This window comes from Kribbella qitaiheensis (genome assembly GCF_014217565.1).
GTDB classification, from domain to species: domain Bacteria; phylum Actinomycetota; class Actinomycetes; order Propionibacteriales; family Kribbellaceae; genus Kribbella; species Kribbella qitaiheensis_A.
Map to the genome: position 1 here is coordinate 2,284,320 of NZ_CP043661.1, position 55,378 is coordinate 2,339,697.

The 55,378-nt window shown below is 66.8% G+C and carries 60 protein-coding genes and 1 pseudogene (2 of these 61 only partly in view); 27 read left to right on the plus strand and 34 right to left on the minus strand.

The window, feature by feature from the left end; all coding sequences use genetic code 11:
• The 8 genes and pseudogenes from F1D05_RS10320 to F1D05_RS10350 all read right to left on the minus strand — a co-directional run.
• Positions 1-214 carry the 5' portion of a YkvA family protein gene (locus tag F1D05_RS10320; protein WP_185447184.1) on the minus strand. Its footprint begins 170 nt before the window's first position, so the window shows 214 of its 384 coding nt (coding positions 1-214); the start codon lies at positions 212-214; the stop codon falls past the left edge of the window.
• A gap of 99 nt (positions 215-313) precedes the next feature.
• On the minus strand, positions 314-715 hold the full coding sequence (locus F1D05_RS40015; RefSeq protein WP_246486847.1) for an arsenate reductase ArsC: 402 nt from the start codon (positions 713-715) through the stop codon (positions 314-316).
• Positions 712-1,116: an aquaporin gene (locus tag F1D05_RS40020; protein WP_246486576.1), complete on the minus strand. Its 405-nt coding sequence runs from the start codon at positions 1,114-1,116 to the stop codon at positions 712-714. The genes F1D05_RS40015 and F1D05_RS40020 overlap by 4 nt, the downstream gene beginning before the upstream one ends.
• Before the next feature lie 175 nt (positions 1,117-1,291).
• Positions 1,292-1,456, minus strand: a pseudogene (locus F1D05_RS40025) (aquaporin family protein); the annotation flags it as partial.
• Complete coding sequence (locus tag F1D05_RS10335; protein WP_185447185.1) at positions 1,453-2,118, minus strand: arsenate reductase ArsC; 666 nt, start codon at positions 2,116-2,118, stop codon at positions 1,453-1,455. The gene F1D05_RS10335 and the pseudogene F1D05_RS40025, both read right to left, overlap by 4 nt.
• Positions 2,115-2,831: a helix-turn-helix domain-containing protein gene (locus tag F1D05_RS10340; protein WP_185447187.1), complete on the minus strand. Its 717-nt coding sequence runs from the start codon at positions 2,829-2,831 to the stop codon at positions 2,115-2,117. The genes F1D05_RS10335 and F1D05_RS10340 overlap by 4 nt, the downstream gene beginning before the upstream one ends.
• Positions 2,832-2,889: 58 nt before the next feature.
• Complete coding sequence (locus F1D05_RS10345; RefSeq protein WP_246486577.1) at positions 2,890-3,174, minus strand: ArsR/SmtB family transcription factor; 285 nt, start codon at positions 3,172-3,174, stop codon at positions 2,890-2,892.
• A gap of 109 nt (positions 3,175-3,283) precedes the next feature.
• Positions 3,284-5,290, minus strand: a complete 2,007-nt coding sequence (locus F1D05_RS10350) for a heavy metal translocating P-type ATPase (protein ID WP_281388930.1) — start codon at positions 5,288-5,290, stop codon at positions 3,284-3,286.
• Between the two features lie 65 nt (positions 5,291-5,355).
• Between F1D05_RS10350 and F1D05_RS10355 the strand changes: the two genes are divergently transcribed.
• Positions 5,356-5,715, plus strand: coding sequence for an ArsR/SmtB family transcription factor (locus tag F1D05_RS10355; RefSeq protein WP_185447190.1), 360 nt, complete (start codon positions 5,356-5,358; stop codon positions 5,713-5,715).
• A gap of 694 nt (positions 5,716-6,409) precedes the next feature.
• Here F1D05_RS10355 and F1D05_RS10360 read toward each other — a convergent pair.
• The 8 genes from F1D05_RS10360 to F1D05_RS10395 form a co-directional block, all read right to left on the minus strand.
• Positions 6,410-6,961: a DUF6624 domain-containing protein gene (locus tag F1D05_RS10360; RefSeq protein WP_343066583.1), complete on the minus strand. Its 552-nt coding sequence runs from the start codon at positions 6,959-6,961 to the stop codon at positions 6,410-6,412.
• The gene (locus F1D05_RS10365) at positions 6,958-7,818 is read right to left on the minus strand and encodes an alpha/beta fold hydrolase (protein ID WP_185447194.1); all 861 of its coding nucleotides are present in this window, start codon (positions 7,816-7,818) and stop codon (positions 6,958-6,960) included. Before F1D05_RS10365 ends, F1D05_RS10360 begins: the two co-directional genes overlap by 4 nt.
• Before the next feature lie 113 nt (positions 7,819-7,931).
• Positions 7,932-9,326, minus strand: a complete 1,395-nt coding sequence (locus F1D05_RS10370) for a UDP-N-acetylmuramoyl-tripeptide--D-alanyl-D-alanine ligase (protein ID WP_185447196.1) — start codon at positions 9,324-9,326, stop codon at positions 7,932-7,934.
• On the minus strand, positions 9,323-9,850 hold the full coding sequence (locus tag F1D05_RS10375) for a C39 family peptidase (RefSeq protein ID WP_185447198.1): 528 nt from the start codon (positions 9,848-9,850) through the stop codon (positions 9,323-9,325). The genes F1D05_RS10370 and F1D05_RS10375 overlap by 4 nt, the downstream gene beginning before the upstream one ends.
• A 46-nt stretch (positions 9,851-9,896) precedes the next feature.
• A complete protein-coding gene (locus F1D05_RS10380) occupies positions 9,897-10,988 on the minus strand; it encodes a D-alanine--D-alanine ligase family protein (RefSeq protein ID WP_185447199.1) in 1,092 nt (363 codons plus the stop codon).
• Complete coding sequence (gene dapF / locus F1D05_RS10385) at positions 10,985-11,791, minus strand: diaminopimelate epimerase (protein ID WP_206686153.1); 807 nt, start codon at positions 11,789-11,791, stop codon at positions 10,985-10,987. The genes F1D05_RS10380 and dapF overlap by 4 nt, the downstream gene beginning before the upstream one ends.
• A gap of 127 nt (positions 11,792-11,918) precedes the next feature.
• The gene (locus F1D05_RS10390; protein WP_185447201.1) at positions 11,919-12,278 is read right to left on the minus strand and encodes a hypothetical protein; all 360 of its coding nucleotides are present in this window, start codon (positions 12,276-12,278) and stop codon (positions 11,919-11,921) included.
• Complete coding sequence (locus tag F1D05_RS10395) at positions 12,257-12,493, minus strand: hypothetical protein (protein WP_185447202.1); 237 nt, start codon at positions 12,491-12,493, stop codon at positions 12,257-12,259. Before F1D05_RS10395 ends, F1D05_RS10390 begins: the two co-directional genes overlap by 22 nt.
• Before the next feature lie 371 nt (positions 12,494-12,864).
• Here F1D05_RS10395 and F1D05_RS10400 point away from each other — a divergent pair, with 371 nt between their 5' ends.
• From F1D05_RS10400 to F1D05_RS10410, 3 genes are read left to right on the plus strand one after another with little or no spacing between them, the layout of a single operon-like run.
• The gene (locus F1D05_RS10400; protein ID WP_185447204.1) at positions 12,865-13,638 is read left to right on the plus strand and encodes a GntR family transcriptional regulator; all 774 of its coding nucleotides are present in this window, start codon (positions 12,865-12,867) and stop codon (positions 13,636-13,638) included.
• A 12-nt stretch (positions 13,639-13,650) separates the two neighbouring features.
• On the plus strand, positions 13,651-14,472 hold the full coding sequence (locus F1D05_RS10405) for a protein phosphatase 2C domain-containing protein (protein WP_185447206.1): 822 nt from the start codon (positions 13,651-13,653) through the stop codon (positions 14,470-14,472).
• Positions 14,469-14,900, plus strand: coding sequence for an NUDIX hydrolase (locus F1D05_RS10410; RefSeq protein WP_246486578.1), 432 nt, complete (start codon positions 14,469-14,471; stop codon positions 14,898-14,900). Before F1D05_RS10405 ends, F1D05_RS10410 begins: the two co-directional genes overlap by 4 nt.
• 387 nt (positions 14,901-15,287) lie before the next feature.
• Here the strand turns inward: F1D05_RS10410 and F1D05_RS10415 are convergent, their stop codons facing one another.
• From F1D05_RS10415 to F1D05_RS10450, 8 genes are all read right to left on the minus strand, one after another.
• Positions 15,288-16,331, minus strand: a complete 1,044-nt coding sequence (locus F1D05_RS10415) for a serine hydrolase domain-containing protein (RefSeq protein WP_185447208.1) — start codon at positions 16,329-16,331, stop codon at positions 15,288-15,290.
• Positions 16,328-16,867, minus strand: a complete 540-nt coding sequence (locus tag F1D05_RS10420) for a serine hydrolase (protein ID WP_185447210.1) — start codon at positions 16,865-16,867, stop codon at positions 16,328-16,330. Before F1D05_RS10420 ends, F1D05_RS10415 begins: the two co-directional genes overlap by 4 nt.
• 183 nt (positions 16,868-17,050) lie before the next feature.
• On the minus strand, positions 17,051-18,148 hold the full coding sequence (locus F1D05_RS10425) for a hypothetical protein (protein ID WP_185447212.1): 1,098 nt from the start codon (positions 18,146-18,148) through the stop codon (positions 17,051-17,053).
• Between the two features lie 54 nt (positions 18,149-18,202).
• Positions 18,203-19,408: a TIGR02679 domain-containing protein gene (locus F1D05_RS10430; protein WP_185447214.1), complete on the minus strand. Its 1,206-nt coding sequence runs from the start codon at positions 19,406-19,408 to the stop codon at positions 18,203-18,205.
• A complete protein-coding gene (locus F1D05_RS10435; RefSeq protein ID WP_185447216.1) occupies positions 19,408-21,618 on the minus strand; it encodes an SbcC/MukB-like Walker B domain-containing protein in 2,211 nt (736 codons plus the stop codon). The genes F1D05_RS10430 and F1D05_RS10435 overlap by 1 nt, the downstream gene beginning before the upstream one ends.
• Positions 21,581-24,562 (minus strand): hypothetical protein, encoded by a 2,982-nt coding sequence (locus F1D05_RS10440; RefSeq protein ID WP_185447218.1) that lies wholly within the window; start codon positions 24,560-24,562, stop codon positions 21,581-21,583. Before F1D05_RS10440 ends, F1D05_RS10435 begins: the two co-directional genes overlap by 38 nt.
• Entirely contained in the window at positions 24,549-25,922 is a 1,374-nt protein-coding gene (locus tag F1D05_RS10445) for a DUF2398 family protein (protein ID WP_185447219.1), read from the minus strand. Before F1D05_RS10445 ends, F1D05_RS10440 begins: the two co-directional genes overlap by 14 nt.
• On the minus strand, positions 25,919-27,457 hold the full coding sequence (locus F1D05_RS10450; protein WP_185447221.1) for a DUF2397 family protein: 1,539 nt from the start codon (positions 27,455-27,457) through the stop codon (positions 25,919-25,921). The genes F1D05_RS10445 and F1D05_RS10450 overlap by 4 nt, the downstream gene beginning before the upstream one ends.
• 115 nt (positions 27,458-27,572) lie before the next feature.
• Here F1D05_RS10450 and F1D05_RS10455 point away from each other — a divergent pair, with 115 nt between their 5' ends.
• Both F1D05_RS10455 and F1D05_RS10460 read left to right on the plus strand, forming a co-directional pair.
• Entirely contained in the window at positions 27,573-27,962 is a 390-nt protein-coding gene (locus F1D05_RS10455; RefSeq protein ID WP_185447223.1) for a hypothetical protein, read from the plus strand.
• 480 nt (positions 27,963-28,442) lie between these two features.
• On the plus strand, positions 28,443-29,453 hold the full coding sequence (locus tag F1D05_RS10460) for an NAD-dependent epimerase/dehydratase family protein (protein ID WP_185447224.1): 1,011 nt from the start codon (positions 28,443-28,445) through the stop codon (positions 29,451-29,453).
• A gap of 3 nt (positions 29,454-29,456) precedes the next feature.
• Here F1D05_RS10460 and F1D05_RS10465 read toward each other — a convergent pair whose 3' ends face one another.
• The 3 genes from F1D05_RS10465 to F1D05_RS10475 are packed head-to-tail and all read right to left on the minus strand — an operon-like array spanning position 29,457 to position 31,508.
• Positions 29,457-29,966: a GNAT family N-acetyltransferase gene (locus F1D05_RS10465; protein ID WP_206686154.1), complete on the minus strand. Its 510-nt coding sequence runs from the start codon at positions 29,964-29,966 to the stop codon at positions 29,457-29,459.
• Positions 29,967-29,977: 11 nt separating this feature from the next.
• Positions 29,978-31,393 carry a hypothetical protein gene (locus F1D05_RS10470; RefSeq protein ID WP_185447226.1) on the minus strand — a complete coding sequence of 472 codons (1,416 nt, stop codon included), beginning with the start codon at positions 31,391-31,393 and terminating at the stop codon, positions 29,978-29,980.
• Complete coding sequence (locus F1D05_RS10475; protein ID WP_185447228.1) at positions 31,359-31,508, minus strand: hypothetical protein; 150 nt, start codon at positions 31,506-31,508, stop codon at positions 31,359-31,361. Before F1D05_RS10475 ends, F1D05_RS10470 begins: the two co-directional genes overlap by 35 nt.
• 75 nt (positions 31,509-31,583) lie before the next feature.
• Here F1D05_RS10475 and F1D05_RS10480 point away from each other — a divergent pair, with 75 nt between their 5' ends.
• The 6 genes from F1D05_RS10480 (at position 31,584) to F1D05_RS10505 (ending at position 36,418) form a co-directional block, all read left to right on the plus strand.
• Positions 31,584-31,889: a hypothetical protein gene (locus F1D05_RS10480; protein WP_246486579.1), complete on the plus strand. Its 306-nt coding sequence runs from the start codon at positions 31,584-31,586 to the stop codon at positions 31,887-31,889.
• Positions 31,890-32,342: 453 nt separating this feature from the next.
• Positions 32,343-32,504, plus strand: coding sequence for a hypothetical protein (locus tag F1D05_RS10485; protein ID WP_206686155.1), 162 nt, complete (start codon positions 32,343-32,345; stop codon positions 32,502-32,504).
• The gene (locus F1D05_RS10490; protein ID WP_185447232.1) at positions 32,504-32,770 is read left to right on the plus strand and encodes a hypothetical protein; all 267 of its coding nucleotides are present in this window, start codon (positions 32,504-32,506) and stop codon (positions 32,768-32,770) included. Before F1D05_RS10485 ends, F1D05_RS10490 begins: the two co-directional genes overlap by 1 nt.
• Before the next feature lie 423 nt (positions 32,771-33,193).
• Entirely contained in the window at positions 33,194-34,057 is an 864-nt protein-coding gene (locus F1D05_RS10495; protein ID WP_185447234.1) for an SPASM domain-containing protein, read from the plus strand.
• Positions 34,050-35,093, plus strand: a complete 1,044-nt coding sequence (locus F1D05_RS10500; protein ID WP_185447235.1) for a hypothetical protein — start codon at positions 34,050-34,052, stop codon at positions 35,091-35,093. Before F1D05_RS10495 ends, F1D05_RS10500 begins: the two co-directional genes overlap by 8 nt.
• Complete coding sequence (locus F1D05_RS10505) at positions 35,072-36,418, plus strand: phosphomannomutase/phosphoglucomutase (RefSeq protein ID WP_185447237.1); 1,347 nt, start codon at positions 35,072-35,074, stop codon at positions 36,416-36,418. Before F1D05_RS10500 ends, F1D05_RS10505 begins: the two co-directional genes overlap by 22 nt.
• 213 nt (positions 36,419-36,631) lie before the next feature.
• On the opposite strand, the gene F1D05_RS10510 is transcribed toward F1D05_RS10505, so the two are convergent.
• Positions 36,632-36,949 carry a hypothetical protein gene (locus F1D05_RS10510; protein ID WP_185447239.1) on the minus strand — a complete coding sequence of 106 codons (318 nt, stop codon included), beginning with the start codon at positions 36,947-36,949 and terminating at the stop codon, positions 36,632-36,634.
• 304 nt (positions 36,950-37,253) lie between these two features.
• Between F1D05_RS10510 and F1D05_RS10515 the strand changes: the two genes are divergently transcribed.
• The gene (locus F1D05_RS10515; protein ID WP_185447241.1) at positions 37,254-37,415 is read left to right on the plus strand and encodes a hypothetical protein; all 162 of its coding nucleotides are present in this window, start codon (positions 37,254-37,256) and stop codon (positions 37,413-37,415) included.
• A 27-nt stretch (positions 37,416-37,442) separates the two neighbouring features.
• Here F1D05_RS10515 and F1D05_RS10520 read toward each other — a convergent pair whose 3' ends face one another.
• Both F1D05_RS10520 and F1D05_RS42920 read right to left on the minus strand, forming a co-directional pair.
• Positions 37,443-39,074: a hypothetical protein gene (locus F1D05_RS10520; protein WP_428995025.1), complete on the minus strand. Its 1,632-nt coding sequence runs from the start codon at positions 39,072-39,074 to the stop codon at positions 37,443-37,445.
• Positions 38,962-39,480: a hypothetical protein gene (locus tag F1D05_RS42920; RefSeq protein WP_428995012.1), complete on the minus strand. Its 519-nt coding sequence runs from the start codon at positions 39,478-39,480 to the stop codon at positions 38,962-38,964. Before F1D05_RS42920 ends, F1D05_RS10520 begins: the two co-directional genes overlap by 113 nt.
• A 43-nt stretch (positions 39,481-39,523) precedes the next feature.
• Between F1D05_RS42920 and F1D05_RS40030 the strand changes: the two genes are divergently transcribed.
• The 14 genes from F1D05_RS40030 to F1D05_RS10585 all read left to right on the plus strand — a co-directional run bounded on the left by F1D05_RS40030 (position 39,524) and on the right by F1D05_RS10585 (position 51,833).
• On the plus strand, positions 39,524-40,375 hold the full coding sequence (locus F1D05_RS40030; protein WP_281388931.1) for a class I SAM-dependent methyltransferase: 852 nt from the start codon (positions 39,524-39,526) through the stop codon (positions 40,373-40,375).
• 59 nt (positions 40,376-40,434) lie between these two features.
• Positions 40,435-41,022, plus strand: coding sequence for an RNA polymerase sigma factor (locus tag F1D05_RS10525; RefSeq protein ID WP_246486581.1), 588 nt, complete (start codon positions 40,435-40,437; stop codon positions 41,020-41,022).
• Positions 41,022-41,294 carry a zf-HC2 domain-containing protein gene (locus F1D05_RS10530; RefSeq protein WP_185447245.1) on the plus strand — a complete coding sequence of 91 codons (273 nt, stop codon included), beginning with the start codon at positions 41,022-41,024 and terminating at the stop codon, positions 41,292-41,294. The genes F1D05_RS10525 and F1D05_RS10530 overlap by 1 nt, the downstream gene beginning before the upstream one ends.
• On the plus strand, positions 41,291-42,835 hold the full coding sequence (locus F1D05_RS10535; RefSeq protein ID WP_185447246.1) for a dihydrolipoyl dehydrogenase family protein: 1,545 nt from the start codon (positions 41,291-41,293) through the stop codon (positions 42,833-42,835). Before F1D05_RS10530 ends, F1D05_RS10535 begins: the two co-directional genes overlap by 4 nt.
• A gap of 184 nt (positions 42,836-43,019) precedes the next feature.
• Positions 43,020-43,307 carry a DUF427 domain-containing protein gene (locus tag F1D05_RS10540; RefSeq protein WP_185447247.1) on the plus strand — a complete coding sequence of 96 codons (288 nt, stop codon included), beginning with the start codon at positions 43,020-43,022 and terminating at the stop codon, positions 43,305-43,307.
• Entirely contained in the window at positions 43,304-44,728 is a 1,425-nt protein-coding gene (locus F1D05_RS10545) for a radical SAM domain-containing protein (protein ID WP_185447248.1), read from the plus strand. Before F1D05_RS10540 ends, F1D05_RS10545 begins: the two co-directional genes overlap by 4 nt.
• Positions 44,721-45,377 (plus strand): CDP-alcohol phosphatidyltransferase family protein, encoded by a 657-nt coding sequence (locus F1D05_RS10550; RefSeq protein WP_185447249.1) that lies wholly within the window; start codon positions 44,721-44,723, stop codon positions 45,375-45,377. The genes F1D05_RS10545 and F1D05_RS10550 overlap by 8 nt, the downstream gene beginning before the upstream one ends.
• Positions 45,374-46,672: an ABC transporter substrate-binding protein gene (locus tag F1D05_RS10555; RefSeq protein ID WP_185447250.1), complete on the plus strand. Its 1,299-nt coding sequence runs from the start codon at positions 45,374-45,376 to the stop codon at positions 46,670-46,672. Before F1D05_RS10550 ends, F1D05_RS10555 begins: the two co-directional genes overlap by 4 nt.
• Positions 46,672-47,607 (plus strand): ABC transporter permease, encoded by a 936-nt coding sequence (locus F1D05_RS10560; RefSeq protein WP_185447251.1) that lies wholly within the window; start codon positions 46,672-46,674, stop codon positions 47,605-47,607. Before F1D05_RS10555 ends, F1D05_RS10560 begins: the two co-directional genes overlap by 1 nt.
• A 53-nt stretch (positions 47,608-47,660) precedes the next feature.
• The gene (locus F1D05_RS10565; protein WP_206686156.1) at positions 47,661-48,443 is read left to right on the plus strand and encodes an ABC transporter permease; all 783 of its coding nucleotides are present in this window, start codon (positions 47,661-47,663) and stop codon (positions 48,441-48,443) included.
• Positions 48,440-49,489: an ABC transporter ATP-binding protein gene (locus tag F1D05_RS10570; RefSeq protein ID WP_185447252.1), complete on the plus strand. Its 1,050-nt coding sequence runs from the start codon at positions 48,440-48,442 to the stop codon at positions 49,487-49,489. Before F1D05_RS10565 ends, F1D05_RS10570 begins: the two co-directional genes overlap by 4 nt.
• A 21-nt stretch (positions 49,490-49,510) precedes the next feature.
• Entirely contained in the window at positions 49,511-49,705 is a 195-nt protein-coding gene (locus F1D05_RS10575; protein ID WP_185447253.1) for a hypothetical protein, read from the plus strand.
• Positions 49,706-49,882: 177 nt separating this feature from the next.
• Positions 49,883-51,301 (plus strand): molybdopterin-dependent oxidoreductase, encoded by a 1,419-nt coding sequence (locus tag F1D05_RS10580; protein ID WP_206686157.1) that lies wholly within the window; start codon positions 49,883-49,885, stop codon positions 51,299-51,301.
• Complete coding sequence (locus tag F1D05_RS10585; RefSeq protein ID WP_185447254.1) at positions 51,294-51,833, plus strand: hypothetical protein; 540 nt, start codon at positions 51,294-51,296, stop codon at positions 51,831-51,833. Before F1D05_RS10580 ends, F1D05_RS10585 begins: the two co-directional genes overlap by 8 nt.
• A 199-nt stretch (positions 51,834-52,032) precedes the next feature.
• On the opposite strand, the gene F1D05_RS10590 is transcribed toward F1D05_RS10585, so the two are convergent.
• From F1D05_RS10590 to F1D05_RS10605, 4 genes are all read right to left on the minus strand, one after another.
• Positions 52,033-52,440: a hypothetical protein gene (locus F1D05_RS10590; protein ID WP_185447256.1), complete on the minus strand. Its 408-nt coding sequence runs from the start codon at positions 52,438-52,440 to the stop codon at positions 52,033-52,035.
• Positions 52,441-52,632: 192 nt separating this feature from the next.
• On the minus strand, positions 52,633-53,460 hold the full coding sequence (gene istB / locus F1D05_RS10595; protein WP_185442126.1) for an IS21-like element helper ATPase IstB: 828 nt from the start codon (positions 53,458-53,460) through the stop codon (positions 52,633-52,635).
• Positions 53,457-55,013 (minus strand): IS21 family transposase, encoded by a 1,557-nt coding sequence (gene istA / locus F1D05_RS10600; protein WP_185442125.1) that lies wholly within the window; start codon positions 55,011-55,013, stop codon positions 53,457-53,459. The genes istB and istA overlap by 4 nt, the downstream gene beginning before the upstream one ends.
• A 108-nt stretch (positions 55,014-55,121) precedes the next feature.
• Positions 55,122-55,378: the 3' portion of a hypothetical protein gene (locus F1D05_RS10605; protein WP_185447258.1), read on the minus strand. It continues 193 nt past the right edge of the window; 257 of the gene's 450 nt are visible here — the last part of the coding sequence; its start codon lies off the right edge, out of view; it ends in the stop codon at positions 55,122-55,124.

The following is a 55,378-nucleotide window of genomic DNA, read 5'->3' on the forward strand; positions in this document are numbered from 1 at the left end:
CGGCGTCGTCGGCGTACCCGACGACGGGGATGAAATCGGGCACCAGATCGAAAGGCACCCCAAGATAGACCAGCAGCAACCACAGCCGGATCCGGACGCCGCGGGGCAGGGACGGGTCACCGGCCAGACGCCTCAGCAACCGGATCAGGTCAGGCAGCAGCCGAAGCGCATCACGGACTCGCAGCTCGTCGGGGCGTGCGCACCACAAAGCCATGACCAACACGGTCCACAGCAACAGCAGACCACCCGCAACGCCAATGACTACTGACCACCAAGACACCTGCACGGATAAGAGTGTGAGCCATCCCGAGCGCTATCCGGGCTGCAGGTCGGCGACGAGTTTCTCGACTCGGCCGCGGATGTCGTCGCGAACTTCGCGGACGACCTCGATCGGTTGACCGGCGGGGTCGATGAGTTCCCAGTCTTCGTAGCGTTTGCCGGGGAAGATCGGGCAGGCGTCGCCGCAGCCCATGGTGATCACGACATCGCTGTCACGGACGGCTTCGCTTTCAAGGAGTTGGGGTGTGTTGCCGGTGATTTCGACGCCGACCTCGCGCATGGCTTCAATGGCGATGGGGTTGATCTGGTTGGCGGGCTCGGATCCCGCGGAGCGGATTTCGACGGTGTCTCCGGCGAGGTGGCGCAGCCAGCCGGCGGCCATTTGGGAGCGGCCGGCGTTGTGGATGCAGACGAAGAGTACGGCGGGTTTGCTCACGAGGACGCTCCTGCAGTGGTGTCGGTGTGTGGGGTGACGACGTCGTCGGCGGAGGCGCCCGCGTTCGGGTAGAGGACGGCGACCAGGGCGGCGCCGAGGATGGCGCCGAAGGCCTGGAAGACGATGAAGAGGGGCACGGAGCTGGGTGCGATGCCGGCGAAGGTGTCGCTGAAGGCGCGTGCGATGGTGACGGCTGGGTTGGCGAACGACGTCGACGAAGTGAACCAGTACGCCGAGCCGATGTAGGCGCCGACTGCGAGCGGTGCGAGGTGGGCTCGGCCGGACGAGGCGAGCGCGAAGATCAGCAGGATCAGACCCGCGGTCGCGACGGTCTCCCCGATATAGAGGTGGCCCGCCGATCGGTCGTGGGTTGACCAGGAGATCGCGGCTTGACCGTACATGAGGTTGGCCAGAATGGCCCCGGCTACGCCCCCGGCGATCTGGGTGGGGATGTAGGCGGCGAGGTCGCGGCCGGGCAGGGCCGGTGCCGGTGCGTTGGCCGAGCCACCAGTCGATGACGGACACGACCGGGTTGAAGTGGGCGCCGGAGACCGGGCCGAGCATAAGGATCAGTACTGCCAGACCGAGCGCGGTCGCAAAGGAGTTCTCCAACAGCTGCAACCCGACGTCACCGCGGGACAATGAGGCGGCGGCGATTCCGGAGCCGACGACGACGGTGACGAGGAGGCCGGTGCCGAGTGCTTCGGCCAGTGCACGCCGCCACAACGGTGGTTCCGTCATGCGCGGCTCACGGGTACGGCTAGTTCGTACAGGAGTACGCGGACCCGGCGTTCGATCTCGTCGCGGATCGGGCGTACGCCGGTCACCTCGAGGCCGTTGGGGTCGTCGAGGTCCCAATTCTCGTAGCGGGTGCCGGGGAAGATCGGGCAGGCATCGCCGCAGCCCATGGTGACGACCACGTCGGCGGCGCGGACAATCTCGTCGGTCCACGGCTTGGGGAACTCGGTCGAGATGTCGATGCCGCGTTCGGCCATCGCAGCGATCGCGGACGGATTGATCTCGATTCCGGGTTCGGAGCCGCCAGACCAGGCAACGGCGTTGTCGCCGGCCAGTTGCTGGAAGAACCCGAGCGCCATCTGCGAGCGGCCGGCGTTGTGCACGCACAGAAACAGCGCGACGGGTTTGCCGTCGTCGTGGTGACCTTCGACCCGGGCGAGTGCGTTGAGGCGTTGCCGGGCGAAGCGTTCGGCCAGCAGGGGCAGGAAGTTCGGGATCGTGCTGCCGGTGGCGAACTGGTCGTAGCTGGAGCGCAGGAACCGTTCGATCGTCTCGGCGCCGTAGATGTCGGAGAACTCGGCCGTGAGCCGCGCTGCCGCGGTGGTCAGTGCGAGTTGCTGGTCGATGGACAGGTCTGCGTGTCGGTGCCAGGTGAGTTCGGTCATCGGGTACTCCCGGTGGTATCTGCCGCGCCAGGCAACGATGCGGGCGACAGGGCGGGCGCCAGCCGGTCGATCCGGTCGGCGAGTTCGGTGTAGGCGGCCTCGAAGGCCGCGTCAGTATCGACCTGCGCGGGGTCGGGCACCGACCAGTGCAATCGGGCTCGCTGCTCCGGCGGCAGATGTTCGTGGGCGTTGTCGCAGACCGCGATCAGCAGGTCGTCACGTCGTACGACCTCACTCAGGTGCGCCGTGTGCCAATCGGTGGGGTCGAGATCGTGGCGGCGTGCAACCTTCAGCGCACGGGGATGGACGCGCTCGGCCGGTTGAGTACCCGCCGAGACCACGGGCACGTGACTGCGGCGCGACCAGATCGCCGCAGCGAGCTGCGACCGGGCGGAGTTCTGGGTGCAGACGAACACGACCCGCTTGGCTGCGAGCAATGCCGGCGTGGCGATCGCGGCCAGCGCCGCGGGTTCGAGCCGGACATAGGTCCGCCGACGGTCACTCTCGGATCGGGTGCGCACGATCAGGCCGGCCTCTTCCAGCACCTTCAGGTGATGGGCGACCAGGTTGGTCGGCAGGTCCAGCGCCGTACCGAGTTCGCCCGGAGCGGCATCACCGCTCACCAGGGTATCCACGATCGCCAGCCGCGCGGGATCGCCGAGCGCCGCGTGGATGCGGGCTCGCTCCGCCAAGATGAATCGCTCAATGTTCATTGACTCAATGATCACTGAGCGATATCAGAGAGTCAAGCGACCGTGCCCGCCATCCCAGTCAAGGCGCGTCCGGGCGGCTGGGATCAGGTGGCGGCCGAGGTCTCCGGGACCGTGAGAAAGTCGAGATCCACCGCAGTCGCTCGGGCACGGGCCAGCAGTAGACCCAGGTGCCGTGCCGTTCGCAGTCGACCAGGCCGGCCTCCAGCAGCACCTTGAGGTGATGGGAGATCGTCGGGCCGCTGACATCGAACTGCGGCGTCAGGTCGCACACGCAGACCTCGTCGCCGACAGAGGTGATGATCGAACAGCCGGAGCCCGACGGGTCGGCGAGCGCCTTCAGCACCGCGGCTCCCTCGGCGGCCCCGGCCGGGCCAGCGCGCGTGAGTGGCCTCGGCGTGGCCAGCCTGGTTTGACGGGTGAAATGTGGGACGCCGTGGGACGAGAGCTGAGTCTCATGACTCGCCGGCGGCACGGGCTTGGTTCCAGGCGGCGTTGCGGAGCAGCCGTAGCCCGTTGAGGCCGACGAGGACGGTGGAACCTTCGTGACCGGCGACGCCGAGGGGCAGGGGCAGGTGGCCGACGAGGTCCCAGATGACCAGGACGGTGATGAAGCTTGCCGCGATGACAAGGTTCGCGGCCACGACCCGACGCACTTGCCGGGACAGGGCGATCACGGTGGGGATGGTGGTCAGGTCGTCACGGACGACGATGGCGTCGGCGGTTTGGAGGGTCAGGTCGGATCCGGCGCCGCCCATGGCGATGCCGGCCTGCGCGGCGGCCAGGGCTGGGGCGTCGTTGATGCCATCGCCGACTGCCGTGACGCGTTCGCCGGCGGCTTGGAGGTCGCGGACCGCGGCGACCTTGCCGTCGGGCAGCAGTTCTGCATGGATGCTGGTGATGCCGACCGCTGCGGCGACTTGTGCGGCGGTGGTGGCGTTGTCTCCGGTGAGCAGCACTGGCGGCGTGCCGGTCAGCTGGGTCAGCCGCTGGACTGTTACTGGCGCTTCGGGGCGGAGTTGGTCGACGATGCCGAGGATTGCGGTCGGTTCGCTGTCGATCAGGACAACGACCGCGGTCGCTCCGGCCTGCTGCAGCTCGGTGACTGCTGTCTGGGCGGCCTGGTCGTGGCCGTTGTCTTCGGTGAGGAGTGCAGCTGGGGCGCCGATCTGCACTTGCCGGCCGTCGATCGTGGCCGTGACGCCGAGGCCTGCAGTGGCGGTGAAGGTGTCGACGGGCGTGAGGGTGAGCTCGGCGGCGCGAGCGGCTGACACGACTGCGGCTGCGAGCGGGTGTTCGCTGGGGTGCTCGGCGGACGCGGCGATCGTGAGGACCTCGTCGTAGGTGAACTGGGTGTTCTCGAGAAGCCGAATTTCGGCCAGGTGTGGGATGCCGCGGGTGAGGGTGCCGGTCTTGTCGATCGCGATCTGCGTGGTGGCGCCGAGTTGTTCCATCACCACCGCTGACTTCACCAGGACGCCATGCCGGCCGGCGTTGGCGATCGCCGCCAGGAGCGGCGGCATCGTCGCGAGCACGACCGCGCAGGGCGAGGCGACGATCATGAACGTCATCGCCCGCAGCAGCGTCGACGTGAACGGCTGCCCGAACACCAGGGGGACCACGAACAGCGCGACGGTCGCGGTGACCATGCCGATCGAATACCGCTGCTCGATCTTCTCGATGAACAACTGCGTCTTGGCCTTGGTCCGGGCGGCATCCTCGATCAGCCCGGCGATCCGGGCGACCACCGACTCGGCGGCCGGGCGGTCGACCCGGATTCGCAGCGCGCTGGATCCATTCAGTGTTCCGGCGAACACCTCGCTCCCGATGGCCTTGTCGACCGGAAGTGGTTCGCCGGTGATGGTGGCCTGATCGACCTCGCTGGATCCGTCGAGTACGGTCCCGTCGGCACCGATCCGCTCGCCTGGCCGTACCCAGACGACGTCTCCGACGGCTAGATCGGCAACCCGAACCGTGTCCTCCCGCGACCCGTCGGCCTCCGCGGTCGCGATCCGGGTCGCGGTGTCGGCTGCGAGATCCAGCAGGCCGCGGATGGAGTCCTCGGTGCGTTTCGTCGCGACTGATTCCAGCGCGCCAGAAGTGGCGAAGATGACGATCAGCAGACCACCATCCAGGATCTGACCGATCGAGGCTGCGCCGATGGCGGCCGCGACCATCAGCAGGTCGACGTCCAGCCGCTTGTTCCGCAGCTCCTGCAGGCCGGCCCACCCCGGTTCCCATCCGCCCGCGATGTAGCAGGCCAAGAACAGCGGCCAGTAGACCCATGCCGGTCCGCCGGCCAGGTTCACGATCAGCCCGGCCAGGAACAGGACCGTTGCGGCCGTCGCCCAGCGCACCTCGGCCAAGGTCCAGGCGCTCCGCCACCAGCCGCCGCTAGGCGCCGTACGAGCTGAAAGAGAGGTCGCGCCGCGGACAGTTGCAGGTTCAGTGTCTGCGGTCACCTGCACATGCTACCTGCGCATACATGCATATACGCAAACAGGCGGGCAGCTTGTACTGTGCAAGTATGCACTCGTCGATCGAGAACTTCGAGATGCCGAACGATGAGCAGGTCCACCTGGCTGCGGAGTCGTTCCGGCTGATGGCCGACCCGACCCGGATCAAAGTGCTGTGGGCGCTGCTTCAAGGCGAGTCGTCGGTCGCGTGCCTGGCCGAGCTGGCCGGTGCCGCCCCCGCCGCGGTGAGTCAGCACCTGGCCAAGCTGCGCCTGGCCGGCCTGGTGAAGGGCCGCCGGGAGGGCACCTTCGTGTACTACTCGGCCGCTGACGATCACGTGAAGGGCCTACTGGATCAGGCGCTGTTTCACGCTGACCACCTCGACCGCGACCTAGCCGACCAGAGCCGGGCCAACGCAGGGAACCCGTAGACCGACGCGAGGTCGTAATTTTCGCCGGCATTGCCAGGGTTGTGGGCATGCCGAGGCTGACGGATCGTCGGGTCAGCGGGCGTTTGCTGCGCAGGAAGTCATGGTGAGGTCGCTGCCTTCGATTTACCTTTCCGGCCGATGATGGTGTTCTTCCGCTGAGCGAGGAGGATCTGGCCGCCACGGATCAGGAGCAAATGAACATCGACGATGGTCCGAAATCGGTCAGAATGCATGTTGCAGCACTTTACTGACGGCCGCTTCCCCTCGCGCGAAGTCTGGCTCGCACTCGAGTACCTCGGCGTCTCACAAGACTCCGGCCTGGCGGACTCGGGGAGAGCCTGAGCCAGGTTTCATGGGTCGTGTGAAGTCCTGCGACGGCCACATCAACTTCGCCTGTCCCGACGACGGAGTCAGCCAGGGTGAGCTTCTGATCCGGCACTCCAGCAACGCAGCCAACCTGCTGCACTGCTTGCTCAGTGGAAGACCTTTACCGCCACACGTCCCCACTGGGGCAGATCTCATCCTCGGCAGCAAAGGTTTTCGCCGTCGCCAATCCGATACCAGTTCCTCCGCCGCCGATCACCACGATGCGCCCTATACACCAGATCCTACGAGCGAACACGGGACCCCCACGCGGACGGTTCCGGCCAGCCGTAGGCATCCGAGATGAGCCTGTGCGGCAGGAGTCCTCGCCTCAGTCTCCGTCGGGCGGGTCAGCCGACGCCCCGTCACGCTGCCAGATCTCGTGCATAGTCGCCTCATACTCCTCGAATGGCTCCATCCCCACCGCCGCCCGCCTCACGGCCAGACCGTCGAGATCCTCGATCGGACGCGGCGCCAGTCCGTTGCCGTGGTCAACAAATTGTGTCCCGAACAGCTGAGGCCGATTGCTGTTCACCCTCACTCGATCTTCCAAATAGGCAAAGAACCGCGGCGATGCCTCACCAGCATCAACTGCCTGTTCCATCAGCTGATGGAAGAACCGCTGGTTGTCCGGCTGCATGTCCGCGTGTTGCGCCAGCAGCCAAGCAGCGGTGGCAGCTTCTTCACCGACCTCGGACAGCTTCGGCCAGCCCCGCTCGGTGACGACATCGACAAGCCAGCCTGTGTTGTCGGCGTCCACCTCGCTGATGGCCTTCCACAGCTCGGTACGCGGGTCGTCCGACCAGCCGTCCACCGCGTGGCGGGCTTCCTGGTCGAGCCTTGACCGGCGCTCGAGTTCCGCACGGAGCGCGTCAGTCTTCATCGGTTCGAGGCCCCGTCGCGTTCCATTCGATGAATGCGCCGTCCTCCACGCTCACCCGGACCGTCCCGCCGCTGCGAAGTACGGCAACCTGGTCCAGCTGCACCACACCGCCCTTGGCCGCGGCCACACTCCGGACGACTCGGCCACGAGGACCGGTGAGTCCTTGTGCACAAGGTGACCCGCGAAATGCGGTACCACCAGATGGCCGGACCACCGCTGCGCCAGCAGCTGATGGCGCAGCGGTGGTCCATCTCGATTAACGACAACGGCCGGTACTTCTCCCTCTCCTTTACCGGCAGCACGCGCCAGATCGCCGAACCGATCACCACGGTCTCGATGTGCTGCTGTGGGCCGGGCTCGAAATTTTCCAGCGTGGGGGGGTACGAAATGCACCAGACCTCACCTTCGCGGCCGTCGACCAGCACTGGCTTGTCCTCGTCCAACGCCGTGTGCAGGAGCGGGTCGCTGGCATCCACCAGGACCAGGCCGCTGATCAGGTCTGGCCACAGGCGCGCGAAGGCGTCCACGATCAGGCCACCGATCGAATGACCGACCAGCACCCACGGCGCCGGAACACCTGCCTTGTTCAACAGCTCGAACAGCTGCTCAGCGCCCCACTGGATCGGCTGAGCCTCATCTGCCGCCGTAGCCGCATCGACAGGCCCGCTGCTCCCGCAGCCGGCCCTGTCGTAGACGAACGTGGAAAGCCCAGCAGGAAGGCGCTCCAGCACGCCGTCCCATTCCTCCCCAGGCCCGCCGAGCCCAGACACGAACACGATGCACGGTGCACCACCCGGCACGTACCGGACCCTCAGCTCAATGCCGTTGACGATGCAGCTTTCCTGCCGTTCGCTCACGAATATTCCTTTCACGGACACACGATCCCGGGCAAGGCTCGGTCGCGAAGCAACGTGTTGATCACTCGAGGCTTGGTTTCGCGCTGTGGGACAGCTATCCCAGCCTGTGCGTCTTACGCCGGGGTCTCGGCTTGGAGGATGTCGGCGAATTTCTCCAGACCGACCGACCGGGAGGCCTTGATCAAAACGACGTCTCCGGGGGTAAGCAGGTCGTTCAGGATCGGCAGCAGGGCATCGGGGTCGGGGGCTGCTTCGATGCGTGGCGCCTTGGAGTGGGTCCTTGCGGCCTCGGTGAGTGTGGTGATCTCTTCGGTGTCGCCTACGGTGACGAGGATCTTGATGCCCAGGTCGCCGACGAGTTGCCCGACTGCCTGGTGGGCTGGATTGGCGGTGTCGCCGAGTTCCCGCATGGTTCCCAGTACGGCGATCATTCGTCGTCCCTGGGCGAGGGAGGCGAGCGTTTGGAGGCCTGCGCGCATGGACTCGGAGTTGGCGTTGAAGGCGTCGTTGACGATCGTCACGCCGTCGGTGCGTTCGAGGACCTGGAGCCGAGCTGTCGATACCGGTTCGGCAGCTGACAGCGCTTCGCCGATCAAGGCGGTGTCCATGCCCAGAACGTGGGCGGCCGCGGCGACCGCAAGGGCGTTGTGGACCTGGTGCGCACCGAGCAGGCGCAGCGACACCGGCGCCGAGCCTTGCGGGGTATGCAACACGAACGACGCACGACCCGCAGTGATGCCAATGTCGGTGGCGCGGATATCGGCTGCAGGACCGGTTCCGTACGACACGACCGATGCTGCGGTGCGCTGGGCCATCGCGGCGACTAGGTCGTCGTCAGCGTTGAGGATCGCGACGCCACCATCGGCTGCCGCGGGGAGTGCCTGGACCAGTTCGCCCTTGGCCGTGGCGATCGCTTCACGGCTGCCGAACTCCCCGACGTGGGCAGAGCCGATATTGAGGACGATCCCGATGCTTGGTGGGGTAAGGGTGGCCAGATAGGCGATGTCACCTTGGTGGCGTGTGCCCATCTCGAGGACCAGGTAGCGGGTTGATTCACTTGCCCCCATCACGGTCAGTGGGAGCCCGATCTCGGTGTTGAACGATCCCGGGGTGGCGACGGTCTCTCCATGTCGGGAAAGGACCTGCGCGAGCAGGTCCTTGGTGGTGGTCTTCCCTGCGGATCCGGTCAGCGCGATGATCTGTGCCCCGGCCCGGGTCAGGACATGCTGGGCGATCTGGCCCAGCGCGACAGTGACGTCGGCGACGACGACGGCGGGAACACCGACCGGATGGGTGGCCAGTACACAACTGGCGCCGGCGGCGGCGGCCTGGTCGACGAAGTCGTGCCCGTCGACACGGGCGCCGCTCACCGCGACGAACATCCCGCCTGGGCTGACGTTGCGCGAATCACTGGCGCTGCGGCCGGTAACCGGCATCGCCGGGTTGGTGGCGTCGTGGATGGTGCCGCCGGTGGCAACGGCGATTTCGGCGAGGGTGAGCGTGATCAAGACAAGGTCCTTACGGGAGAAAGCGGAGCGAAAGTGATGGCACGGCCGGAGTAGGAGGCCTGGACCCGGCTCAAGGGCACCCGTTCGTGGGTCTGCCCCCAGCCGGACGGATCCCGGATGAGGATGGTCGGATCCGGTGCGTCGTGATAGCCGCGGGCGATGACCAGGTGCCCGCCGGTGCGGCCATCGTCGGGGAACTGCTCGGTGATCGAGATGATCACCGGGGCGTCGCCGAGCCGGCCGACCAGTTCATCGGCCGCGACGGGCTCGGCGCGACCCGGCACCCCAAAGCTGGCTGCCAGGTCGGCCAAGCGTGTGTGCACAGCGCCTTGCGGGGTGAACACTTCGTGCTTGACCGCCAGCTTCAGTAGCTCGGTGACTGTCGGGGCTTGGCGGCCGTAGGCGAGCAGGATCATCCGTACCGCTGCTATGCCGCACGCCCGGTTGGACCACTCGGTGCGATCTCCGAGTGCCCAGCCTCCGTGGAGATCCCATTCGGCCGCGTCGATGAGCTGGCGACACATTGGGACGTCGTGAACGTGAGGCACAGCAGCAGACTCCCGATGTGGGTCAGGATGCGGGCTCCCGCACGATGGCTGGGCCGACGTTGAACACGGGAGTAGGAAGAGGCACATCATAGGAGGCCCGCGTGAGCGCCTCACGGAGAACCGCCCGCACGACATCGACGTGGCTGAGCCCGCACAGGCCGGCGCCAGTGACGAAGTTGGCGTCCCTGGACATGCCTGGCGTGGTGTTCACCTCGAGCGCGAACAGCTCACCGGCGCCGGTGACCATGAAGTCGATCCGGGCCGACCCCCGGCAGCCGAGGCCTTCCCACAGGGCCACGGCGTACCGGGTCAGGGAGTCCAGCACTGCGGCGGGGAGGTCGGCCGCGGTCACGGAGACGGTTCCCTGGCCGTCGGCGTCGAGTTTCGCCGCGGCGTCGTAGAACTCTCCTGCGTGGACTTCGGTGGCCAGCGGCGGGAACACCAGCAGCCCATCGGGCAGCTCCAGCAGGCCGACGGTGACGGGCAGGCCGGTGATGTGTTCCTCGACCAGGACCAGGCAGGGGTCGGTGGCCCAGGCGTGTTCGAGGGCCGGCAGCAAGGCGGCTTCCTGGCGGACCAGGCTCATGCCGACGCTGGAGCCGCCTTGAGCCGGTTTGACCATCACCGGCCGCCCTGCCCACTGCGGCGTCGTTCCTTGCTTCCAGACCTGCCAGGCGGGCGTGGGGATGCCCAGGCCTTTCATGGCCTGCTTGCACAGGATCTTGTTGGCGGCGATCGCGGCCGCGGCCACGCCGCTGCCGCAGAACGGCGTCCGCAGGTAGTCCAGGAGGCCTTGGAGCCGTCCGTCCTCGCCGTAGGGGCCGTGCAGGTTGGACAGTGCCACGTCGAAGTTGAGGAGTTCGGCGATGAACCGCGGGTCGCACGGGTCGAGGATCGTGAAGGTCGCGCCGATTTCGGTGAGCGATCCCGACAGTGCCGTGACCGACAGTTGGTCGGTGGGGCTTTCAGCGATGTAGAGCCGGTCCTCGGCGGACAGGCCGCCGTAGACCAGCGCGACGTTCAGGCCCGCTTCGCGGCCCTCGTGCCAGATCCGTAATGCGTCGGTTTGGCGGCTGATGGCCGCGTGGTCGTGGGCGTCGATGAGTGAGGTCATGTCAGTTCTCCTTGGTAGGTGAGGGTGACGGGGCCGCCGATCCAGAAGGCACTGCTGCGCTCGGCGTGCGGACGCACTGTGAGCGGTGTTCCGGATCGGTTGTGGACGGTGACGGGGCTGTCTGTGACGAGGCCGTGGAGGGTCGCGACCACAACAGCCGCGACGGCTCCGCTGCCGCAGGACAGCGTCTCGGCCTCCACACCCCGTTCGTAGGTGCGGATCTTCAGCGCCTGCGGACCGGTGGCCTGGACGAAGTTGACGTTTGACCCGAGCGGCGCGAGGCGGGGGTGATGGCGGACCAGGCGGCCGCATTCCTCGGCATCCAAGCTGTCGACGTTGTCGACGACCGCGACCACGTGCTCGGTGCCGGTGTGGGCGGAGTCGAAGCACAAGGCGTGACCGTTCCAGACCAGCTCGATGCACCGAGGGTCGATCGCACCGGCTTCGGCGGTCACCCAGCTGCCGTCGTCACCGACCAGCGCCTGGTGCTTCACACCGGCCATCACCAAGGTCATGTCGTGGAAGGAGTGGTCCGTGGCTGCGCACCAGGCCGCGCAGCGCAGGGCATTGCCGCACATCGTGGCGATCGAACCGTCGGCGTTGAAGCAGGCGACCCCGAGGACAGCGGGGTCGGTGTCGATCAGGGCGCTCACGATCAGCCCGTCCGCGCCGATCCCGGTACGCCGGGCGCACAGTCGCCTGGCTGTGTCCGACCAGTCCTTGTCGAGGTCCGCGCTGGAACCGGCGATGAGGATGAAGTCGTTCCCGGCACCGTGGATCTTGCGGAACCTCACATCAACCACTACTCCTTCGTTGGGATGGAAGTGGCCGCTCGCAGTGCCAACCCACCGGGCGGGCCTGTCGATGGCAGGGCGAGGCCGACGGCAGGGGTCCTCCTCGGGGAGGAATACACCGCCGGCCCCCGCCGGTTCAGGGGACGTACCGTGGTGGATGGGTCGGATCGTCGTGGGCATCCAACCCGCCCGCGGGCAGGTGATGCGGTGTGGTGTCGAGGAGGCCTGCTGCTCGCGACAGCAGGTCGTGGGGTGGCAGCGGGACCGGGTCGAGCCAGCGGATGATCGTGGCGCCGCCGTGCCCGTGGACGGCGGCCACCTGGTCAAGGTCGTCGAACACAGCCGTGCACGGTGTCGTGCTGATCCAGCGCAAGGAAACCGACCCGTCGGTGAACTGGATGCCCTCGGCAACCTCACCGGTGCCGCTCACACCGGAGATGTCGGTTTGCCGGTCGAGCCAGAATCGCCGGTGGCTCACAGCGCTGTCAGTGGCCACAGGAGTTGCTCGTTCGGTAGTTCCGGTGTCGGCGTTGCCGACATGTCATCGTCGGGCGGCAACGGCTCGTTGGTTATCTTGAGGCCCGCGAACCGGCGATCCATCGCTGCGGCGTACCGCTGAGCGAGATCGGGCTCGGCGCAGTAGTCGGCGATCACGTGCACCCCGAACCAGATCCGGACCCGGCGGCGCCGAACCGTCCCCGTGGTGGTCATCAGCGGTCCAGCTGTTCATGGACGAGGTCACGAACCATCAGTGCGGACGCGATGGCGGCTACCGCCACCAGGATCCAGTTGCCTACGACCACTTGTCTCATCTCCACGCATTCATCCGGGACGGCTCGAATCGGCCTCGTAGCACGTGAGTGCCGAACTGTGGAACCTGCGCCTCGCGATCGGCAGTTGACGTCTGGTGTGCCACGTCGACTCCCGTCTCTTGGCGCAGAACCAGCAAGAGGTCCGGCACACATGAAAGATGTAAGACATCCTGCATCCGACCTAAGTGGGTGTCAACAACACGTATGACATCGGATGACGCACAGCCACGGGCTACGATGAGCGCTACGCGCGGACGGGAAGGGGCGGAGATGACCCAGATCGAGGCACCGCGGCCCCGCTTCGCTCAGATCGCTGACATCCTGCGCGATCGCATCCAGCGTGGAGTGCATGCACCCGGCTCACCGCTGCCCAGCGAGCCCGAACTCTCCCGGGAGTTCGGCGTCTCCCGGGTCACGATCAACCGTGCGGTCGGCCTGCTGCGCACCGAGGGTCTCGTCCAGGTCCGCCGCGGCAAGGGCGCCTTCGTCAGGCCAATCCCAGTCATCACTCGGGTGGCAACTCAACGGCACGGTGCCCGCGATAAAGGCCGCGGAGCCTACGACGTGGAGACCCGCCGGGTCGGTCTGGAGCCCAGCTGGACGGCATCGGTAGAGCGGGTACCCGCCTCCGAATTGACCGCAGGCCTGCTGAACGTGGCGGTCGGTGCCGAACTCGTCGTACGGCGCCGCAAATACTTCGCCAACGGCGTACCGACACAGATAGCCGACACCTACCTGGTCAGTGAACTGGCCGAGAAGGCCGGCGTCACGGAGGAAAACACCGGTCCCGGCGGCACCTACTCCAGACTCGCGGACATCGGCCGTGGCCCGATCCATTTCACCGAAGAGATTTCCTTTTGCAGTGCCATCGCCGCCGAGGCCACCTTCCTCGACATGGAGCCGAATCAGGCCGTCTTCGAGATCCTGTTCGTTGCCTCAGACCGCGAACATCGGCCCGTCGCCGTCACCCGCCACATCATGGCGGGGCACCAATGGCGGCTGCGTTACGAGTGGACCGACGAACCAGAAGGTGGATCTGAGTGATCGACACCCACATTGCATCCCGGCCCGGGATCCTCGCAGCGGCCCAACGAGGACTCGTTCGCAGCAGTCGCTGATCTGGTCATCGTCGCCGACGGCGCCACTGCGCCGGACGGTCTCGGAACCGGGTGTGTCCATGATCCACGCTGGTATTCGCGAGAGCTCACCGCCCAAGCCACGGCGGCACACGTCCGCTATCGCGACGCTTCCCTGGCCGATATCCTCAGCACAGCCATCAGCGCCACCGCCGATGCTCACGCCTCAACCTGCGACCCCGGCCACCCGGGCACACCGTCGTCGACCGTCGTGATGCTGCGAGCCCGGGCCGAGACCCTCGAGTGGCTCGTCCTCGGTGACGCAACCCTCGTCCTGGAAACGCCGCACGGACTCAATGCGATCTGCGACGACAGGCTCTTCCAGACCAACAAGGAACTCCGCAACCAGGTCCTGCGCACGACGGCCGATGACCCCAAACGCCCGGCGCGAATCGCCGCCCTGGTCGATGCCCAACGCAACTTCCGCAACGTCGAAGGCGGCTTCTGGGTCGCCGCCTCCGATCCCAACGCGGCATACAAAGCCCGCGCCGACACCGAACGGCTCGCCGCAGGAACCACATGGCGCGCCGCGCTACTCACCGACGGAGCCTCCGCCGCGGTCGACACTTACGGCCTCACCGACTGGCACGGACTTCTCAACCTCCTCGACGCCGCCGGCCCGAACGGCTTGCTGGAATCCGTCCGCAAGATCGAGGCCGACGACCCTGCGGCGCAGCGCTACCCCAGGATCAAGCGATCCGACGACGCAACCGTCGCCTACCTCACCGGAGCACCTGAGTGAGCGAGATCCCTCTCCACCGCATCGGCGTCTCCGCCGTCACGATCGACGACCAGGGCCGCGCCCTCGTCATCCAACGCCGCGACAACGGCCGCTGGGAAGCCCCCGGCGGCTTCCTCGAACTGGCCGAAACCATCGAAGACGGCGCCCGCCGCGAAGTCCTCGAAGAAACCGGCCTCGTCGTCGAACTACAAAACCTCACCGGGATCTACAAGAACATGACGCTCGGCGTCATCAACTTCGTCTTCCGGGCCCGAGCAATCTCCGGCCAACCCACCACCGGCCCGGAAACCAAAGACACCCGCTGGGTCACCAGAGACGAAGTAGCCGGCCTGATCCCCATCGAAGCCTTCGCCATCAGGACCCTCGACGCCCTCGACAACCCCGCAGCCCCGCGCATCCGGCACCACGACGGCGTCCATCTGCTTTGAGCGAGCCGCTGCGCATCCGGCACCACCTAGCCCGACCATGGCCTCGAACTCGACCAGCTCATGGCGGCGCCGCGTACGCAGCCAAGAACCCCGGCCTGAATGTCGTGGCCGCACACAACATCGCTGTCGACGCCCACCACCCCCTCCTGCGCAGTGTTCCGCGTCTGATCGCCGCCACCGTCCATGTCAGCCCCCCGCAAACACGACCATCACTAGCGTCTTACCCATCACCTCGAACCAACCCAGCACTAACAAGAGCCCAGCCGTCCGCGGCGCGTCACAGGTCTCTAACCAGACCCCGCCCAACCATTGGGGCTGCTGACCTCCGAGCTCCGGCAGGAGAAACGAGGCACCGTGCCATGGCCCTGCACCATGGATCATCTCCGGTCAGTTGAAAACCAGGGCACGGAAGGCATCACGAATCATGGCAATCGGCTCGCGATCCCTGCTGAAGTACAGCTTGTTGGTGAGCAACGTCGCCCAGAGGCCTTGAGCTCGGTCCACCCACATGGCCGTTCCGGTGAAGCCGTAGTGAACGTAGATCCCTTCCTCAGCTGCCGTTCCGGGAGCAGGGTGCCAGAAGAAGCCGCGGGCGGGCTGGAGATTCCCGGTGTGGATCTGCAGGGACTCTGCAACCCATTTCTGCCCGAACCCTGCCGGTCCGACCACTCGGCCGTCACTGAGGTAGCGCAAGAACAGCTCAATGTCCGACAGCGGCGAGAACACTCCGGCGATACCACAGACGCCGCCGAGTAGCCGTGCGGAGAAGTCATGGGCAACTCCCCGTAGCCGCAGGCCTGTTGCCTCATCGATCTCGGTGGGGGCCGCCCGGTCGACGAGTGCTGCAGGCAACGGCCCAAACTGGGTTTCCAGCATGCCCAGCGGTCTCCAGACATGCTCCAAGACGTACTCATCGAGCCTGACACCGGCGACGTGCTCGATCACCAGACCGGTGATCAGCGCCGCACGGTCGGTGTACTCCACCGCGGTCCCCGGATCCCGATGCAGTCCTTCTTGAAGAACACCGCGGCGGATGGCCTCGTGCTCTGTTCCATACGGAGCACGGAGGTTTGCCCGCAGAGGCACCCCGGCTGTGTGGGTGAGCAGATGATGCACAGTCACAGGCGCCAGGGGATACCCCGCTACTTCGGGCATCACCGAACCCAACGGCTCGGCCAGGTCCAGGACCCCACCTTCCCAGAGTGCGCCGACCGATGCCCATACCGCCATTACCTTCGTCAGGCTGGCGACATCGAAGATCGTCGTCGGCAGAGTCAGCGACGCTGGCTGGTCCGGGTCAAGTACGCCCGCGGCCCCGCGAAGCACCGTTCCGTTCGTGTCACCAACGGCCCACGCAACGCCGGGAAAGACCTGCTCGATGATCGCGGTCTTCACCAATTTGCTGATCGCTACTTCAAAGTCAGCGATCATGCTTCGCCACCAGCCCCAGCATGGGGCCGTGCGGGACCTAGCCTGGTCGCTGAGAGGGAAGAAGGTCCCGTTGTCCAGATAACCGTGTACTCGACCATCTGGCCCGGCGGCCGCTGCAGCGCCTCGGCCAGCACGCTGCCTCTGACCGCCGAAGGGCTGGTGCCGTAGAGGTTCTTCAGGTTTGCCCGCAGCGGCAGCCCAGCAGTGTGGGTCAACAGCTGGTGGACCGTTGCCTGCCCCACCGGGTGTCCCTCGGCCTCTGGCCAAAACGAGTCGAGCCGACTGGGGAGCCGGAGTTCCCCCGCGGTAGCTTGCACACCGATCGACGCCCACACCGTGAGAACCTTCGTCAGGCTCGCGACATCAAAAACGGTGTCCGGCAGCATCGGCTGATCCGGCTGTGTAGGGTCCACGACCCCGACCGATCCACCGACGCTGGTCCAGTCCGTGTCACCGACGGACCAGACCGCGCCCGGATAGACTCGGCTGCGGTAGCCGGCCTCGAGTAGCTCCTCGACACGGTCAACGCTGAACATGCTGAGGCCCCTTTGTCGGTGGCTGTGGTGACTACCATCTGATGCTCCGCTCCCGGCGTAATGTGTCGGCGCCGGCCTGGTGCTGCAGGTTCGCCAGCCCTGGGTACCAGTGCCGGAAATCTTATGAGGGCACACACGTCCCACCTCAAACGCCCGACCGCAAATCGCCGAGTCGGAGGCGTCTCAGCCAGGGACATTCCACATCTCACGGTAGGTACGGTCAGCTGCTGCATCACACACAGGGCAGTGAGGCACAACGACGCCTAGGCCATCGATCGTCCAGACTTCGCGACAAATGATCCCGCACCTGTCACAACGCGTTCGCTGGCTTTCGTCAACTGTGTCCAGATCCCACCCCAGGGACACGGCAAGCAGTCTGGTGGCCAGCCCTATGTCGCTCACCGGTGCCCAACTGAACGCCGGCCGTCTGCCCTTCACCATTCGCATGGGTTCCACCAGCCCCATGCACCAAAGGTCGCCCTCCAGGATCGCGCGCGCCACAGACGACAGCTTGCCCGGCTTGGAGAGCCAGCGGATCCGTGCTCCCCGGCCGCGCATGCCGATCGGCACGAGGCCACCGCCAGGCAGCATCGACAGGTTGAGCAGACCAGGCACATCGAAGCCGAGCAACGTCGGCCATTGGACCCATGCGCGGCTGTGCAGATCCCAGTCCTCGCAGGCCCAGTGAGGCGTCAAGCCCTGGAAGAGATCGCTAACGGTCCAGTGCCAGTCGCCGTCAGTTGGCCGGACGTCTTGTACGGGCCGATCCATGTCCAGGCCGATGAGATGGCCGGTCACGGTGTAGTCCTGGTCCTGGTCGGGTTCGAGCAGCAGCGTCGGAAGGGTGATGTCCCACGTTTGGGCAGCAAGGAGCAGCCAGACGATTTCATGGCCGGCCTTCACATGAAGCTGCGTACGTTTGCAAGCCGCAGCCTCATCGAGGCGCGATGTCTGGATCTCCCACACGATCGTGCGATCGCCGGCGGGGGAGGTGGTCAGTACGTCGGCGCGCCAGCCATCTCCGGATCGCTCGAGATGCGCCTCCCAGCCACAAGCACGGGCCAGCCGGGCTATCCGCGCCTTCAGCTCTTGATGCTCGATCGACTCGCCGGCGCTGGTACAGGCCTGCGATGCTCCCGGACGATGCTTGAAATGCCTGGTGCCTCGTGGGGAAACTGCCGCTGTCATTGCATGGCGGCGCTCGATACAGGCCAGGTGCTGCGTCTCGGCGGGAACCCGGTGGATCTGTGTCCAGATCTGCTCGCCGGCAGGTCCGGTCAAGGTGGCGTCGAGCAGTTGATCGCGGCCGCGGTGGTGAGCTAGCAGTGGCATTGGCTAGACCTCGCTCGTTGATGCAGACGGACAGGCGAGGATCTGCCGCAAGACCACGTCATGCTCCTGGTAGATGGTCGGAGTTGCGCCGGCAGAATGCGAAGCGTCGACGACCGGGCGCCAGGCTGCGGCCCGTGCCGCTGTCTGGTCGCTCATGGCGACCGGCGACGCGCCATACCAGTTGACGACAGTCCGTGCGATCTCATGACCGGCCGAGTCGAGGTCGCCGCTGTAGCGCAGGTCTAGTCGCTGATCTGCCGCGAGTTGCAGCAAGGCATGGTCGACGTGGCCCAGGTTGCCGCTGGTGCACGCGAACGCGTGGCGGGCGCCAGCAGCCATGGCAGCCTCGAGAACCGATGGATTCTCGACCACGGTAAGGACCTGTGGACCGAAGGTTGGCGGCGTGCTGGTGAGGTCCAGATAGGTGAGCGCGACAGGGTTGGCGGAGTCGCGGAGCCGCCTGTCGATCGGGCCGTCCCCGACAGCAACGACGTTGTGCAGCAGCACAGTCGACAAGAGGCGATCGGCGATGATGCCGGCGCTGGCGAGAAAGGCGCGGACGAGATGGGGACGTGTCGGTGCCGGTTGGTTATGGAGTTCGGCGACTCCCGCGAGCAGGCGTGAGCCTGCAAGGTCTTTGAGGTCGAAGTAGTGCGGGTCGCCGGTGATGTCGTGGGCGAGCTTCGCGAGGCTGATCGGCCCGGGTTTCGTTGAGACCCAGGCCAATGCCTCGGCTAGGGCATCAATCAGCTGCCGTACAGAGGTGTCGTCATCGCCGGACAGCCCGACGGCCCGCAGTTGGTTGACCAGCTGTGGGTAGCCCTTGAGGCGAGCATCGGCGTAGGTCCACAGCTGGCCGCGGAGATCTGCTGCTTGCCGACGGACGGCGGCGCGGTTAGTGAGTGGCTGGCCGGTGGCGCGCTCCAGGAATGCGCCGAGTTCGTCGCTGCTAACTCCCAGCCGGGCAAGCAGATTCCTTACCGGCACGGTGACACCGCGCTGGGTGCGTTTCACGGCCGTGTGCCGGGTTCTACCTGTGTTGGTGTCGAGCCAGGCCCGCAGCGTTGCGACGCCGCCAGGTGAAAGGTCCGGTATCGATACCGAGCTGATCGCGGCCGCGGCGGTCCCCGAGCTGAGCCGCTCATGCAGGCTGTCCCACAGCGGCCGCAGCTCCGGGTCGCTCGCGATCAGGTCAAGATCCACTCCCATCAATTGGCCTCGTCGAGCGTCGGCTGGAGCTCAAGCAGCTGTGGTTGACCGTGGCCTTCCCACAGCCACGGGATGGTGATCCGATGCCGACCGGTGGTGACGAGTTCGTGGATCACGCTGCGTTGAGCTTCGCGCTTCAGCAGCGGCGCGATCGACGGCGAGGTGGCTACCACATCGAAGCGCCAGGAACGCAGGAGCTTGAGGATCTGGCGCAGGTTGGCCTCGTCGAAGGCGGCATCGATCTCGTCGATCATCAGCAGCCGTGGGCCGGTGTACTCGCTGGAGTCGCCTCCGTACATAGACCAGGCTGCGGCCAGGAGTGGAAGCATCGTGGCCAGGCGCCGCTCTCCGGTCGACAGCGACCCGAGCGGGTTGGTGCGGGCAGTGACCCGGTGGAAGACGGCCTTGCCGGCCGTCTGCCCGAAGGAAGCGTGGGTGATCTCGATGTCCCACTGGTGCCATGCGCGGTAGTCGAAGGCGTGCGCGACCCGTTTCTCGAAACTCTCACCAGGCATCTCGTTCATGCGTTGGCGTAGCACGGTGTACATCTGGTCGAAGACCTCGTCTGAGGGCGGCCGAGAGATCAGGTCGACCATCTGCTTGGCGTCATCGTCATCTCGCACTCGCCATGCAACCTGCACGCCGACCTGCGCGACACCGGTGCGCACGCCTTCAAGGGTGGTCTGGATCTGGCGGACCAGCTCCATGGCGGTTTGGCGGCGCAGATTGATGTCGCGGTACAGCTGCGTGAACAGGCCGGCCCGCATGGCCTCCTTCATATCCTCGCGGAGGTCCCTTTCCAGCTGTGCGGCCTCGTCGCGACGCGACGAAACCGCTTGCTGGAGGTCTTGGCCTTGGATCGACTCGGGGTCGGCGACGACAGCGCGGCGCCAGTTCGTTCCTTCGATGCTGTGCAGAGTGACTTGGCGGTCGTAGCGCGCCAGAGACGAACTGGCGGTACGTACGTCGCGCTCGAGCCAATGCTCGGCCTTGCTACGTTGTGTCTCCAGGTCCTGCTTGTGAACCGTGCCCTTGGGCTGGTCGGCGAGGAGTTCCTTGGCCCAGGCCAGTGCAGCGGCCAGATCCGGCAGTTGGCGGGTGGAGTCGGCGGTGTTTGAGGGGGAGCGGCCGAGTCCGGGATCGGACTCCTGGCCTGTACCAGGTGTGATGCTGGCAAGTCCTTCATCGATCAGCCGGCGCATTCGGGCGACGATCTCGTCGCGCTGTTCCGAGGCCAGCTTGTGTCGAGGTTCGATGCTGCTGAGTTGAACGCGTGCCTCGGATTCAGTCCCGAAAGCCGTCGTGCTTTCACTATTCAGTTCCACTGAGCGTTGTTTGGCGGCACGCAGTTTCTGTCCGAGGTCTGTCCGGCGTGAGTGCAGCTGTTCGTACTCGGCGCCGTGCAGCGAACGGATCTCGGCGACAGCTTCGGCTTCGTGGACCGCGTTGTTGCGGGCCTGCACGGCGGTGCGGGTCTCGCCGTCTGCTCGTGCTACTGCCGTCCGTGCGAACGCGCTGTCCTGGCTTGCCCGGTCGAGAAGGTCACTGACGCGATGGGCGGCTCCCTGCCAGGCTTCAACTTGCCGGGTGAACGTGTCCACTGCCTTGGCCTGGGTGTCCAGATCGCGATCAGTCGTTGGCAACACGGCACCGTGCGGGAGAGCCGCGGCCTCGTGAAGTTCGCGGAATTGTTCAGCCACCTGGTGGCTGGCTTTGTTGTGCCGATCAGTGGCGAACCCAACTGCGGCGCGCACATGGGTCAGTGCCTCGGAGGCGCGGTCCTCGGCTTTCTGTGCCGCGATCGCATCGTCTAGTGGCGGAAGGCCGTGTCGTTCGGCGTGGGCCTCACGGACCGCAGTTTGTGCTTCGGCCAGCTGATCGCGGGCATGCTGCTGAGCGGCGGCGGCGAGCTCAGCCGCTTCGATGGCTGCCGCGGCGTCTGCAGCCGCCTCAGTCTGTGCCGCCTCGGTCTGGCCGACGAGCTGGTCCAGCAAAAGCATCGGCGTACGGCGTTCGTCGGCCCGCCGGCGCAACTCCTCCTGGATCTGCCGATGGCTCTCGTCGGCTTTCGCGATCCGCTGCGTGGTGTCGATCTTGGCGAGCTGCAGCAGAGTGCGCTGACTACCCGCGTCTCGCCGTGCCTCAACGAAGGATTGTGGTGACGGAAGACTGTCATGCTCGCTGTTGGCTGTCTGCTCTGCGCTTCGCAATACCTCGAGGGTGTGTTCGAGCTCGGCGAAGTGGGCGCAGGCTGCGTCGATGTTGGCGCGCAGTTTCGCGGCGCGGGCTTCCTGGGCCCGTTGACGCGCTGCCGGCCCGATGAAGGCAGCACGGTAGCCGTCTGGGGCTGCAGCCGTCAGAGGCCCGATTGTCAGGGTGCCGTTGCGCAGATCGCCGCCGGGAGCGCTGATCGGGATAGCCGCCAAGATCTGCTCGGCCCGGGCCCGCATCGCTCCCGTTGTCGTCTAGGTAGTCGGCGGCGATGACCAACACGTCGGCCAGGCTGGGGGAGACGGCAGAGTCGGCGGCGGTGATCGTCAGATCGCCGGCAACCAGCTGACCGTCGGCGGTGATCAATGCATCGAGCAGGCCCGATACCAGCAGCGCACCCTCGACGCGATCAGCGATCTCCTCGGGGACGTCGGCGGCGAAGTCCACCGTCTGCCACAGCGGTATCGCCTGGGTGTGATCGCGATCGCGCCACTCGGGACCCGGCGGCGCAGGAACCTCAGCCAGGACCTGGGCCAGACGGTCCTCGAGGTCACGCAAGGCGGCCGCGGACTGTTCGGCTTGCGGTCTGGTCTTGACGATCCGGATCCGTATCGGGTCAGCAACGGCACGGTGCGCTGTGTCGACTGCCTGCACGAGCAGAGCTGGTTCCAGGTGGTCGAGGTCGGTCAAGATCGCGTCGGGTGCGGCGCTATCCGGGCCGCCTTTGTACAGGTTGAGTTCGGTGGGGGGCAGCTGCAGCTGGCTGAGGCCAGCAAGCCAGGCTCCGAGCTGGCTTGTCCACGACCGGGCCTCACGGTCTGCCGTGCTGACGCTGAGAGTGAATGCGTCTGTGGCGATGGCGACTTCGCCTTCGGCCTCGGCCAGCACTACGTCGTGGGCTTCGTCTGCGGCACGGCGAGATTGCTCGTCGACATCCGCCTGGAGGTTCTGGCTCGCTCCCAGAGCAGTCCGATCGGCGGCAGCGCGTTGGTGGTCAGCCTCAGCGCGCTGATTCCGCGCCGTGGCCGTGGCTGCGGCTGCGGCGGTGTGCATGGCCTCAGCACGAGACGTTGTTGCGACCTGCTGGTGACCGGGTTCGTCGATGCGGATAAGCGCATCGGACAGCGCAGCCTCGACCCACCGGGTCACTGAATGCAGCTGCAGCCGGTCGTCGCCATCGCCAGGGCTGGTACCCGAAGTAGGCAGAGGTCCCGCAGCCGGTGCGAGCTGCTGGAGCGCTTCCTGCCATCGTTCGATCCCTTGGATCAGTGTGGCTTCGAGATCGTAGCGGCGCTGCTGCGTGGCCTCGGCCTCCTGCAGGCCAAGTTCCTCCTGTTCCTCAGCCTCACGCAGTGCAGTGGAGGCCTCGTGCAGGGCGCTACGTGCGTTGGCATGGTGTCCCAGTGCTTCGCGTACTCCAGTAATCCGTCGTTGCCGGTCCTCGGCCCAGGCCTTTGGGATCTGCGTCAGCAGGCGGGCAGCATCGGCATCTAGGCGTGGCGTACTCGGCTCAACCAACTGTTCCCTTGGCAGGTCCGTGACCAGCTCGATGGAATGCACCAGATCCTTGCCGGGCCGGGACTCAGCTACTCGAGTAGAGGCGGCCAGGAGCTGGTCGAGGGCTGCTTCGGCTCCCAGCGCCGTACCGCCCCGGCGCAGCTCGCGGCCAAGTCCGTCCAGATGGCTGCAACCGTCCTCCGCGGAAGCATTAGAATCCGCGGCACGCTCGCCAGCGTGCTCGGCGGCGGCCCGCGCCTGCTCGGCCCGTTCGGTAGCGGCCTCGGCCTGTTCAGCCAACGACGAGGCGAGCCGCTCCCGCTCCGGCAGCGCATTGCCTGCGTGCCCCCGCAGTTCAGACTCGATTCCGTCGAGGCGCCCGTCGAGCTCGGCAAGATCCTTGTTGTTGGCCGCCTGTTCTTCACGGGCTCGTTCCTGGACTGCTACAGCGGTTGCAAGTTTGTCCGTGAAGGAGCGGGTCTGCCGGGTCATCTGATCGAACTCGCGGTTGGACGACTGGAGATCGGCGGCCTCAATCTGGGCGACCAGCTGCACATAGCGGGTGTAGCGGCTCTCGACGCCGGCCAGAGCTTCGGCCTCCTGGTGAGTCCGCTCCAGGTCAGACTCGTGTTTGGCAATGCGTTCCATCGACTCCGCGATCATCTTCAGACCGTCCTCGTCGAGGGCAGGCAGGGCCTCGGTGAGGACGGTGCGCATCTTGTCGGGGGAGATCCGTTCACCCGTGCGAAGACTCCGAAGACTGCGCAGCACGCTCATGAGTGCGGCGAACTGGACCTCGTCGAGCCCGGTGAACAACCGGGTCCTAACCGCTGCGCGGTAGTCGCCTTCTTCCCCGCTGAGCGACAGGAACTTCGCGGCCTTCCTGCCGACCTTGTCGGAGTTGGTGTAGAGGTCGCCGCCGATCGTGGCGAGCTGTTCAGCGAGATCCTCGACCCGTACGGGCTCCTGGCCGCGCTGCAGCAGCAGGTCCGGTCCGACACGTCCCGGCGTGATGAAGTAGGCCCGCTGTATGCCGCTGCTGGTAGAGCGCAGCCACAGGCCGGTCGTCAGATAGTCGACCTGGCCGGTCTGGCCGTCTCGAAAGCCGTATTCCAGCCACCAGCTGCCGGTGCGATCTTCGTGATCGTTGCGATCGGTATGGCGGCTGGTGAGAGTACCTGCGGCCTTCTCGTCGGTAGACAGCGCCGTCTGGCTGGTATCGGCATCCAGCAACACCGTGATGAGCATGGAGGCCGTCAGGGACTTGCCGGACCCGTTGGGGCCGGCGAAGGCGAGCCATCCATCGCCGAACAAGAACAGCTCGTCGGCCCAGGCCCAGGAGTTTACTGCGCCGGCTCGGGTCGGTTGCCAGCGATCATCGGCGCCCGGCGCGCTGAGCTCCTCGAGCGAGGCCGGTGTCCGCAGGGGGTGTTCAGACAGGTCCATCAACGGATCCTTCCGAGAAGTCAAGGCTGAGCTCAGGTTCTGGCTCGGGGGTGGGTAGCGGGGAACTGAACGGTGCGGGTTGCGCCGATGCCGTGGGCTGATGGCGGATGCGGACACGCCACAGATGAACGCCAGGCGTCGGGTGCCATACACCGCGCCGGGATTTATCCGGCGACAGCAGCGCGAACTGGGTGAGCTCAGCCGCTGCGGCCCTGGCCAAGACCTTGAACCGGCCGTGGTAGCCAGTAGCCCAGCGGGGTTGGTCGATCCGCAGTTCCTCGAGCAGCTCGGCCAGCTCCTCGACGGTGACTGACGCCCGCGGAGCGGGCCGGTGAGACAGCTTGGCCAAGACAGCGAGGGCCGCCTGCCGCTCGATGCGCCTGCCATTCGGGAAGTCCAGCAGCGAACCGAGGCCGAGCGGTTCGGTGACCTCCCACCAATCACGCCGGACCGTGGCATTCAGACCCAGCGCAGACAGAACCCTCAGGCCACGCTCTCGACCGCCCATCGTTTGCAAGTACGGGGTGACACCGATCGAACCTGCCGAGGATGCGTTGCTGCCGGGCTGGTCATGTGGATCGGTAGCGGGATCGTCAACGAGCCGTCGAAGCGCCGCGAGGCGGCGTGTCTCCAGCGTCGGATCCCCGCCGCCGGGCTGGTCCTCGTGATCGAGCAGTGACTCCGTTGACAAGGCGGCCAGATGGTCCGGTGGCGGCAGGCGATCAAGACCGAGCAACGTGGGTGACACCGACGAGAACTTCACGCTGAGCCGCTCACGCGACGCCCGGACCACCATGTCTGTGTCCTCGTCGACGATCACCTCGTCGAGATCCGCGTCGACGGTCACCGTTCCTTCGGCCACCAAGATCTTCAAGGCATCCACGATCGCTCGGCGGTTGTCCATGGCCTCCTGCAGCCGGACCCCGTCACCGGCGACGATCCGAAACGGAGGCAGCAGCCCAGAGTCGGAATCCTCAGCGCAAACCTGCGCCACGGCCTGCATCAATTCGCGCAACGCGATGCGCGGCCGCCGCCACAACTGTTCGCAGACCAACGCGATGACGACCAGCACCAAAGGAGAAGCCAGCTGCGGGGTTCGTGCCGCGCGGCCACTCCGTTGCAACAGTGGGCCCCGGTCACCCGGTGGGTCGACGCGCCTTTTGTGCAGCCGGATCTGCTCAGCCAGTTCCTGCACCTCGACCGGCCAGCCGAGTTCACTGCGGAAGAAGTCGACCAAGGCAGCGCGCCCCCTCATGCCGGCCTGGAACAGTTCGGGGTCGGTCTCGGCCCGCAGCCGACCAGTCGCCACGAGCTTCATGGCCGCCTCTTGCAGGTCGGGCTCAAGCGACTGCCAGTTCATCCGGCCTCCCTGATCAGCTGAGGGTCCTGGTCTTGGCTGGCCGCGATAGTGATACGCAGGTCCGGTCCGGTCAGATACCCATCGGCCAGCCGGACCCGCGCGAGCCTCCCGGGGATCCCGGGGCGGACGATCACCACCAGCCCGGCCGCGTCGAGATACCCGGTGCCGATGCCTGTCTGCGGATCGAATCGATCCACGGCAACCTCGATCGCCGACAGCAGCAAAGCGGCCGGCTCAGCCTCCAGATCGGCGAAGTGATCCAGACGAACCTCGCCATGAGTGATCAGCGCGGCGCTGTGGAGGCGGCGAACCTCTGCCTCCGCCACAGCAGCCGCGATCGCCTCGGCTCGTGCATCGGCAGTGTTGGCCACCCTGCGGGGGACGCCGCTGGCCCGGCCCTGGCGTTCGTTATCGCGAATCGTCACCTCGACCGTGTGGCGCCGTGCCCCGTCAGCGGCCGGTGCCGCGTACGAATGGTCCTCATCGTCGAGGTGTCCGATCCGTGCATGCCAGGACGGCCAGTCGCCGAACCCGGCGGCGTAGATGCGGCGCGCTGCGACACCATCGGGTTGTTGGTGGATGCTGCGGGCCAGGGCCCGGAAGTCCGCGCCGACATCTGCGCCGCGCCGCCGCGCCGTATAGCGGCGATCGATAGCTACCAGCAGCGTTGATACGGCACCACTGGCGGAGTCGATCAGCCGCTCCACGCTCCCGTGGGCGGCGAACCAGGCAGCGAGGTCGCTCAACCGACGCACCCGTTCCTCGACCCAGTGCTGCCGGTCGCCGGCATCGAGCAAACCGGCGTGCTCGACGGCGGCCTCCACGATGGCACGCGGACCGGTCTTCTCGATCTCAGCTAGTGCAGATTCGACCCGGCGCAGGGCACGGCCGTACTCGCGGGGGAATTGGCGCAACGCCTCGACAACCCGGTCGCGGTTATCGCCGAACAGGGCATCGTTGGTGACATCGGACTGAACCAGCCGGGCCAGCGCCTCGTAGAAATCCGCTGCGACCTGGTGCAGTTCGTCGATCCGAGTCCGGATGTCGTTCAGTCTGCTGCCGAGCCGGTCCGGTTTCTCGGCGAACTCGCTGAGCAGCAGCAACAGTGTCTCTTCGACACCTTCGAGGAGCTTGCTTGGTAGCTGCAGTGCACGGTTGGCGTCGGTCACCGCGGCGCGTACCGCGGCCACCACCACCCGGCCACGGCTTGTGAGCGCCCATGATTCCTGACGGTTGACCGCGCCCTGGTAGCCGCGCAGCGGCGCTGCGGAGTCCCGAAACGGTTCAACGAACTTCCACTCCTCCAGCCTGTCCAGGGCCGCCCGCAGATCAGGCTCCGAAAGGGGATCGTTGAAGCCGACACCGCGCAGCTGGACGGTGATGTCGCGAAGCGGCCACATTGGGCCACGGGTCGACAACTCCTCCAACGCAGCCAGCAGTGCGACGTGCTGCTCACGGGCCAGGTCATCGCGAGTGGCGAATGGCGCCCAATCCGCCGCAACAATGTCTCGCCACCACGCGCGAGGCATATTCATGGTCCTCCCCAAACTTGACCCAGCCTGCGGCCGAGGTTGGTCATCCCGGCCTGTCAGTGACAGTGTGAATGGGGCCACCGACAGAATGTGACGATCCGATGCAGGGGAGGCTCAGATGCCGATCAACAACGCAGCCGGTTTGCCCTGGACAGAGCTGTTCAGCGACCGGTGCCCCCACTGCGGCGCGGCACTGATTGGCGACCTCATCCCCGAAGAAGACAGGCGGCCAGGCGGTCCGGACCGCTACCGGCGCGACATCGGTGTCGAGACCAACGACTACGACGGAATCCTGTATTGGACCTGCCCGGATTGCGACGCAGCCTGGCCAGGTTGGCTCGGCCGAGGTGCTCGCGCCGACCTGGCACGGCGGCGAGCCGCCGAACACAACCAGCGCGTCGCCGAAACTCCCGACCAGGAGCGCCGCGTCCGCGCTGCTGCCGCAGTAGAGGCGCCGCGTGTTGATGAGATCTTGGCGCTCGCTGGGCTTACATCCCCACGGGCCTGACGGTGCACCGTCAGCGCAGGTGTCCTCGCGACCCTCTACGTCGATCACGCCGTTGAGCCACGCGATCGTGTGATGAGCACGCTCGAAGACGTCCGAGACCAGATCGCCAACCTGCTCGGCTGTCCAACAGCCATTTGGATAGGACCCCACACCGGGCTGCGCGCTATCGCCGAGCCCTGCCTTCCCATTCCCGAACCCTGGCCGAGCCCGCGGGCCGACTGAGCGACCGACCAGGGTCAGAGCCAGCCTGGGCCCGGAGCATCTTCCCCTTCGACCGGTCGGCGAGGCTGGGTCACTCGCGTAGGTCTCGCTACTGTGCCTTCTCGGTATATCTCACTCGCAACCGTGACCCGTAGCTTCACGTCGCCAAGCGGACCTTACTGATCGGTTGACTCGAAATGTGCTCCACGTGCGACGAGCGCGCAGGCCCGTGCCGCGGCCGCAGGCACCTGCGCGCAGGTTGCGTGACACGATCAGGGCATGCGACTCCTTGTCCTCGGTGGCAGCTGGTTTGTCGGCAGCGCTGTAGTTGGCGAAGCACGGGCTCGTGGTCACGACGTCACGCTGTTCAACCGTGGGCTGTCGAACGCCAGACCGCTCCGGGACGTACGACACGTGAGCGGCGATTGGGAGCAGGAAGCCGACCTCCGCCGACTGGCCGCAGCCGGTCCATGGGATGCCGTGATCGATGTAGCCGGGACAATCCCTCGTCTGGTTCGCCGCTGCGCCGAGGCGCTGTCGCCGGTCGCTGGGCACTACGTCTTCGTCTCGACGATCTCGGCCTATCGCGATTGGCCTCACAAGCCCGTCGACGAGACGTCGACACTCTGGGATGCCCCCGCAGTTGACGATCCCGGTAGGCGCAGCTGGGACCCGGACGCCTATGGCCCGTTGAAGGTCGGCTGCGAGCTGGCAGCGGCTGACGTGTTCGGAACCGACGGCTTGCTCATTGTCCGGCCCCATGTCGTGCTCGGCCCACGCGAGTACGTCGGTCGGCTGCCTTGGTGGCTGCGTCGCGTCCACCGCGGAGGCGAGATCCTTGTGCCGGCACCGGATCGAAACATTCAGCCTGTCGATGTGCGAGACCTGGCAACGTTCATTGTGGATCGCGCGGAGTCGACGTCCACTGGTATCTACAACGTCGCCGCGCCTCAGGGCCGCGAGCAGTTCAGCGACCTCATCGCAGCCTGTGCCGAAGCCACCGGAAGGGCAGCCACTGTGGTCTGGGCTGACGAGGAGTGGCTGATCGAGCAGGGCGTGAGGCAGTGGACCGAGATTCCGCTGTGGCGAGCTCTGCCGACCGCCTGGTCGATGTCCACTAGCAAGGCGGAGGCGGCCGGTCTTCGCTGCCGGTCCATCCGCGAAACCGCTGTGGATACGTGGGCCTGGATGCAGGACGGCGGGCGTGCCGTGGACCACGAGCGAACCGCCGAACACGGGATATCCGTCGAACGCGAAACGGCGCTCTTGGCCGCCTGGCGCCAGCGGTAACGGCTAACCCTCCGCTTCGAGTTCTTTGGCGAACGCCCGATTGCTGCTCCCCCGGCCAGGTACATAAGACGGAATGGGGTAGTAACCAACCTCGACGTAGAGGCCTATCGCAGCTTCATTCAAGGCGCCTGTTTCAAGGATGAGTTTGCGAGCTCCTCGCGCAGTGGCCTGGCGTTCCAGCTGTTTGAGGATCCGGCGCCCCAGCCCCATCCCGCGATAGTCCGGCTGGACGTACATCTTGCGAACTTCCGCCACATGCTCGGTCTGGTCGTAGGTGCGATAGCCCCCGCAGCCGACAGGTTGCCCACTGGATGTGTACCCAACCAGAAGGAGCCCTTGTGGTGCTGTGTAGTCGGCCGCGATTTCACTCTCGGGCGAGTCTGCAAAACCGTAGGTGTCGAGCTGCTCGCCGTACAGTGCTTTGACGAGCAGCAGCGCGTCTGGGTCGTCGTACTCGCGTGCAGCAATCTCAATGGCGGCACCGGGATCGGCGAACGCGCCTTCGCCGGCCAAAGATCCAGAATTCAACGGCCCTCCAGAGCGGAGTCGAGCTCGGGCAAGAAGTCGGCGACTACCGTCGCTCGTTGACGTTGTGCCAATGCCCGGCGTAGATCGCGAAGCGAGGCAATGCAGCGCCCGGACTGGACCTCGGACAGCCTTCCCAGCGCTACCCGCGCGGTCTCGACTGTGCCCTCCAGGTCTCGGCGCAGGAGATGCGCTCTGGCGAGCTGGCAGCCGTGCAGCAACGCGGAACGCTGATATGCGGGATCATCGCCGATGCTCGATAGTGGCGTCAGGAGCTCGATGGCCTGCTTGAGCAGTGGTTGCCGGTAGAGCTCGGTCCTCATCGCGATGGTCAGCATGCCGTAGCCGGCCTCGGCCGATAGCTGATTCGGGCTCAGATAGTAGAGATAAGGCGCCAGCTCGTCGTGAGCCGCGGACGCCAGCAGATCCTGTGAGCGGTCGGCTGCTGCCCGGAAGGCACCGAGGTCAGCGACACTAGCGTGTGCGGTCGCCGCCCGCCCGGCTGTCCTTGCCCTGAGCAGGTCGCTCGATGTCGGCACGCTGTTAGCAGCATCGATGATGCGCAAGGCATCCGATCCATGGTCGGTGTACGAGGCGACATAGGCCAGCATGCCGACGTTGTTGACCATCCGTCCGTCGTCGCCAGCGGCGCGCGCGACCCGGATCGCCAGGAGCAAATAGCGTTGCGCTGTTGCGGCCTCGCCGGCATCGAACTGCATCCAGCCGGCCAGCTGGGCCAGGTCCGCCACAATGGTGAGCAGGTCCCGGCCGACCTCCGGCTCGTAGCTGGCGCTGCGGACGAGATCAAGAATGCCGGCCAGTTCATGGGTGACGTAGCGCAAGCTCAGTGCTCCGCCGCCCTGACGGTCGTCGAGGTGCCGCAAGGCTTTGACGTGGTATGCGATCAGCTCGGTTTGAGGCAGCCTGATGCGGTCCGGCTTGGCTTGGGCTGGGATCGATTCGATCGTGGTATGAAGGCCGTCCAGCACCGCGGCGACAAGATCCGCGCCGTGTGTCGGTAGCGGACGTGAGCCGCTGACCAGTTGCTCGAGGGAGCGCACCAAGCCGTCGAGGCTCTGGCCGTCTCCGATCTCGACTGCCTTCGCTGTTGAGCGGCGGGCCCTTGAGTGGCCTGGCCATAGCTGTTCGGCCGAAACAAACGCGCCCAGGTGGTCCGAGAGGACTGTTGCCACTACCTCGGGGATCGAACCGTGGGGACAGTAGTTCGAGCGCACCCAGGGGTAGGCCGCGGTGATGTCGATCCGTTCGGCTGCCCTGCCACGACGGGTGAGCCAGCCGTTGACTGCCCGGGCAAGATCTCGTGGGCCCCAGCCGATGAGCTCCAGCGCCTGCGCCAATGACTTCGGGTGAGCACCGTCGTCAGCTATGCCGCTCACCGCCGTCATGGTCGCCATAGATCAACCGTAGGTCGTGGCAAGGCGCCGCATCGGGCAGATCGGCGTCCTTGAACGCCCCGCGACCGACCTTCACGACCTTCACGCCACCTTCCGGGGACTTCGCAGCCTTCACCGTTTCATCAGGTTACCAACCATCAACCCGGAGTGATCCACTCGTTGAAACACGACAACGAACGGGGGACGCGAAATGGCATTCCTGCTACTCAGTCCGTGGCCGCTCGTCCTCGGATACCTCTTGGCGGGCGTCATGGTCATCTTGATGGTCCGTGACTTCGTTCGCGAGGTGCGAGGAGTGAGCACCCGGGTTGGGGTTCCTCGTTCGAGCGACCGCCACGTCGAGGTCTGGTTCGGCGCCCATGTCATCGCTGCCTTCACCGGCTCTACCGAGGACGCCGCGCCGTACGAGGCTGGAATGGAACTCCGCTTTCCAGGCCTGCCGATAACCAACAAACCGGTCCCCGCGGTGGTGGATTCGGGTACCGCAGATTCGTGAATCGCCAGCATCGCGGCGGACCGTTGTTCCAACCCCGCCAGCAATCACAGGCTCTGGAGAGCGTGTTCTTGCCCGCGGAATCCACGCTTTCACAAGCCGGCGAGCGATACGCAACGCACATGCGGTCGTCGCTCGCCGTTCCACCCTCGGGATTGGGCGAATCCCGTTGAGGCCCTTGCCGTCCCCGCTCAGGTCGAGTCGAGCGGGGACGGCATTCGGGCCCCGAATCTGGACCGACCCGGGTCTCCGTGGGAGAGCTGGTCGGCCAGTCGTCCGCTGGAACCAATGGAGTCCTGGCCAATCCACAATGCAGCCAATTCGCTGCATCTGAATCCTTCGGAAGGTCGATGATGGCGAGAGATCCGAGCACAGCAGGCGGCAGTACGCCGCCGGTGGCCTGAAGGCGCTGCGCGGCGATGAAGACCTCAGCCGTCCTTTCCGGTCTCGACTCACATGCTCAGCCACTACGGCATGACAGTGGCGGAGAAGCTCGCCGTCGCCGACCGGATCCTCGACAGTCCTCTGTCATTCGAGCGGAAGCTGTCCGGCATCGTGATGGTGCTGCGAGCGCCGACGGCGCACTTCCCCCGTCGCCGGCGCCCGAGGCGACACTGATGCAGCGCTTCGAGCTGGTTCGCTACACCGACGTATCCGGTGTCAGCGGCACCGGGATCGTGGCCGAAGGCATCCAATTCAGCGATGGATCCGTGGCCCTCCGCTGGCTGTCTCAGTACCCCTGCACCGCGGTATGGGAAAGCCTCGAAGCGCTGCTGGCCATCCACGGTCACAGTGGCAGCACCGTCGTGCGCTGGATAGATCAGGCCAGCGGCGAAGCCGACGAGTGCGCCGGCCTCGGAACCGAAGAGTGCCCGGCGTCATGACCACACACCATGTCCCGCTGGCCGGAGACGGACCGGTCACCCATACCAGCGGCACGGCTCCTCCGCCGCGCAGTGCAAAGCCTCCGAGGCCTGCGTCAGCCGTCCCCGCTGTGGAGCCCCTGCCGCCCGGCGACGCCATCGCGTCGAGACCTCCCGCCCGGCCGGGCCTCCCATCTCTAAGCCGGCGTGCGATGCGTACTGCAGTACTGCGGTCGTTCGCCGTACTACCCCCGGGATCGGGCGGATCCCGATGAAGATCCGGCCGTCCCCGCCCGATGCCGATCGGGCGGGAACGGCGCACGGGCCCGCATCAACGCCAATCAACCCCGGTACCGCCCACATATCTCAGCGAGCCGGGCTCCCTAGTCCCGCCTAACAGCGACTCGAAATCCGTTGCCCTTGTAGACATTCGGAGAGGTCTCGATGAAGAACAACTCAGCCGTGGCGTTGCCGCGTTACGTGGAACTGGAGACCAGCCGGCGCTGCAACCGGACCTGCGGGTGGTGTCCCAACGGCGAAGGATCGCTTCGTCATGATCAGGAGCTGATGGACTGGGCGCTGTTCGCAAGGATCACCGGCGAACTGGGCGCGGCCGGCTATGACGGTTGGCTGGCCAACCACAACTACAACGAGCCCCTGCTCAACCCCCGCGTATTCGAAGAGCTGGATCACGTCGCTCACGTGTTGCCTGGAGCCAAACCCGCGATCTACACCAACGGCGACGTCCTACGCGAGCCGATGCTGACGCGGCTGCTCGAGGCCGGGGTGCACTACCTGCGGGTGACCCGCTACCCCCACCATGCCGAGACGCCCGCGGCGTACGAGGCGCTGCGCACTTGGGCCCGGCGCGCCGGGCTGGAGCATTGGGCGTGGGAGGAGCGCACGGTGCGCCAGGGCCTTGCGCTGGTCTGGCAGCGCGGCGAGGTGAAAGTTGAGGTCATCGCCCCGAACATCATTGCCGCCTACAACAACCGCGGCGGAACTGTCACCCAGCTGCCGATGCTCGGCTCGCCGCGGCTTGAGGCGTGCTGGATGACCGCGACCAGCGCGAGCATCGACTTCCGAGGCCGGATGAAGATGTGCTGCTGCGTCTATCCAGACCTCGACGATCACGCCGGCTACATCATCGGCAACCTGGCCGAGGCCTCGTTCACCGAATTGTGGACCGGTGACCAGATGAGCGGCTACCGGTCCGCGCATGCCCGTGCGGACTGGTCTTTGTCGCCCGCGTGCAGGTCCTGCACCCAGCCGCTGCCCGAGACCCGGCGGGTGAGCGCCGATGCCTGAGACCTCAACAGCCCGGGCCACCGTGCCCGCACGTATCTGCCTGGCCGGGGAGAGCCTGGACTGGATGATCGGCGGGCCATCGGTCGTCGCCGCGATCGGGCTGCAAACCGAAGTCACCGCCACCATCGATCCGCACAGCCGATCGGTCGAACTGATCGCCAAACACCCCGTCAACGCACAGCGCAGGACTGCAGCGCATCGGCTCGGGCGATTGGGTGGTGACAAGCTGGACTACCTCCAGGCTTGCGCCTTCCAGATCCTCAGCGCCGGCTCCGGCGCACGGCTGGTGTCCCAGACCGCCGCGCCCGTTGGCGCCGGAGTTTCCTCCAGTGCCGCGGTCACCCTCGCGGCATCCGCCGCGCTTCTCACCGCAGCCGAAGGAGCGGTTCCCGACCTACCGCGCCTTGTAGGGCTCGCACACAGCGCCGAATCCCTGGTTGGTTCCGGAGCCGGCTGGATGGACTTCCTGGCCTGCGCCTACGGAGGCCTGCGCCGAGTCGAAGCATCCACACCTCCCGCCACCCACCTGCTGGCGCCCACCCTCGGCATCCAGGTGGTGGTGATCGACACCCTGCAGCGGCGAGCCACGGCAAGGGTGCTGGTCAGCAAACGCGACAGGCTAGCGGCCGGCGAACACCGAATGCTGGCCTACCGCGACCTTGCCCCGCCACTTGTCGAGGAAATGACGGCAGCAGTAAAGGCTCCGGTCATCGACTACGCCTACCTCGGCGGGCTCATCAGCCGCGGCCACCAACTCCTCACCGACTACATGGGGTGCTCGACCCCGCTGATCGACCGCTGCGTCACCGCCAGCCTGGAGGCAGGCGCCCATGGCGCGAAGCTCACCGGATCAGGACACGGCGGATGCCTATTCGCTCTGGTACCGACCGACCGGGTACCGGCCGTGCTCAGTGCACTCGATACCTTGCCTGTGCGGTATCTGGTGTTGGACGACACCGAATCTCGGGGCGTGGAGTGCACCCTGCTCACCGACAAGCTAAGGACGAAACCCTCATGCGAGACCTCACCGGCCTGATCAAGGCATACGACATCCGCGGCACTGTCCCGGACCAGCTCGACGCCGAGCTGACCTTCCAGATCGGTGCCGCCTTCGCGCACCTGACCGGTGCGGAACTGATCACGGTCGGCCAGGACATGCGTGAATCGTCACCCGAACTCGCCGCAGCCTTCGCCGCCGGCGCGAACAGCCGGGGCAGCGACGTGCTCGACATCGGGCTGGCCTCCACCGATCTGCTGTACTACGCCTCCGGCACCCGCGACGTCCCCGGCGCGATGATCACCGCCAGCCACAACCCCGCCGGCTACAACGGCATCAAACTCTGCCGCGCCGCAGCAGCCCCGGTCGGCCAAGACACCGGCCTGGCCGAAATCAGGACCCTGCTGGAGACCGGACTACCCGCCTACGACGGCCCGGCCGGAACCACCCGTTCGGAAGACCTGCTGCAGCCCTACGCCGGATACCTGCACAGCCTGGTCAACCTCGCGGGCAGCCGCCCGTTGAAAATCGTGGTGGATGCCGGCAACGGCATGGCCGGACACACCGCACCGGCCGTACTCGATCACCCCGCCTTCGAGATCGTGCCGCTGTACTTCGAGCTCGACGGCACCTTCCCCAACCACGAGGCCAACCCGCTGGAACCAGCCAACCTCGTCGACCTGTGCGCGGCGGTCCGCGAGCACCGGGCCGACGTTGGCCTGGCCTTCGACGGAGACGCCGACCGCTGCTTTTTCGTCGACGAGAACGGCGAAGCGGTGTCCCCTAGCGCGGTCGTCAGCCTCATCGCGACCCGCGAGCTCGCCCGCCACCCCGGTGCCGCGATCGTCTACAACGTCATCACCAGCAAAGCCGTCGCCGAACTAGTCACCGAGCACGGCGGAAAACCCATCCGCACCCGAGTCGGCCACTCATTCATCAAGCAGGTCATGGCCGAACACGACGCCGTCTTCGGCGGCGAACACTCCGGTCACTACTACTTCCGTGAGTTCTGGCGCGCCGACACCGGCATGCTGGCCGCACTGCACGTACTGGCCGCTCTCGGCGAGACCGACCAGCCACTGTCAGCACTCGCAGGCCAATTCTCCCGCTACACAGCCAGCGGCGAGATCAACAGCACGATCAGCGACGTGCCGGCCGTCCTCGACCGAGTCGAGGCGCACTACACCGCGGACGGCGCCGCCGCCGACCGGTTGGACGGCCTCACCATCACTCTGCCCGAAGGCGCCTGGTTCAACCTGCGCCCCTCCAACACCGAACCGCTCCTGCGCCTCAACGTCGAAGCATCCGACCAACCCCGCATGACCAAGATCCGCCAGGACGTGCTGGCCATGCTCGGCTCCTGAGGCACCAGCCGCCAGGCGACCTTCGGACTCGGCAAACGTAACCAAGATCTTGAAACTATCTCGCCCATGGGTCGGACGGGCCGTGGATCGTCCGCCGAGCGGGTGTCGATGTTCGAAGTCGTCTGCACAGATGGCCGAACTCGTCTGCACAGATGGCCGAACTCGTCTGCACAGGAGTTCGTCATCACGGCTCAGCGGTGTTGCGCGGCTGGGTCACATCCCGGCTGACCGGTGGCACCGGTTCGCGGGCCGCCTAGTCGCCTGGTCGCCTGACAGGCGGGGTTCGTCGGCCAGGGCGGTCTCGGTTTGGGTGCTGAAGAGGAGCAGCGCGGTTTCAAGGCTGAGGTCCACGTCGTTGTCGCCGGTGGTGTAGGAGGTGACGAGTTGTCCGGCGCGACCGGGCAACTCGTCGGCCGGGTAGCTGTGCCCGTGGAACGAGTCCGGGGTCGCCGAGATGATCGCTGGCGAACTTCTGCAGGTCGCCGGCGTATTGCTGCGCGGTGGTATCGCCGGCCACGGATGCTTTCGCATCGTGAGTACCAGGCCAGCGACAGCAGTAGGGCAGCTCGCGCCTGCTGCTCGGTTCCTGCCCAGGCGCGCAGCAGGTGCGGGGATCGCGCGGCGATCATCGGATCGCCATCGGCACCGGCCAAGGCCTCGAACAGCATCGGGGTGAGTCGAACTATCTGCGCCATGATCAGGTCGTTGTCGTCCACTGCTCCAGTCTGAGTGCTCACCGGCACGGCGTGGGGTAGGTCTGGACAAGGGGATCCTCTTCCCACTCAGCGACCAGGCTGGGTCCCACCCTGACCCATGCCGGGGTTGGTGGCGAAGCGTGATCATTGACCTTGAAGCTGCGATCAGCAAATTGGTGCAGGCCGGGATCATCAAGCAGGTCTTCCCCGGCGCTGTGTGGGCCGTCGGTGACGCTGACGGAACGGTGCTCCGCGGAGCCGTCGGCGTACTTGACCCGGACAGGTCGACGAACTTGCAGTAGCGGGCAGCCGTTACCGATTTGATGCCGTCAGCAATGAAACATCGCGTGGTCTCTAGCCGATGTTCCCTTCAAGGGGAGAGGCTGGGGGAGTTGGGGAGATGAAGCGCTATCGCTGCACCATGTCCAGAGATCGAACGGGTGGTTTGACCGACGATGTCGCGCGTCGTCTGATCGGGTTGTGGGCGATCCTCGTCCGCGCTCCGGCAGCACCAGGACAAGACGGGCAAGATCTGGACGAGCAGTTGCTCGACGAGCTGTGTCACCCACGCCTCGATACGACTGTCGGGCGACACCACTAGCCGCCTGCCTCGTCTCCCCCGTTGGCGGCGAGGCAGGCACCTCGCTGTCAGCGGAAGTCGCACCAGGCGGTTTTGGCGGCAGCTGTTCGAGGCGGTCGACGACGAGGTTGACGACGTCGCCTGCCCGCTCGACACGGCCGGTCGCGATCAGTGCGCTGGACCCGCGCGCAGCGGCCGCGGACTTTGTCCACACGCCCACAGAGACGATCACGTTGCAGAAACCTGTTTCGTCTTCGAGGTTCATGAAGATGACGCCGCTGGCAGTGGCTGGGCGCTGCCGGTGGGTGACCACTCCTCCGACCCGGACCCGGCGCCCAGTGGGTGCCTGCTTGAGTTCGGCCGAGGACCGCACTCCGGCGGCGCGCAACTGGTCGCGGGCGTGCTGCATCGGATGGCCGGTCGTGGTGATGCCGGTCGACCAGAGGTCTGCCATGTCGGTCTCGATCCCGGACATGCCGGGCAGCATTGGCGGCGGCCCGGCCGACCTGACACCAGCGAGCTGACCAGGTCGTTCCTGGGCTGCGCGGCCGGCTTCCCACAGGGCTTGGCGGCGTTCGAGGCCGAAACCGTCGAACGCGCCCGCTGTCGCCAAGGCCTCGACCTGTGAGGAGTTGATCCCGGTACGGCGGACCAGATCGACCATCGAGGCGTAGGGCCCGCCTGCGTCGCGTTCGGCCACGATCAGCGCCGCGCCCTTGTCCTTGATCGTGCGGACGCCAGCCAGGCCAAGCCGCACCGCGTACGCCCCGTCGCGCCGATGCGTGGCCGTTTCGAAGGGCGCCTTCGGGTCGTACGGGCCGACGACCGGTTGTGGATCCACAAGGCAGACAGGGTCACCGGTCGGGCCGGTGAGTTCCTGGCCGTCGACCAGGTGCTCGAGCTCGGCGTCGACACCGGATCTGTCCAGGTCCAGGCGGCGGACTTCGACGCCGTGGCGGCGTGCGTCGGCGGTCAACGACTGTGGTGAGTAGAACCCCATCGGCCGCGCCCTCAACAGCGCGGCCAGAAAAGCTGCAGGGTAGTGCAGGCGGAACCGGGTGGAGGAGTAGACGAGTAGGGCGAAGCTGATCGAGTGGGACTCGGCGAACCCGAAGTTCGCGAAGGCCTCGATCTTGTCGTAGATCTCGTCGGCCAACTCGCCGGTGATCCCGTTGCTCGCCATCCCGGCGTACAGCTTCGTCTTCAGCGAGCTGATCTTCTCGACGCCGCGTTTGGAGCCCATCGCGCGGCGCAGCAGGTCGGCCTCGTCACCGTCGATCCCGCCGACGGCCATCGCCATCTGCATCAACTGTTCCTGAAACAGCGGTACGCCGAGGGTCCGCGCGAGGACCGGTTCCAGCTTCGGGTGCAGGTAGGTGATCGGCTCTTCCCCGGTCCGGCGGCGGATGAACGGATGGACCGCGCCGCCCTGGATCGGGCCGGGGCCGGATCAGCGCGATCTCGGTGACCAGGTCGTAGAACCGGCGCGGCTTCAGCCGCGGCAGCGTCGCCATCTGCGCGCGGGATTCGACCTGGAACACTCCGACCGAGTCCGCGTGGCATAGCTGGTCGTACACGCCGACCTCTTCCTTCGGGATCGTGTGCAGCGTCCAGTCCTCCCCGACCGTGTCGCGGACCAGGTCGATCCAGTACTGCAGCGCGGCGAGCATCCCCAGGCCGAGCAGGTCGAACTTCACCAGCCCCATCCAGGCGCAGTCGTCCTTGTCCCACTGCAGCATGGTCCGCTGGTCCATCCGGGCGTGCTCGATCGGCACCACCTCCCCCACCGGGCCGCTCCGTCAGCACCATCCCGCCGGAGTGGATCCCCAGATGCCGGGGAAACTTCAGCAGCGTCGTGGCCATCGCGACCACCTGCGGCGGGAGACCTTCCTGGGTCTGGATGTCGCCGCTCCACCCGTCAACCTGTTTCGACCAGGCATCTTGCTGGCCTTGCGAATAGCCGAACGCTTTGGCGCCGTGGCTGTGGCGGGGTGCATGCTGGTAACCGTGGATCTGTCGAGCGTGCACCGTTACGGCGTTGGCGCCCGTTTCTACGATGTGCTGTCGGGCGAGCGATTGGTATACCGGACGGGTCGGGTCGCCGCGATCGAGCTGCTGGCGCTGGGGGCTGGTGATCGGGTCCTGGATGTCGGATGTGGGACGGGCCTAAGTCTCCCCTTGCTGGTCGATGCGGTCGGTCCTGACGGTCGGATTGTCGGAGTGGACGCGAGTTCGGAGATGCTTGAGCGTGCTCGCCGGCGCGTCGTGAGGAACCGGTGGGAGCACGTGGACCTAGTCCGGGGCGCCGCGGGCGATGTGGCTCGTCTGGCTGCTGGGCCATTCGACGCGGCACTGTTCACCTACTCTCTGGCCATCGTCGACGATTGGCGCCGAGCTTGGCGCCAGACGCTCACGCTGGTGCGCCCGGGAGGTCGGATTGCAGTGGTCGATACTGCATTGCCGATCGGCGGCTGGCGGATCTTGGCGCCGGTGGCGCGGCTGGCGATGTTCACCGGCGGGGTGCACGCGTCTCGCCAGGTCTGGCGCATGGTCGCCGCGGATACGGTCGAGACCACACATCGGGTCCTCAACGGGGGGCACGTGCACGTCGCCGTTGGTTCGGTCGTGGCCAACGACTCTAGGCCCAGCGGGACGGTCCCGGATCCCCGCGATCAGCGGTGATGCGACGGTCCGGGAAGGGTGCGGGGCGCCTGGCGGGTTCCCCTCGTGTGACTAGTGAGGTGGCGAGCTCTTCGGCGTCGCGCCAGGATGTGTTCCGCACGCATGTCGAACCGGAGATCGAGGTGCTGCTGCGGGTCGGTCAGACCCTGACCGGGTCGTGGGCCGATGGCGAGGATCTGGTGCAGGAGACCTTGATCCGGGCGTGGACGGCGATCGACCGGTTCGATGGGGCGCACCCGCGCGCCTGGCTGCTGACGATCCTGCGCAACGCGCACCTGAATTCACTGCGCCGCCAACGCCCGGACCTCACTGATGACACCGCCAGTTTCGACCGTGCCCGGCCTGCCTTCGGAGCGACCGCGCCCCCTGGGCCCGAACAGACCGTCATCGATCGCGCGTTGGACGAGGACCTCGAGCGGGCCGTGGCCAGGTTGGACGAGAAGTTCCGGACCGTGTTGCTGCTGATCGACGTCGACCTGCTCACCTACACCGAGGCCGCCGAACTACTCGGAATCCCGGTCGGCACGGTGATGTCGCGGCTCTCCCGAGCCCGCGATCGCGTCCGTCTTCAGTTGCGCGCCACCGGCGCCCTACCCACTACAGCCACGACCGGCCGCACCGGCTCGCTCGCACAGAGGAAGCGATGATGTCCGTCACCAGCATGTGGACCTGCCATTGGGCGCGGCGCCGTATCCAGCGCTACCTCGACGCCGACCCCGCCGCGCCGCTCACCTTCGAGGAGGTGCACCGGCTGGAGGTGCACCTGGCCACCTGTGACCGGTGCACCGCGCTGACCGACGAGTACCGCGGCGTGCGCCAGGCCCTGATCGGTTGGTCCACGCGCCGCTACCCCCACCCGGCGGCGCTCGCACGGCTGCGGGTGGCCGCCGAACAGATCATGAGCGAGGACGCCGGATGACCGAGAACAGCCCAACAGACTTCACCACCGCCAAGTCTGACCCGCGCACCGCCGGGTGGCGGTCCGACGAGCTGACTCCGCCGGACGGGACCGCGTGGGACCTGCTGATCATCGGTGGTGGCACGGCCGGCATCGTCGCCGCGAAGACTGCGGCCGGTTTCGGCGCCAACGTGCTGGTGGTGGAAGCCGCTCGAACGGGCGGGGACTGCCTGTGGACGGGGTGCGTGCCGAGCAAGGCGCTGCTCGCCGCGGCGCACGCCGCCGCGGACGCGCGCACCGCGGTCCGCTACGGGGTACACGTCGACGGCGTCCGGGTCGACTTCGGTGAGGTGATGACGCACGTCCGCGCGACGATCGAGACGATCGAACCCGACGATTCGCCCGATACCCTCCGGGCAGCCGGTGCCCACGTCGCCCACGGCCGAGCAAAGCTGTCGAGCCCGGACACCGCGGTCATCATCGATAGCTCACCAGGCACATCGGCCGGTGACGGCGTACGGGTCCGGTTTCGGCATGCCCTGATCGCGACCGGATCATCGCCGGCGATTCCGCCGATCCCCGGGCTGGCCGAGGCCGATCCGTTGACCAGCGACACGATCTGGAGCCTCACCGAACTCCCTCAGCGGCTACTTGTTCTCGGCGGCGGCAGCATCGGCTGCGAACTTGGCCAGGCGTTCGCCAGGCTCGGCTCGCACGTCAGCATCCTCGAGGAGGCGCCGAATCTGTTGCCCCGCGAAGACCCGCACGCGGCGTCGTTGCTGCTCGCCGCGCTCGCCGACGATGGCATCTCGATCAGCAATGGTGCCCGGCTGGAATCGGTCGAACGGCGCGACAACGGCTGGCGGGGCCGCACGTCGAGCGGCTCGACGATCCCGTTCGACCGCGTACTCGTTGCGGTCGGCCGGACACCTCACACCGCCGATCTGGGCCTCGAGGCCGCAGGTGTGACCAGCGACGACCACGGGCACGTGGTAGTCGACAAACAGCTGCGCACGAGCAACCCGCGCATCTGGGCCGCCGGTGACGTGACCGGACACCCGCAATTCACCCACGTTGCCGGCGTGCACGGCAGCCTCGCCACCAGCAACGCGATCCTCGGATTGCACCGCAGCGTGGACACCGCGACCATCCCCCGCGTCACCTTCACCCAACCGGAGGTCGCCGCGGTCGGGGTCGCTCCGGACCAGGCAGGAGCGCACTCCGGGCTGACCGTACGCACGATCGACCACACCGACCTCGACCGGGCCGTCACCGAAGACATTCGTCGTGGCGTCACTCGCCTGGTCCTGGACCGGCGCGGCCGCATCGTCGGCGCAACCATCGTCGGCCCACGAGCGGGCGAGTCACTCGCCGAACTCGTACTCGCCGCCCGACAGGGGCTGCGTGCCCGCGATCTCGCCACGGCGATGCACGCCTACCCGACCTACGGCGACGGGCCGTGGAGGGCAGCCATCGAGCACGTGCAGTCCCAGTTGCATCGTTCCGCGCCGCGGTCGGTTCGCAAAATCCTGGCATCGCTGGCCCGGCGGCGTGCGCACTGAGCGCCTCGCCCGGATCGATGTCGTTCGGGCCGTCGGCCGGCCACCTCGGGGTGCTCAGGCGCTCGCGATAGGGACGCCAGATCAGGCGCCGGCCGGGAAGGATCGAGGGACCTCACCGGGTTCCTGATATGCAGGCCCTCCGACCAACCGTGGGCGGCGGCCGGGACGAACAGGAATGGTGAGCATGGTTGAGGCGGCATTCAACGGGCACGTCATCGCCCGTAGCGGCGACATTCTCATCGTCGAGGGCAACCATTATTTCCCGCCCGCCGATGTTGAGGCCCGGTTCCTGAAACGCTCCTGGCTGAAGACGCTGTGCCCGTGGAAGGGCATCGCCAGCTACTACACGATCGAGGTCTCGGGCGCGACAGGCCGCAACGCCGCCTGGACCTACCGGCACCCCTCACCGCTGGCCCGGCGGATCAAGAACCACGTCGCGTTCAGCGGCGACGTTCGCGTGGTGGAGGTATGAGGCTGCTGAGTCTGCTACATGACCTGGAGGTGGTGACCCGCCCGGTCCATCCTGAGACCCGCGCCGCGCTTGATCGGCGCTGGGTCGAGCTGCCCGAGGCGGTCCGGACCCCGGCGCAGGCCCTGGGTCAGCACGCGGTCGGCTGCGAAGGCACCCACGGGGTGTTCCCGCGCTGCAATTTGGCCTGCACCCCGTGCTACCACTCACGCGACGCCAACCGGGTCGCGGTCAGCGGCAGCCATACCCAGACTGAGGTGGCCGCGCAGATGAGTCTGCTGCGCACCGTGCGTGGCCCGCGCGCCCACGCCCAGCTGATCGGTGGGGAGGTGAGCCTACTGCCGGCAGATGATCACGCCGCTGCGCTGCAGGTCATGATCGATCATGGCCGGCAACCGATGAGTATGAGCCACGGTGACTTTGATTACGACTATCTCCGTGATCTGGCGCTGGGCCCGGAAGGGAAACCCCGGCTGAAGCGGCTGTCGTTCGCAGGGCACTTCGACATGTTGATGTTCGGGCGGCGCGGTATCGAGCGGCCCGCAGATGAGGCTTCGCTCAACCTCTACCGGCAACGATTCGCTGACATGTTCAAGCGGCTCAAACGCGAGCACGGCGTGCGGTACTTCCTGGCCCACAATATGACCGTCACCCCGCGCAACCTCGATCAGATCGCGGCCGTGATCAGGGATTGCAAGGACTACGGCTTCGGGTTGTTCTCCTTCCAACCGGCCGCCTTCCTCGGCGATGACCGGCGCTGGCACGAGAGCTACCGCGACGCCTCTGGCGACGAGGTGTGGGCCGAGGTCGAGAAGGGGGCGGGCTGTCGGCTGCCGTTCCGGGCGCTGCAGATCGGCGACGAGCGCTGCAACCGCACCACCTACGGCTTCTTCCTCGGCCAGACCTACCACCCGATCCTCGACGATGAGAACCCGGCCGACCTGGCCGTGCGGGACACGTTCTTCCGTTATTTCGGCGGCGTGAGTTTCTCCGGCACGCCGCTGCCGCTGCTCACGGTCAAAATCGCCCGGGTCGTGGCCCGGCACCCGTCGCTGCTCGGGTGGTTCGGCGGTTGGTTGGCCCGGACCGTGCGCAAGGCCGGTCTCGGCAACCTGCTCCGCCATCGGATCCGGCCGGTCACCTTCGTGATGCATTCCTTCATGGACGCCGCTGATGTCGCCCCGGCCTGGGCAGGCCTGCAAGCCGGACGCGACAGCAGCGACCCGCGAATCGCCGCGACCCAGCAGCGGCTGCTCGCCTGCTCCTACGCGATGGCCCACCCCGAGACCGGTGAGCTCGTCCCCGCATGCGTCCAGCACAGTGTGCTGGACCCGGCCGAGAACATCGCACTGCGACGGCTGCTCCCGTTGACCCCGGTCACCGGCCGATCCGCTGCTTCCACCAGGCCAGGCTCGAGTGTTTGACACGCGGGTCCGGCGGCTGCTCGCGCCGGCCCTGGACGGTGTCGGTGCCCGGATCGCGGACGTGGGCGTTCCGCCGCTGGCCCTGACCACGATCGGGTGGCTCGCCGGGATCGCCGCCTGCGTGGCAATAACATCCCACTCTTGGGTCCTGGCGCTGGTCTTGTGGCTGGCCAACCGGGTCCTAGACGGACTGGACGGCCCGGTCGCGCGTCAACGCGGGGCCACTGATCTGGGCGGGTTCCTCGACATCGTCGCGGACTTCAGCGTCTACGCCGGCTTCGTCGTCGCCGTCGCAATCGCCGAACCGGAGGCCCGGCTGGCGTGCCTGGCGCTGCTGACCGCGTACTACATATCTGGGACCGCGTTCCTGGCGTTGTCCGCACTGATCGAGCGCCGGGGCGGGCGCGGCGGCGATGGACGATCGCTGCGGTTCGTCGGCGGTCTGGCCGAAGGAACCGAAACGGTCGTCGTCTACATCTTGATCTGCGTCCTACCGAGACAGGCGGAGCTGATCGCGTGGCTGTTCACCGTCGCGGTCGCCATCACAGCCGTCCAGCGCGTTGTTCTCGGCGTGCACATCCTGTGCCAGGTTCCCCCTCACCCCGCTACCGGACCGCGTGCGGTTCCCGCTCGTCAGGAGAGCCAATGACCCGCCCCGCGATAGCCCGACCGACCCGCCCGACTCACCGACCGGCGCCCAGAGCAGGCCGCCGGACACGGCTGGCGGCGGTGCTGGGCGCCGGGCTGCTGGCGGTGACGGCGTGCGGCAGCACCAAAGCCACCTCCGCGGCCGGTGCCGTTGACGCCTCCGACTGGTCCTCGGTGCTGGCCCAGGCCAAAGGGCAGACCGTGAACTGGTACATGTACGGCGGCGACGACGTGCTGAACACCTTCGTCACCGGCTACGTCGCCGACCAGCTCGAACAGGTCGGCGTCGGGCTGAAACAGATCAAGATCACCGACACCGTGGACGCGGTGAACGCAGTGATCGGCGCGAGGCAGGCCGGTCAGAACAGCGGCGGATCGGTGGACGCGATCTGGATCAACGGCGAGAACTTCGCGACCGGTGTGCAGTCGAAACTATGGAACTGCGGCTGGCCTGGCGACCTGCCGAACTCCAAATACGTCGACTTCACCAACCCCGGCGTCGCCAACGATTTCGGGGTGCCCGTCAACGGCTGCGAAGCCGCCTGGCAGCAGGCCAACTCAGCCCTCGTCTATGACAGCTCCAAGCTCAGCACCGCCGACATCGCCTCGGTATCCTCACTGATCGCCTGGGCCACCGCCCACCCAGGGCACTTCACCTACCCGGCGCTGCCCGACTTCACCGGATCGATGGCAGTGCGCACGATCCTTTATGACACCATCGGCGGCCCCGCGTCGCTCTCGGGTCCCTTCGAACAGGCCAAGTACGCCCCCGCCGCCACGAAGCTGTGGACCCGGCTCAACGCGCTGGCCCCGTCGCTGTGGCGGGGCGGGGCCACCTACCCCCAGTCCCAAGCCGCCGTCGAAAAGCTCTACAGCGACGGCGAAATCAGTGCCTTCCTCACCTACGGCCCCGGCGCAGTCGGCGCCCAAGTCAGCAAAGGCCTGTTCCCGGCCAGCACCCGCGAGACGGTCCCCGCGCCAGGCAATATCGCCAACGTAAGTTTCCTGGCCATCCCCTACAACGCGGCACACACCGCTGGCGCTCTGGTACTGGCCAACGTGCTCCAGGATCCGCAGACCCAGCTCGCCCTCTACAAGGCTGAAGGGATCTATCCCGGCATTGACCTGGCCAAAACCGACGCGGCGACCCAGGCGCAGTTCGCGGCCGTCCCGATCAGCCGGTCAGTGCTGCCGCTGGCTGCCTTGACCCGCCACGCCCAACCAGAACTGGCCAGCGGGTACGTGTCCCGTCTCGAGCACGACTGGAAAACGCAGGTCCTGCAAAGATCACGATAATGACGATCCTCGCCGACGCAGCCGCCGATGCTGGGCCCCCGACGTCACCACCCGCCCAACGTCGGGGGCGGCTCCCCGGCTGCGTCCGGATCGGGCTGCTGCTGACCCCCGCCCTGACTGTCGTCGGTGTGTTCTTCGCCGGCGGAGTCGCCCAGGCCATCGCGCAGAGCTTCGGCTATCAGCCCTCCCTGCCCGGTGCCCGGATTTCCACCGACGCCTACACCGCGCTGTGGTCCGACCCTGCCGTGCGAGCCTCGCTGCTGCTCACCGGCCGCGTCGCGGTCGTCTCCACCGTGCTGTCCGCGGTCTTAGGTGTGGCGGCAGCGCTGACGCTCCGCAGGCTGGGCCGTTCCCGGGCGTGGGTGACAGGCGTGTTCCAAGCCAACCTGGCAGTCCCGCATCTGGTCGGTGCGCTGTGCATGCTGTTGCTGCTGTCTCAGGGCGGGCTGCTGTCGCGCCTCACCCACGCGGTGGGGCTCACCGCCTCCCCAACGGCGTTCCCCGCGGTCACCAACGACCGTTTCGGCTGGTCGATCATCGCCGAATACGTGTGGAAGGAGACGCCGTTCCTGACCGTCATCGTCTTGGCGACCCTGAGCCGTGGGCTGCAGGATCTGGAGACAGCCGCGCGCAGCCTCGGCGCCAGCCGGTCCCAGCGGCTGCGGCACGTCACCCTGCCGATCCTCACCCCGGCCCTTGCGGCCGGGTCGGTCCTGGTGTTCGCCTTCGCGGCCGGCTCCTACGAGGTGCCCTACCTGCTCGGGCGTCCCTACCCGGCGACCCTGCCGGTCGTCGCACTGCAGTACTACAACGCCACAGATCTCACCTCACGGCCGGAGGCGATGGCGGTCGCCGTCCTGATCACCGTCACCTCCAGCGCCATCGTCGCCGCCTACCTGACGATCCTGGCCCGCCTATCCAGGCGAGCGCTATGACCCGTCAGATGGCCTCACCCTCGCCCGTCACGCGGCGACCCTTCGGACGTAACGTGACGGCGACCGTGCTACTGGCTGGAGTGCTGCTGCCGTTACTGCCGCTGCTGATCTGGGCGTTCAGCGGCCAGTGGCGTTACCCCGCCGTGCTGCCACAGCACGCCAGCGCTCGGGGCCTGCGGCTACTGTCCGATCCGCGGTCGCAAATCCCGCAGGCGCTGCTGACCTCGACGGCCATCGCGGTGGCGGTCGCGGCCGGGGCGTGCCTCATCGGTTTCCCAGCCGGCCGGGCAATCGGGCTATACCGCTTCCGGGGCCGCCGGTTGGTGCAGTTCCTGCTGCTGGCCCCGGTGATCGTCCCGGGCCTGGCCGTCACGCTCGGACTGCAGGTGTTCTTCATCCGCTACGGCCTAGCCGACACCCTCACCGGGGTGGTCCTCGTGCAACTCATGCCCAGCGTCCCCTACGCCGCCACCGTCCTGGCCGGCGCGTTCGCCAACTATGACCTCGCCTACGAGCGCCAAGCCCGCGCCCTAGGCGCCGGACCGCTGCGCGTCATGATGTTCGTGACCGTTCCGCTGCTGCGCCCAGCTCTCCTGGTCTCGGCGCTGTTCGCCTTCCTGATCTCCTGGAGTGAGTACGTACTGACCCTGCTCATCGGCGGCGGTCAGACCACCACCCTGCCGCTGCTGCTGTTCGCCGCAATCAGCTCCTCTGACACGACCGCAGCGGCCGCGTTGGCGTTGCTGTTCATCGCGCCGCCACTGCTGCTGGTCGCCGCCGCATCCCACGTGCTGTCCGCCGGCACGGGAGCGGTCATCGGGTTCGGGCGGCTATGAGCGGCACCCACATTGCCCTGGCCGGGCTCGGCAAGCGGTTCGGGAACACCACCGCCGTCGATGCGCTGACCACCGACCTGCTGCCCGGCGCGTTCGCCGCGCTGCTCGGCCCCTCAGGCTGCGGGAAAAGCACCACCCTGGCGATGATCGCCGGCCTCATCGACCCCGACGCCGGCGACATCCGCTTCGACGGTCTCAGCATCCTCACCGTCGCGGCCGAACGGCGACCGGTCGGGTTGGTGTTCCAGAAGCCGCTGCTGTTCCCGCACCTGAACGTCGCGGACAACGTCGCGTTCGGGCTAAGGATGCGACGCCTGGATCGCGCCGCGACGCGGCGACGGGTCGACACCATGCTGGAGCGGGTCCAACTGGCCGACCTTGCCCACCGCCGGGTCGGGGAACTGTCCGGCGGGCAAGAACAGCGGGTGGCACTCGCCCGGGCCCTGGTCCTGGAACCTCAGGTCCTGCTGCTCGACGAGCCGTTCTCCCAACTCGACGCGACGCTGCGCGCGGAGATGCGGACACTGCTGCGTCAACTGCACGACGAATCGGACGTCACGACCGTGTTCGTGACCCACGACCAGGCCGAAGCAGTCGAAATCGCAGACACCATCACGCTGCTGATCGACGGGCGCCTCGCCGGCCAGGGTGAACCGCAACTGTTCTACACCCGGCCCCCGTCCCTGGCCGCCGCCCGGTTCTTCGGCGCCACGAACGAAATCACTGGATGCGTCGCAGCTGGGGAGTTCACCAGCGATGACCGGACCATTCACCAGCCGACCCCGCTACCAGACGGGCGTGCAGTCCTGATCATCCGCCCCGAAGCCCTGCGCCTGCAGGCTACTTCCGGCCCCGGCACTCTGGGCGGCACCACGGTCGCGGCCAGGTTCGCGGGCACCCACCTCGTCCTCGACGTCGCCCTGGACACCGGCCGCATCCTTCGGGTGCACCAGCCCATCGATCAGCCGGTAAGACTGGGAAGCCCCACCCACCTGAGAATCGCAGCGACCGAGGGCAGCATCTTCGCCGAGCCCGGCGATGAGTAGAGGCACGCGCTGCTGCGCCTCATGCTGCGGCTGATCATCGTCGACGGCGTTCTCGCGGTGGCCGTCAGCATCGGTGTCCCGAACCTTGCCCAGTTGCGCGCCCGCTTCGCCCACCCCGGCCCGTGGGCCGGGGTAGTGTCTGCGCTCCGGCCCGGTCTGTTGGATGTCAATGCCGACTTCCAGGACGAGGAGGCCGGGCCGCGAGGCCCGGCGTAATCGTTTCGTCATGTCGCAGGTGGCACTACTGAGGCCGCGTCTGCGGTGTGATGAGTAGGTGAGCGATGTCTTTCCTCAGGGACGAACGTTTCGATCGGGCGCCTCTGCCTCAGGTGGGGTTGGTTTAAGGATCGTCAGGGCGAGTCCTGATGCTTCCTAGTGGTGAAGGAGCACTCCTTGACAGGCAACAGTCCACCGTCTGATGAGCCCGGCCGCGTACCGGCCGGACCAGATGTCATCGAGCCCGCAACTGGGCAGCAATCCGGCGACGTCGATGTGGAAGGACCCAGGTACGGATTCCCTGCTGGACTGTGGCGCGCCTTGGAGACGCACCGTCCGCCGGGCCTGGGCAGAACACGGGCCTGGCGGAGTCCGCTGCGGGGACCATGGCTGACATCGGTCTTCGCGGCAGTACTGCTGGTGTGCCTGCCGGTGATTATTGTCAGCGGCCTGCTTTCCTACATCGCCTACGGCCCCCAGTTCGGGCAGGCGCTCCCGGGCAACGTCGGCTGGCTGCACCTGCCGATCTTCGACTGGCCTACCAGCCCATCGTGGCTCTACCGGCTCAACCAGGGCCTCCACGTGGGGCTCGGGCTGGTACTGATCCCGATCGTGCTGGCCAAACTGTGGTCGGTGGTACCGAAACTGTTCAGCTGGCCACCGGCCCGCTCAGTAGCTCAGGTCCTGGAACGGGTCTCGCTGCTGTTGCTGGTCGGCGGCATCCTGTTCGAGATCGCCACCGGTGTCCTTAACATCCAATACGACTACATCTTCGGGTTCAGCTTCTACGCCGCCCACTATTACGGCGCCTGGGTGTTCATCGGTGCATTCGCCGTCCACCTGGGCCTCAAACTACCCCTGATGCTGCGCTCCCTGCGCTCCCAATCGCTGCGGACCGTCCTGCGCACCTCACGGGCCGCGACCCGACCCGAGCCGCTCGACCCCGGTGGCCTGGTCGCCACCGACCCGGCCCCAGCCACCGTCAGCCGCCGCGGCGCACTGGGACTGGTCGGCGGCGGGGCACTGCTGATCGCCGCCCTCACCGCCGGCCAGACCCTCGGCGGTATCACCCGCCACGCTGCCCTGCTACTGCCGCGCGGCCGCTCCAACGGCACCGGGCCCACCGATTTCCCGATCAACCGCACCGCGACCGCCGCCGGCATCAAACCCGCCGACACCGGCCAAGGTTGGCGGTTGTCCCTCACCGGTGGCCCACGGCCGGTCACACTGGACCGTGCGGCGCTACTGGCGATGCAACAGCACACCGCAAGCCTGCCGATCGCGTGCGTCGAGGGCTGGTCCACCACCCAGACCTGGAGCGGTGTGCGGCTGCGTGATCTCGCCGCACTCGCCGGCATCCCCGTGCCCCACTCGGCGCAGGTGAAATCACTGGAACAAGGCGGCCCGTTCGGGCAGGCGATCCTGCAGTCGAACCAGATCCTCGACCCCGACGCGCTGCTCGCCTTACAAGTCAACGGGGCCGATCTGTCCGCCGATCACGGCTTCCCTGGCCGCGTTATCGTCCCCGCCCTGCCGGGCGTGCACAACACCAAATGGGTCCACTCGATCGACTTCCGGAGCAAAGGCCATGCGTAAAACCCTGGCCCGCCTGTACGGCGCGAACCCTCTGCACCTGCTGGCCCTACTCGGCTGTTTCGCGCTGGCCGGCTACGCCGTGATCCACCTGGCCGGCGAACCGATGCTGGTACGGGTCCTGATTTGGTTCGCAGCCTCGATCATCGGCCACGACCTGATCCTGTTCCCCCTCTATGCCCTCGCCGACCGCTCGCTCACGCAAACGTGGCGCGCCCTGCACCGATCCCACCCCGAACGCAGGCCAGGAGTGTCGCCGGTGAACTACCTGCGGCTTCCAATGCTGGGTTGCGGGCTCCTTTTCGTGGTGTTCTTCCCCGGCATCATCAAACAAGGAAGTCAGACCTACCTCGCAGCAACTGGCCAGACCCAACAGCCCTACCTGGGCCGATGGCTGCTAATCAGCGCCGCCATGTTTGGTGTTTCGGCGATCCTGTACGCCGCCCGACTCGGCAACGCCCACCGGCACACGACACGGTCAGCAAACCACCACAACCCCGACCGCGCTCCGTTCGACCACGCCAATGACGAGTAGCAGCGGCGCGGGAATGTGTTGACGGTTCGAACAGCGAGGATCGCCTCTGCCCAGGTCGACTGCACCGTAGTCCGCAGGCGTGCCGCCCTGCGCCGGCTGTGAACCGGTCTCCGCCAACACCATCAGCCCGCCAATCCATTCCCGGGCCGAGGAATGTCACGATCAGGCAGGCAGATACCGCGCCGCCGGGGACTTCTGACTACCTTCCTTCTCCTGGCCTTCCCGACCGTTCGGGGGCCCGGCGGCAATAGTCGTCGAACTCGGTCAGCCCGGGCAGCGACCGGGTGTCCAGCGGTACAGGGGCCCGGAATCCAGGAGCGGGCTCCAGTTCCGCCAGGTGGTCCAGCGCAGTATCGATGCGGTCAGTGGCCAGCAGAATCGCATGGAGGGCTTGACGGGCTTCCCCGCGAAGCCTCCCCCCGGGGGTGGTGCACTGGTCGAGCTGGTCGATGCTGGTGCCGATATCTACCAGCAGCCACCGCAACACGAACAATTCGCTCAACCCATCCAGCCGCTGGATCCGCGTGTCGCCGGTCGCCGCCAGCGCCGAACCGACCACCACCCACGGCGACATAGCGCTCTGCTCATCAACCCGTGTGGTCAACATCGTGGATCCTCTAACCGACGGCGCTGCCTCGTTCCGCACGGACGACTCGCCGCCGGTCACATTCGGATCAACCACGGTCGAGGCCTTCAACGACCGCGGCGGTGACGAGACTGAGTATGACAACCCCATCTGGCCCCGCTGTGATGCTTTGATTTGGCCCCACCCTGCTTGTTTTGGTGGTGTTGTCTTGGGTTAGTTGGTGGCGGTTCGGCTGCGGGTTTGCCGGGTGGTGTTGAGTCTGTAGGACTTGGTGCCGGTCTGGATGATGTGTGCGTTGAAGGTGAGTCTGTCCACGACTGCGGCGGCGAGGCGGGGGTCGGTGAAGGTGGCGCCCCATTCGGAGAATGGGGCGTTGGATGCGCAGGCGATGGATGCTCGTTCTTCGCGGGCGGTGATGATCTGGAAGAGCAGTTCCGCGCCGCGTGGGTCGAGGCGGACGTAGCCGATCTCGTCGAGGCAGAGCAGGTCGAGTCGGGCGTAGCGGCCCACGACGCGGGACAGCTGTTTGTCGTCTGAGGCTTCGACGAGCTCGTTGACCAAGGCGGCGGTGGTCACGTAGCGGACCCGGCGTCCTTGCTCGGCTGCTGCGGTGCCGAGTGCGATGAGCAGGTGTGTTTTCCCGGTGCCGGAGTCGCCGAGCAGGACCAGTGGTTGTCCGGCGTCGATCCAGCCGCCGCCGGCCAGGTGTGCCAGCGTCGGTGCCGGTAGGTCGGGCAGCACGGTGTGGTCGAACTCGGTGAGGCGTTTGGTGCGGGGGAACTTGGCCTCGTTGACTCGCCGGATCCGGCGGCGGGCGTCGCGTTCGTCGCATTCCGCGGTGAGGATTTCGGCCAGGAATGCCTTGTGGGTAAGGCGTTGCTTGGCTGAGGCCTCGGCCATCGCGATGGCTTCGGCGCGGATGGTGGGCAGTGCGAGTAGTCGGCAAGCGGCGTGGATCGCGGCCTCGGCGGCGGGGTCAGACAGGGCGGTCACCGTGGTCGTCGGGGTGGCGGCTGGCGCGGTTTTCGTGGCGGGGCTCATGCGGTTTCTTTCTGGAGTAGTTGGTCGTAGTCGGCCAGTGATGGCGTCGGCCGTTGGGTCGTCGCAGCGTGGGACGCGGTGGGTGGAACCGGGACCGGCGGGGAGGTCGCGCCGGCTGAGGTCATCGCGCTGCGTGCGGTGACCGCGACCAGGTCGGGATCGAAGTTTCCGAGCACCAGCGCGCCTTCGATGCCCGCACTCACCACGGTCGCGGTCATGGTGCGGTGGAGCAACAGCACCCCGATCAGGGCGCGGGTGCCGGGCCCGTCGCCGTGTTGCTTGCGGGCGGCGTCCCAGAACCGTTGATGAACCGCCGTGAACGCCCCGGATGCTCGCGCGGTGACCAAGGCGGTGGACCCGGACATGGCGCCGGGTTTGCGGGTGAGGACTTCCAGATAGTGGTCCAGAACGAGATCCTCGCTGCCCTTGTGCAGCGACCGGGTATGTTCAGCGATCACCTTGCCTGCGTCGAGCACGATCACCGCGGTGGCGCCGAGACGAACCTCGAGCCGGCGACCAGCGAACCGGGCCGGGACCGAGTAGTACGACTGGCGGACACAGACCCGTGCTTTGGCGTCGACCCGGCATGACAGCGGGGCCGAGACATCGAAGGTTTCACTCGGCAGCGGGTTCAGCAAGACCAGTTCACGGGCCGCGGCCGCTCCCACGGTCTCGGCGCGGGCACCGATGCGGCGCGCGTCGTCGCGGGCATCGGCGGCGGCCAGGGCCTGGTTCAGCGCGGCCAACGATGCCACGTGCGGGACAGGAGTGAGGTGCCGTCGGCGGAACCGGCCGATCTCGCCCTCGACACCGCCCTTCTCATGAGCACCCTCTAAGCCTGGCGCGCAGAAGAACGAGTCATAGCCGTAGTGGGAGCGCATCGCGATGAACCGTGGATGCTCGAACCGTTCCCGGCCCAGCGCGACCCGGATCACCGCGGGCCTGAGGTTGTCGTAACGGATCATCCCGGTCGGTACCCCACCCAGCGCCTCGAACGCACGCACATGCCCATCCAGGAACGATTCCTGGGTCTGATTGGCATAGGCAACATGGACCGCTTTGCCCGAATGCGACAGCCGCAGGCAAAACATGAACACCTTCATCACCACCCCAGCGATCACCGCAGTGAACTCCCCGAAGTCGACCTCGGCCTCCTCGGCCGGTCCATGAGTCTGGGGCACCATCACCTGCGCCCGGTCCCCACCGATCTCGGTCTTCAGCTGGGCGACCAACCCCCGCACGCTGGACTCGGCCACCACGACACCCTCTTCCTCCATCAGCCGCTGCCAGACCCGGCGAGCGGTATGCCGCTGCTTCTTCGGGGCGTCCAGGTCCGCGGTCAGCCAGCCACCGATCGTGGCCAGATGCGGGCCCAGCACCGGCGCCACACGCTCTGGAGATTTCCGCGTCGGAGGCACCGCATCACCCAACGCCAGACGCACCGTGCGCCGATGGACCTGGTGGCGCTGCGCCAGTGCCCGGATCGACAAACCTTCATCTCGACGCTCGCGTCGGATACGTTCGAACTGCTCCACTCTCGATCTCTCCTTCAACCCCTCCACCTCTCGTGATCGCCTTGGCAGACGACACGAACGTAGAGGACTGGATGGTCGAGGGTGGAGCCAAATCAAGCCATCACTACCGCCCCAAGTGGGGCCAAATCAGACTGGCACACTCACGAGACCGTAGGCCAGGTGGGGAACCGCGTCGCTGAGCCAGTCCTTGGCGGCCCAGCCGCGGGGGTCAGTCACCCCGAGAGCGGCCATCGGCGCGTCCGTGCCAGCCATCGCCGCGGCACCGGCGATGACGCCGGCGGCGACGAAGTTCGGGCGGAAACCGAACGCCCTCGCCAACCCGAGAGCGGCGCCGACAGCGAGGCCCGCGGCGAGCCCGGTTAGCGGGCCCAGCCCGCTGACCC

Excerpts from the sequence above, each read along its gene's own strand:
- F1D05_RS10575 (WP_185447253.1), top strand. The coding sequence starts at position 49,511 with ATGCTGCGGCTGATCATCGTCGACGGCGTTCTCGCGGTGGCCGTCAGC.
- F1D05_RS10540 (WP_185447247.1), top strand. The coding sequence starts at position 43,020 with ATGGTTGAGGCGGCATTCAACGGGCACGTCATCGCCCGTAGCGGCGAC.
- F1D05_RS10460 (WP_185447224.1), top strand. The coding sequence starts at position 28,443 with ATGCGACTCCTTGTCCTCGGTGGCAGCTGGTTTGTCGGCAGCGCTGTA.
- F1D05_RS10470 (WP_185447226.1), bottom strand. The coding sequence starts at position 31,393 with ATGGCGACCATGACGGCGGTGAGCGGCATAGCTGACGACGGTGCTCAC.
- F1D05_RS10570 (WP_185447252.1), top strand. The coding sequence starts at position 48,440 with ATGAGCGGCACCCACATTGCCCTGGCCGGGCTCGGCAAGCGGTTCGGG.
- F1D05_RS10430 (WP_185447214.1), bottom strand. The coding sequence starts at position 19,408 with ATGGGAGTGGATCTTGACCTGATCGCGAGCGACCCGGAGCTGCGGCCG.
- istB (WP_185442126.1), bottom strand. The coding sequence starts at position 53,460 with ATGAGCCCCGCCACGAAAACCGCGCCAGCCGCCACCCCGACGACCACG.
- F1D05_RS10375 (WP_185447198.1), bottom strand. The coding sequence starts at position 9,850 with ATGTGTCGCCAGCTCATCGACGCGGCCGAATGGGATCTCCACGGAGGC.
- F1D05_RS10440 (WP_185447218.1), bottom strand. The coding sequence starts at position 24,562 with ATGGACCTGTCTGAACACCCCCTGCGGACACCGGCCTCGCTCGAGGAG.
- F1D05_RS10535 (WP_185447246.1), top strand. The coding sequence starts at position 41,291 with ATGACCGAGAACAGCCCAACAGACTTCACCACCGCCAAGTCTGACCCG.
- F1D05_RS40030 (WP_281388931.1), top strand. The coding sequence starts at position 39,524 with ATGCCGGGGAAACTTCAGCAGCGTCGTGGCCATCGCGACCACCTGCGG.
- F1D05_RS10340 (WP_185447187.1), bottom strand. The coding sequence starts at position 2,831 with ATGAACATTGAGCGATTCATCTTGGCGGAGCGAGCCCGCATCCACGCG.
- F1D05_RS10530 (WP_185447245.1), top strand. The coding sequence starts at position 41,022 with ATGTCCGTCACCAGCATGTGGACCTGCCATTGGGCGCGGCGCCGTATC.
- F1D05_RS10510 (WP_185447239.1), bottom strand. The coding sequence starts at position 36,949 with ATGCGAAAGCATCCGTGGCCGGCGATACCACCGCGCAGCAATACGCCG.
- F1D05_RS10505 (WP_185447237.1), top strand. The coding sequence starts at position 35,072 with ATGCGAGACCTCACCGGCCTGATCAAGGCATACGACATCCGCGGCACT.
- F1D05_RS10420 (WP_185447210.1), bottom strand. The coding sequence starts at position 16,867 with ATGTTCAGCGTTGACCGTGTCGAGGAGCTACTCGAGGCCGGCTACCGC.
- F1D05_RS10455 (WP_185447223.1), top strand. The coding sequence starts at position 27,573 with ATGCCGATCAACAACGCAGCCGGTTTGCCCTGGACAGAGCTGTTCAGC.
- F1D05_RS10380 (WP_185447199.1), bottom strand. The coding sequence starts at position 10,988 with ATGACCTCACTCATCGACGCCCACGACCACGCGGCCATCAGCCGCCAA.
- F1D05_RS10415 (WP_185447208.1), bottom strand. The coding sequence starts at position 16,331 with ATGATCGCTGACTTTGAAGTAGCGATCAGCAAATTGGTGAAGACCGCG.
- F1D05_RS10445 (WP_185447219.1), bottom strand. The coding sequence starts at position 25,922 with ATGAACTGGCAGTCGCTTGAGCCCGACCTGCAAGAGGCGGCCATGAAG.
- F1D05_RS10590 (WP_185447256.1), bottom strand. The coding sequence starts at position 52,440 with ATGTTGACCACACGGGTTGATGAGCAGAGCGCTATGTCGCCGTGGGTG.
- F1D05_RS10490 (WP_185447232.1), top strand. The coding sequence starts at position 32,504 with ATGCAGCGCTTCGAGCTGGTTCGCTACACCGACGTATCCGGTGTCAGC.
- F1D05_RS10560 (WP_185447251.1), top strand. The coding sequence starts at position 46,672 with ATGACGATCCTCGCCGACGCAGCCGCCGATGCTGGGCCCCCGACGTCA.
- F1D05_RS40020 (WP_246486576.1), bottom strand. The coding sequence starts at position 1,116 with ATGTACGGTCAAGCCGCGATCTCCTGGTCAACCCACGACCGATCGGCG.
- F1D05_RS10585 (WP_185447254.1), top strand. The coding sequence starts at position 51,294 with ATGCGTAAAACCCTGGCCCGCCTGTACGGCGCGAACCCTCTGCACCTG.
- F1D05_RS10395 (WP_185447202.1), bottom strand. The coding sequence starts at position 12,493 with ATGACCACCACGGGGACGGTTCGGCGCCGCCGGGTCCGGATCTGGTTC.
- F1D05_RS10495 (WP_185447234.1), top strand. The coding sequence starts at position 33,194 with ATGAAGAACAACTCAGCCGTGGCGTTGCCGCGTTACGTGGAACTGGAG.
- F1D05_RS10355 (WP_185447190.1), top strand. The coding sequence starts at position 5,356 with ATGCACTCGTCGATCGAGAACTTCGAGATGCCGAACGATGAGCAGGTC.
- F1D05_RS10545 (WP_185447248.1), top strand. The coding sequence starts at position 43,304 with ATGAGGCTGCTGAGTCTGCTACATGACCTGGAGGTGGTGACCCGCCCG.
- F1D05_RS10480 (WP_246486579.1), top strand. The coding sequence starts at position 31,584 with ATGGCATTCCTGCTACTCAGTCCGTGGCCGCTCGTCCTCGGATACCTC.
- F1D05_RS10555 (WP_185447250.1), top strand. The coding sequence starts at position 45,374 with ATGACCCGCCCCGCGATAGCCCGACCGACCCGCCCGACTCACCGACCG.
- F1D05_RS10335 (WP_185447185.1), bottom strand. The coding sequence starts at position 2,118 with ATGACCGAACTCACCTGGCACCGACACGCAGACCTGTCCATCGACCAG.
- F1D05_RS10360 (WP_343066583.1), bottom strand. The coding sequence starts at position 6,961 with ATGAAGACTGACGCGCTCCGTGCGGAACTCGAGCGCCGGTCAAGGCTC.
- F1D05_RS10485 (WP_206686155.1), top strand. The coding sequence starts at position 32,343 with ATGCTCAGCCACTACGGCATGACAGTGGCGGAGAAGCTCGCCGTCGCC.
- F1D05_RS10500 (WP_185447235.1), top strand. The coding sequence starts at position 34,050 with ATGCCTGAGACCTCAACAGCCCGGGCCACCGTGCCCGCACGTATCTGC.
- F1D05_RS10450 (WP_185447221.1), bottom strand. The coding sequence starts at position 27,457 with ATGAATATGCCTCGCGCGTGGTGGCGAGACATTGTTGCGGCGGATTGG.
- F1D05_RS10400 (WP_185447204.1), top strand. The coding sequence starts at position 12,865 with ATGACCCAGATCGAGGCACCGCGGCCCCGCTTCGCTCAGATCGCTGAC.